Genomic DNA, 57,671 nt, shown 5'->3' with positions numbered 1-57,671 from the left:
GCTGTGGCTGGTGGCGATCGGGCTCGTGAAGGGCGTCTGGGACATGATCCGGCAGCCGTTCTACTTCCCGGCCAACACCGTCATGATCTTCCTGTCGGGCCTGCTGATCGGCTCGGTGGCGCTGCTGGCCGACCTGATCGTGCGGTCGCGGGGGGAATAGCGCGTGCGCATCGCGATCGTCGGCCCGACCCACCCGTACAAGGGGGGCGGGGCGCAGCACACCACCGAGCTGGCGCACCGGCTGGCGGGCCAGGGCCACGACGTGGTGATCGAGTCGTGGCGGGCCCAGTACCCGTCCTTCCTCTACCCCGGGCAGCAGACGATCTCCGAGCCCGAGGGCACGCCGTACCCGCGGACCGCGCGGCGGCTCGACTGGCGGCGGCCCGCCGGGTGGTACGCGGCGGGACGCCGGTTGCGCACGGCCGACCTGGTGGTGCTGGCGGTGCTGAGCTCCGTCCAGGTACCTCCGTACCTGGGGATCCTGTCCGGGATCGGGGGTAAGGCCCGGACGGTCGCGCTCTGCCACAACGTGCTGCCGCACGAGCGCAAGCCGTACGACCAGCCGCTGATGAGGGCGCTGCTGCGGCGGGTCGACGGCGTGCTGGCCCACTCCGGGCAGCAGGCCGAGCTGGCCAGGGGGCTCGCGCCGGGCAGGCCGGTCGGGGTGGCGGGGCTGCCGCCGCACCTGCCGTCCACGTCGGCCGAGAAGTCCGGCGGGGTGCGCCGGCGGTTGTTGTTCTTCGGGATGGTACGCCCGTACAAGGGGCTCGACCTGCTGCTGCGGGCGTTGCCCGAGGGCATCTCGCTGACCGTGGCGGGCGAGTTCTGGGGCGGCCTCGACGAGACGAAGGCGCTGATCGACGAGCTGGGCCTGGCCGACAGGGTGGAGCTGCGGCCCGGGTACGTCCCGGCCGCCGACGTGCCGAAGCTGTTCGCCGCGGCCGACGCGCTGGTGCTGCCGTACCGCAGCGCCACCGCCAGCCAGAACGTCTGGCTCGGCCACGAGCACGGCGTGCCGGTGATCGCCACCCGGGTGGGCGCGCTGGCCGACCACGTGACCGACGGCGTCGACGGCCTGCTGGTCGAGCCGGGCGACGCCGGGGCGCTGCGCGCGGCGATCGAGCGCTTCTACGCCTCGGGCGAGCCGGAGAGGTTGCGGTCGGGGGTCAAGGCGGTCGATCCCGAGCCGTTCTGGGCCGCGTACGCGGGCGCGCTGCTCGCCCTCTGACGGCCCAGCAGGAACGCCGCCCCTGCGGCGACCGCGTCGGCCAGCGTGAACGCCAGCCGCGACACGATCGCCACCGCGATGGCCGGAGCGGTGCCGATGACCGGCCCGAGCACCAGCACGAGCGCGCCCTCCCGTACGCCCACCCCGGCGGGCACCACGAAGGCCAGGATGCCGGTGCACCAGGCGAACGCGTACGCGCCGGTCGCCACCAGGTAGAGGTCGGGGCGGCCGGACAGCAGCCAGGTGTGCAGGCCGTAGACGAACCAGCCGAGCGCGGTCCAGGCCACCGTGACGACGACCGTGCGGCCGGGCAGCACGCTCTCCAGCGGCTCCTTGCGGGCGATGCGCAGCGCCAGGTTGAGCCCCCAGGTGAGCACCCTGGGATGCAGGCACACGATGATCACCGGCACCAGCAGCACCACGTACCAGGCCCGCCGGACGGCCTCGTGCGAGCTCAGCGTGGCGGCGGCGATCGAGATGCCGACGCCCAGGTTGACCACCAGTCCGAGCGAGATCGTGGCGAACGTGCGCCGCGGCGGGCTCCCGTGGTCGCGCCCGAGGTCCATCATGGCCGCGTACGCCCACACCGCGCCCGGGATGTACTTGCCGAGCTGGCCCACGAACATGATCCGTCCGGCCACCCGCAGCGGCAGCCGCGTGCCGAGCCCCGCCATGATCTGCCGCCAGGCCGCCAGCATGCAGACCTGCCCGGCCAGGACCGCGCCGAACGCCCCGAGCACCGCCCACGGCGACAGCCTGGAGAGGGCCTGCGTGGTGTCGTGCCAGTTCCGCGCCAGGCCGTAGCCGAGGAAGGCGAGGGCGACCAGCGCGAGCAGGACGCGCAGCAGGCGGCGCAACATCAGCCCAGGCTACGCGGGAGCCCGGGGGAGAGCCAGCATGTGGGCCAGGTCAGCCTGCCGAGGCCCGCGGCGCGGGTACTGTTGGGCGACGTGGGCAAGCAACGGGTCGCGCAGCTCGAGTACTCCGAATTCCAGTCGGCCATGCTCGACGAGGACAAACGCCGCCGCAAGGCCGCGAAGATCATCGCCGTGCTGGAGCACTTCCAGGGGCCGCTCGGCGGGCTGACCGTGGGCGACGTCGGCTGCTCGGCCGGGTTCATCGCCGACGAGCTGGCCCAGGCCGGGGCCAAGCACACGCTGGGCATCGACATCGACGTGCCGGGGCTGCGCAAGGCCGCCGACCGGTTCGGCGAGCGGGTGGCGTTCGTCTGCGGCGACGGCACGGCGCTGCCCTTCCCCGACGGGTCGATCGACGTGCTGGTGTTCAACCACATCTACGAGCACGTGGTCGACCCCGACGCCGTGGTGGCCGAGATGCACCGCGTGCTGTCCGACACCGGGGTGCTCTACCTCGGGCTCGGCAACCGGCTCGGGGTCGTCGAGCCCCACTACAAGCTGCCGTTCCTGTCGTACCTGCCGCCCGCGCTGGCCGACCGTTACGTGCGCGCCTTCGGCCGGGCCGACCACTACTACGAGCGGTTCAGGACCCGGCGGGGGCTGCGCCGGATGTTGCGCGCCTTCCACGTCTGGGACTACACGTTCCCGGTACTGGCCACGCCGACCAGGTTCGCCGGGTCGGAGCTGTTCCCCGGCCTGCCGGGCCGGCTGGTCAAGGCCGTGCTGGCCCGCGCGCCGCGCGAGGTGCTGCGGCTGCTGCTGCCCGTCGTGCCGACGTACCTGTGGGTGGCCACCAAGACCCCGCGCAGGCCCGCGGGGCCCGCGCTGCCGCAGCCGCCCGAGCGGGTCCTGCCGCTGTGAGCCTCGTGGACGAGACCGGCGCGAGCGCGATCCCCAAGCGGTCGCTGCCGCGCCGGCTGCTGCGCTTCGGCTTCCTCGCCGTCGCGCTCGCCTTCGGCGCGTGGGCGGTGGCCAGGCAGTGGGACGCCGTGGTGGCCGGGTTCGCCCGGCTGTCGTGGCCGGCGCTGGCCGGGTCGCTCGTCGCCGTGGTCGCCGCGCTGCTCGGGGCCATGCTCACCTGGCGCACGCTGCTGGCCGACCTGGGCTCGCCGCTGCCGCTGTGGCCGGCCGCCAAGGTGTTCTTCGTCGGCCAGCTCGGCAAGTACATCCCCGGCGCGGTCTGGCCGGTGCTCGCCCAGATGGAGATGGGCCGCGACCTCGGCGTGCCGCGTCCGCGCAGCGCCGCGGCGTTCTTCCTGATGATGCCCGTCCAGATCGCCAGCGGTCTGCTGGTCACGCTGGTCACGCTCGGCTGGCACCGGTTCGGCTGGGTGCTGCTGTTCATCCCGCTGCTGCTGGTGCTGCTGGAGCCCAAGGTCGTCAACGGCGTCATCGGCTTCGGCCTGCGCAGGCTGAAGCGCGAGCCCCTGGAACGCCCGCTCACCCGCCGCGGCATGCTCACCGCGCTCGGCTGGGCGCTGGCCGGCTGGACGGCCTACGGCGTGCACTTCTACTTCGTCGCGCCGCAGGGCGGCCTGCTGTTCGCCGTCGGGGCCTTCGCGCTGTCGTGGTGCCTGGGCATCGTGACGTTCGTCGTGCCGGCCGGGGCGGGGGTGCGCGAGCTGGCGATGGTGGCGGTGCTCGCCCCCGTGCTCGACAGCGGCGCGGCCATCGCGGTGGCCCTCTGCTCCCGCATCGTCATCATCCTCGGTGACCTGATCTGCGCAGGTATGGCGGGAATTGCCGCACGTCGCGACTCGGTGTGATTTGGCCCACGATTTGGGGGAGGGTGGTCATAAGCTGAAGCAAAGAGGGGGGACTTGCCAGGTCCCACGTCGATCTTGAGGGGAGAAGATCCACGTAATGCCTCGAGTGCTCGTCGATGCCGCCGCGGTCCCCGCCGACCGTGGTGCGTTGATCCGGTACGTGGACGGGCTCGTGGCCGCGCTCCACCAGGCAGGGACCGATCTGGTCGTGGTCTGCCAGCGTGCGGAAGCGGAAAGGTACCAGCGGCTGGCGCCTTCGGCCCGTGTCGTCCCCGGCCCCGTCGCCATCACCAACCGGGCCGCCCGGCTCGCCTGGGAGCAGACCGGCGTGCCGCTGCTCGCCCGCCAGACGGGGGCCGAGGTGATCCACGCCCCCTACTACTCCATGCCGCTGCGCTCCGGCCTGCCGACCGTCGTGACGGTGCACGACGTGACCTGGTTCACCGAGCCCGAGCAGCACAGCCCGGCCAGGGCCGCGTTCTTCCGCTCGGCCACGCGCACCGCCGTCCGGCACGCGCAGCGCGTCATCGTGCCGTCGAAGGCCACCAGGGACGAGCTGGTCCGCGTGTTGTCGGCCGACCCCACCCGCATCGACGTCGCCTACCACGGCGTCGACCTCGCCCAGTTCCACCCGCCGAGCGAGGACGAGGTGCGCCGGGCGGCCATCAGGTGCGGGCTGCGCGGCCAGCCGTACGTGGCCTTCCTGGGCAACCTCGACCCCCGCAAGAACGTGCCCAACCTGATCCGCGGCTTCGCCGCCGCCGTCAAGCGGCTGGAGACGCCGCCCGCGCTGGTGCTCGGCGGCGGCGTGCACGAGGACGACGTCGACGCCGCCTGCCGCGAGGTCGAGGCCACCGTCCGGGTGATCAGGCCGGGATACCTGCGCGCGCCCGATCTGCCGGGGTTCCTGGGCGGCGCGCTCGTCGTGGCGTTCCCCTCCCGGGGCGAGGGCTTCGGCATGCCGGTGCTGGAGGCCATGGCCTGCGGCGCGGCCGTCCTCACCAGCCATCGCACCTCACTGCCCGAGGTGGGCGGCGACGCCGTCGCCTACACTGAGCCGGACGCCGACAGCATCGCCGACGCCCTGGGCGAGCTGCTCGCCTCCGCCGATCGGCGGCGGCAGTTGCAGGAGGCCGGGCGGGCGCGGGCACGCGAATTCACCTGGGAGGCCTCGGCGGAGGCCCATCTCAACTCTTATCAACGCGCAATCGAATAGTTCGCTACTCTCACGGAGTGATGGAGAGCTCTTTGCCAGACCTCGAGGCGATCCTCCTGGTCGGGGGGCAGGGCACACGCCTGCGTCCGCTGACACTGGGCACGCCCAAGCCGCTGCTGCCGACCGCCGGAGTGCCGTTCCTGGCCCACCAACTCGCCCGTGCCCGGTCCTTCGGCGTGCGCCGGATCGTGTTCGCGACCTCGTACAAGGCGGCGATGTTCGAGCCGGCCTTCGGTGACGGGTCGGCACTCGGGCTCTCGCTCGAATACATGACCGAGGAGACGCCGCTCGGCACCGGCGGGGCCATCCGCAACGCCGCCGAGGCGCTCACCGGCGGGCCCTCCGACCCGGTGCTCATCCTCAACGGCGACATCCTGTCCGGCCACGACATCGGCGACCAGGTGCGCACCCACTGCGAGCGCGGCGCCGCCGTGACGCTCCACCTGACGGAGGTGGACGACCCGACGCGGTTCGGCTGCGTGCCGACCGACGAGTCCGGACGGGTGACCGCGTTCCTGGAGAAGACCCCCAACCCGGTCACCAACCGCATCAACGCCGGCTGCTACGTCTTCACCCGCTCGGTGATCGACTCGATCCCGCGCGGCGAGGTCGTCTCCGTGGAGCGCGAGACGTTCCCCGGGCTGATCGACTCCGGCGAGCTGGTGCTGGGCTACGCCGACCGCACGTACTGGCTCGACGTGGGCACGCCGGCCGCGTTCGTGAAGGGCTCGCGCGACCTGGTGCTCGGGCGGCTCGACTCGCCGGCCCTGCCCGGCCCGCAGGGCGAGCACCTCGCCCTCGCCGGGGCGAAGATCTCGGCCGAGGCCAAGGTCCAGGGCGGCACCGCCGTCGGCGCGCGGGCCGTCGTCGAGGCGGGCGCGTCCGTGGTGGGCTCGGTGTTGTGCGACGACAGCGTCGTCGAGGCGGGCGCCACGGTGAGCGACTCGGTCGTGGGCAAGGGCGCCCGGATCTGCGCCGGCACGGTCGTGCGCGACGCGGTGATCGGCGACGGCGCGGTGATCGGGCCGGGCAACGAGCTGCAGGGCGGGGTGCGCGTCTGGCCGGGCGTCGAGCTGCCCGAGCGCGCGGTCCGCTACTCCAGCGACGTCTGACCCGCCCGCCGGGGCCGCGCGGGTGAGCGACCACCCGTCGCCGGGCGGCAGACTGGACATGTGATGGAACGCAGGTGGGAGCCCGACGGGCCGCTCGACGTGGAGCTGGCCCTCGGCCCCCACCGGCGCGGCACCGGCGATCCCGCCTGGCGCCGCACCTCCGACGGCTCGATCTGGCGCGCCTGCCGCACCCCCGACGGCCCGAGCACGTTGCGGGTGACCGTGACGGCCGCGGCCGTGCGGGCCCAGGCGTGGGGGCCGGGCGCCGGATGGTCGCTGGAGACCCTGCCCGCCCTGCTCGGCGCGCTCGACGACGTCTCCGGCTTCCGCGTCCGGCACGACGTGCTGGCGGACGTGGCGCGCAAGCACGCGGGGCTGCGCATCGGGCGTACCGGGCGGGTCATGGAGGCGCTGGTGCCCGCGGTGCTGGAGCAGAAGGTCGTCGGCCGGGAGGCGTGGCGGGCCTGGCGCTACCTGCTGCGCCACTACGGCGAGCCCGCCCCCGGCCCCGCCCCCGACGGCATGCGGGTGCCGCCCGAGCCGGTCGTGTGGCGGCAGATCCCGAGCTGGCACTGGCACCGGGCGGGCGCGGAGGCCGTCCGGGCCCGGACGATCGCCAACGCCGCCTGGCACGCCGCCAAGCTGGAGGCCGCGGCCACCACGGACGAGCTCGACCGGCTGCTGCGGGCCCTGCCCGGCATCGGCGTCTGGACGTCGGCCGAGGTGCGCCAGCGGGTCTTCGGCGACGCCGACGCGGTGAGCGTGGGGGACTTCCACCTGGCCAAGCTGGTCGGCTACGCGCTGACCGGGGAGAAGACCGACGACCAGGGGATGATGCGGCTGCTGGAGCCGTACCGGGGGCATCGGCACCGGGCGACGGTGCTCGTCTGGCTGAGCGGTCTGCGCCCGCCCGCGCGCGGGCCGCGGATGGCCGCGCGCGACTACCGGTCCTTCTGACATCCCGCCCTGAGTGCGCGTCACGAACTCAGGGGTGCGTACTGTGCCTCTATGAGTCTTGTCAGTGATTCCGCGCTTCGCCGTGCCCTCGCCCGTGCCCGTGACGGCAAGGCGCTCGACCTCACCGAGGCCGTCGTGCTGCTGCACGCGCGCGGCGAGCAGCTCGACGCGCTGCTCGACCACGCCTCCCGCGTGCGCGACGCCGGGCTGAAGGCCGCCGGCAGGGAAGGGGTGATCACCTACAGCAGGAAGGTGTTCATCCCGCTGACCAGGTTGTGCCGGGACCGTTGCGGCTACTGCACGTTCGCGACCGCGCCGCACAAGCTGGAGTCGGCCTTCCTGAGCCCGGACGAGGTGCTGGAGATCGCCCGGCAGGGCGCGGCGATGGGCTGCAAGGAGGCGCTGTTCACGCTGGGGGACCGGCCGGAGGACCGCTGGCACCAGGCCCGCGAGTGGCTGGACGCGCACGGCTATGACGACACGTTGTCCTACGTGCGAGCCATGGCCATCCTGGTGCTGGAGGAGACCGGGCTGCTGCCGCACCTCAACCCCGGTGTGCTGAGCTGGCGTGACCTGCAGCGGCTCAAGCCGGTCGCGCCGTCGATGGGCATGATGCTGGAGACCACCTCGCGGCGGCTGTTCGAGGAGAAGGGGCAGCCGCACTACGGCTCCCCCGACAAGGACCCGGCGGTACGGCTGCGCGTGCTGGAGGACGCCGGCCGCAGCAACGTGCCGTTCACGACCGGGATCCTCATCGGCATCGGCGAGACCGTCGAGGACCGGGCCGAGTCGATCTTCGCCGTCCGGAAGGTGGCCCGCGAGTACGGCGGCATCCAGGAGGTCATCGTCCAGAACTTCCGCGCCAAGCCGGACACGGCCATGCGCGGCCTGCCGGACGCCGACCTGCACGAGCTCGCGGCCACGATCGCCGTCGCGCGCCTGGTCCTCGGCCCCCGCGTACGCCTCCAGGCCCCGCCCAACCTGGTCGACTCCGAGTACGCGCTCATGATCCGCGCCGGCATCGACGACTGGGGCGGCGTCTCGCCCCTGACCCCCGACCACGTGAACCCCGAACGCCCCTGGCCGCAGATCGACGACCTGGCGGCGCGTACCGCCGAATCCGGCTTCGACCTGCGGGAACGCCTGACGATCTACCCCGAGTACGTGCGGGCCGGCGAGCCCTGGCTGGACCCGCGGCTGTTCGCGCACGTCGAGGCCCTGGCCGACCCCGGCACCGGGCTCGCCCGCGAGGACGCCGTGCCGCAGGGCCGTCCCTGGCAGGAGCCGGACGGCGGGTTCACCGCCGCCGGCCGGGTGGACCTGCACGTCGAGGTGGACACCACCGGCCGGGCGACCGACCGGCGCGACGACTTCGACCACGTCTACGGCGACTGGACGGCCCTGCGTGAACGCCTCGGCCCGATCGCCGCCTCGACGCCGAGCGACGTGCGGCAGGCGCTCCGGCGGGCCGAGGCCGACCCCGCCGGGCTGACCGACGCCGAGGCCGTCGCGCTGCTGGGCGCGGAGGGCGAGGCGCTGGACGAGCTGGCGGCCATCGCCGACGCGCTGCGCGCGCAGGCCGTCGGCGACGAGGTCACCTACGTCGTCAACCGGAACATCAACTTCACCAACGTCTGCTACACCGGCTGCCGCTTCTGCGCCTTCGCCCAGCGCAGGACCGACGCCGACGCGTACACGCTCAGCCTGGACCAGGTGGCCGACCGGGCCGAGGAGGCGTGGGCGGCGGGCGCGACCGAGGTGTGCATGCAGGGCGGCATCCATCCCGACCTGCCGGGAACCGCGTACTTCGACATCGCCAGGGCGGTCAAGGCCAGGACGCCCGGCATGCACGTGCACGCGTTCTCCCCGATGGAGGTCATCAACGGAGCCTCCCGCACGAACCTGTCCATACGCGACTGGCTGGAGGCGGCCAAGGAGGCCGGGGTGGACTCGCTGCCCGGCACGGCGGCCGAGATCCTCGACGACGACGTGCGCTGGGTGCTGACCAAGGGCAAGCTGCCGGCCAAGGAGTGGATCGAGGTCATCACCACGGCCCACGAGGTCGGCATCCCGACGACGTCCACGATGATGTACGGCCACGTGGACCACCACCTGCACTGGGTCAGGCACATCAAGCTGATCAGGCGGCTGCAGGAGCAGACCGGCGGGTTCTCGGAGTTCGTGCTGCTGCCGTTCGTGCACACCAGCGCCCCGATCTACCTGGCCGGCATCGCCCGGCCCGGCCCCACCGCCCAGGAGAACCGCGCGGTGCACGCCCTGGCCAGGATCCTGCTGCACGGCGCGATCTCCAACATCCAGTGCTCCTGGGTCAAGCTCCAGGACGACCTGTGCCGCCAGGTGCTCCGGGGCGGCGTGAACGACCTCGGCGGCACCCTCATGGAGGAGACGATCAGCCGGATGGCGGGCTCGGAGAACGGCTCGTACAAGACGATCAGCGAGCTGCGCGAGATGGTCGAGGTCACCGGCCGGCCGGTACGCCAGCGCACCACCGAGTACGGCAGTCCCACGGCCGAACGGCTGGCCGCCGCGCAGGCGAGCGACGGGGTGTGCCAGAGCGTGAGAAGAATCTTGCCGATGGCATAGTTGTAACAAGTTCTAACAAGGGTTGCGCCCGGTATGGGAGGCACTGGAAGAATCATCACTCCACTGGAGAGAGGTTCATCGTGCGGTTGGGTCGACACCGTGCCGCGCTGCCTCCCGTGCAGCGACGCAGGAAGGCGCTCCAACGGGGCATGCTGGCCGGCCTCGCCGCCGTGGCCGTCGCCGCCGGCAGCCTGTACGTGGTGCTCGGCGGCGGTCCCGCCCTGTGCGTGTCACGAGATCCTGTTCTGGTCAGCGTGGCCGCCGCCGTGGACGTGGCGCCGGCGGTCATGGAGGCCGCCGGGCGCTTCAACGAGACCAGGGCGTCGGTCGGCGGGCGGTGCGTGCTGGTCCAGGTGACCGAGCAGCCGTCGGCCACCGTGCTGCGCACGCTGATCGGAGACCGGGCCGGCGTGCTGCGCGAACGTCCCGACGGCTGGATCGCCGACTCCTCGGCCTGGATCAGGCTGGCCCGCAGCCAGGGCGCGAGCTCGCTGCCCGCGGGGGAGACCGTGGTGGCCACCTCGCCGCTGGTGTTCGCCACGCGCTCGTCGCTGGCCCGGCGTTTCTCGGTCGGCGGGACCGAGATGAACTGGCGGATGGTCTTCCCGCCGACCGTGCGCGGGCGGCTGACGCCCAGCTCGGGCGAGCCCGACGTGGTACGGGTGCCCGATCCGTCGCTGGTGGGCGCGGGGATCGCGACCGTGGCCGCGGCCAGGGACGTCGTGGGCACCGGGCCGGACGCCGACAAGGCGCTGACGGCTTTCGTCCGCTGGGCGCAGGCCGGGTCCGCGCCCGACTACCGCAGCATGCTGGACGCCGTGGACGACCGCGGGTTCTGGCAGCGGCCGGTGGTCATCGTCCCTGAGCAGTCGGTGTGGAACCACAACCGGGTGCCCTCGCCCGATCCGGTCGTCGCGCTGCACCCGCGCGAGGGCACGATCGACCTCGACTATCCCTACGTCGTCACGGCGGCCGATCCCGACGTCGCGGAGGCGTCCACCGCCTTCGCCGACTGGCTGAAGGGCGGCCAGGCCCAGGAGATCGTCCGGCGGGCCGGGTTCAGGTCGGGCGACGGCCGGCTGGGGCCGCTCCTGACCGGGTCGCAGTTGCCGTCGGAGGCGCCGAAGACCAGGCCGTCGGTGTCGCAGCAGGACATCGACGAGGCGCTGCGCGCCTGGAGCAGGCTGGCGCCGCCGACCAACATCCTCGTGCTGGCCGACACCTCCAAGCACATGGCCGAGCCGCTGAACGGCAGCACGAAGGTGCGCATCGCGCTGGCCGCGGCCAAGATCGGGCTGCAGCTCTTCCCGAACTCCACGCACATGGGCATGTGGGAGTTCGCCGACAAGGTGGGGAACCTCCGCAGCTACCGGCAGCGGGTCAGCCTCGGCCCGATCAGCGAGCCGGAGTCGGGCCAGGTGCTGCGGCGCAGCGTCCTCGACGAGCTGACCAGCACGATCGCCCCGCACCCCGACCTGGACAGCTCGCTCTACGACGCGATGCTGGCCGGGTTCCGCAGGATGAGCGGCGACTACCGCGACGACATGAACAACACGCTGCTGGTGATCACCGCCGGCAAGGACGACGGCAAGGGGGTCAAGCTCCCGCGGCTGCTCGACGCCCTGCGGAAGGAGTGGGACCCGGACAAGCCGGTCCAGATCGTCATCATCGCGTTCGGCAAGGACGTGGACCGCGGCAGCCTGTCGCAGATCGCGGCGGCCACGAACGGCTCGCTGCACGAGGCGCAGGAGCCCGGGGAGATCATCGACGTCTTCCTCGGCGCGCTGGCCCGCAGGCTCTGCCATCCCACCTGCAAGCCGGCCGCCTGAGGGGATGCCGGTCGCCCGGCACCCCCTCGGCCTACATCTGGTGCACGGTGGCGTTCTCGCCGCGGTGCGTGAAGCGGGACACGAGCTTGTCCAGCGACCACGCGCCGCTGCCGAGCAGCGCCAGCATCAGGAACGACCACGAGAACATGGCCGCGGTCTCGCCCCCGTTCTGCAACGGGAACAGACCCTTGGGCAGGTGGACGGTGAAGTAGGCGTAGGCCATCGTGCCCGAGCAGAGCAGGGCGGCGACGCGGGTGGCGAGCCCGATGAGGACGAGGCCGCCCGCGCCGAGCTCGATCACCCCCGCCCACCAGTCGGGCCATTGGCCTACGGACGGGGTCGTTCCGCCGTACGGGCCGCCGAGTACGCCGAACAGAGTGGCGGCCCCGTGGCAGGCGAACAGCAGGCCCACCACGATGCGGAACAGCGACAGCGCGGCGTCACGAAGCTTGGTCATCGGCCTGTCCAGACCCTCAGATCCGCTGCCAGAGCGCCGGGACGTTCGGCGGCTCCCAGCCCGCGATGGCCGTGTGGGGCTGCAGGCACCGGTAGGAGACGCCGTTGTAGGTGACCGTGCTGCCCGTGGTGTAGGCCGTGCCGGCCTTCCAGGTGCCCGAGGCCGTCGTGGTCGGCGTCGGGGTCGGGGTGGGCGTGGGGGTCACGGTCGGGGTGGGGGTGGGGGTCGGCTGGCCGCCGCCGCCGATCTGCAGGTCGATGCAGGAGTAGAAGGCGTTGGAGGTGTCGGAGATGTTCCAGATCGCCAGCACCTTCTGGCGGCCGGAGTAGCCGGAGAGGTTGACGGTGTGGGAGATCGTCGACGGCGGTTGCTGGCCGTTGCCGTTGAAGACCGCGACCCGGGTGCCGCCGATGTAGTACTCGTAGTTGAGCGTGGCGTGCCTGGCGGTGAACGTCCAGGTGAAGGTCACCGAGTTGCCCACCGAGGTGGCCGGCCACGGCTTGCTCTCGTCGCTGAGCTGAGCGAACTGTCCAAGATTGGCGTTGCAGCTCCGCAGGCCCTTCGGGCCCTCCACGCTCTGCGGCTCGTACACGATCTGGCCGCAGTCGGGCACCTTGCCCTGGGCGCAGAACGCCTGCCTGCTGGGCGGCGAGTTCACATAACCGTGGGCGAACGCGGGAGAGGTGTTGAACACCGCCGTGGCGATGGTGATCACCGCCACGGCGACTAACGTGAGAGTCCTTCGCATTGAAGTGGCTCCTTTACATGGGGGGATAGTCCAAATGTAAAGGAAAGTTTCCTAACGGTAAACGGTTGGCTTACCGGATTTCCAGACTCTCGTCAGAGGCTCAGCGCGTCACGATGAAATCGCGCGGGTCACGGGGGGCGCGGTCGCGCGGCGGCGCGGCGGCGTGCCCGATCGCCACGCAGCCCATCGGGTCCCAGGACTCCGGCAGGTCGAGTACCCGCCTGACCACCGGCCGGCAGAACATCGTGGAGGACACCCACGCCGAACCCAGGCCCTCGACCGCGAGCTGGATCAGGAAGTTCTCCACGCCGGCGCCCGTCGCCACCACGAACATCTCCCGCTCGGAGGCGTTGCGCCGGTCGTCGCGGTAGGTGTGCGAGCCCTCCATCACCAGGCACGGCACGACCAGGTAGGGGGCGTTGCGCAGGACGTCGCCGCGCTTGATCCGCTTGGCGATCGACTGCTCGGTGAACCCGTCGCCGCGCAGGTCGTCGATCCACGCCTCCCGCATGGCGTCGAGCAGCTCGGTGCGGGCCTGCGCCGACTCGACCAGCACGAACCGCCACGGGGTCGTGTGGTGCGGCGCCGGCGCCGCGATGCCCGCGGCCACCGCCCTGCGCACCGCCTCGCCGTCGACCGGCCGGTCGGAGAACTCCCTGATCGTACGGCGGGCGAACACGACGTCGCGGGCGCCGAAGCGGAACATGTCCTCGTCGGCCGGGCGGACGAGCGGCCTGACCCCCGGCCCGTCGTCGTCGGTCACCAGATGGGCCAGACCGCGCACGATCGCCGCGGGAACGCCGTCGAGCTTGCCCTTGACCAGCTCGGCCGCGCTCGCGATCTCGTCGGCCAGCGCGGTGACGGTGGCGCCGAGCGCGTTGCCGTAGGGGTCGGAGGAGCCGCGGAAGTCGTCGAGCGGGCGCACCCCGGCGGCGCCGATCGCCACGTCGGTCAGCCCGTTGCGCCACGGACGCCCGAACGTGTCGGAGACGATCACCCCCACCCGCGCGCCCAGCCCGGCCCTGATCCGCGCCGCCGAGGCGTCGGGGTCCTCGGGCAGCAGCAGGACGGTGCCCGGCTCGGTGTTGGAGGCGTCGACCCCCGCCGCGGCCATGACGAAACCGTGGCGGGTCTGGACGATCACCGTGTCGCCGCGCCTGGCGACGACCCGCTCGGTCTCCTCCTCGATCGCGCTCGCGCGGTCGGGCGCCTGGCGGACGCGGCCCTCGGCCTTGCTGACGATCTTGGAGGTGACCACCACGATGTCGCCGTCGCGCAGGTCGGCGTCCTTGAGCAGGGCGGCCACGTCGTCGCCCGGCCGGACCTCGCCGATGCCGGTGACGGCGATCACCTCGACCCGTCGCGAGCTCATCGGGCCAGCTCCAGCGCCAGGTCGAGCGCCGTGCGGGCGATGTCGGCGGCCGTCTCGGCGTCGTGCATGAGGATCGGACGGGACACCACGCGCACGCCGTCGAGCGCCACCCCGGAGTCCTCCTCGGCCACCAGCCAGCCGTCGACCAGGCCGGCGCCGTAGAGGTCGAGCACGGCCTGTGCCGTGGTCTCCACCCCGATGGCCGTCAGGCAGGCGTCGGCCATGCCGCGCACGGGCGCGCCGCCGATGATGGGGGAGACGCCGACCACGGTCTTGGCCGCGACCGCCTCGCGGATGCCGGGGACCTGCAGGATCGTGCCGATGCTCACCACCGGGTTGGACGGCGGCAGGATGACCACGTCGGCCTGCTCGATCGCCTCCAGCACGCCCGGCGCGGGCTTGGCGGTCTCGACCCCCACCAGCGCGAACGACTCGGCCGGGACCGAGGCGCGCAGGCGCACCCACCACTCCTGGAAGTGCACGGCCCGCTTGCCGCGCTCGTCGGAGATCACCACGTGCGTCTCGCAGCGGTCGTCCGTCATCGGCAGCAGCCGCACGCCCGGCTGCCAGCGCACGCACAGGGCTTCGGTGATCTGCGAGAGCGGATAGCCCGCCTCCAGCATCTGCGAGCGGACGATATGGGTGGCGAAGTCGCGGTCGCCGAGCCCGAACCACTGCGGCTCGACCCCGTAGGCGGCCAGCTCCTCCTTGACGACGTGGGACTCCTTGGCCCGGCCCCAGCCCTGCTCCTCGTCGATGCCGCCGCCCAGGGTGTACATGACGGTGTCGAGGTCGGGGCAGACACGCAGGCCGAACAGGGTGATGTCGTCGCCCGTGTTGCCGATGACGGTGATCGAGGCGTCGGGTGCGGTGGCGCGCAGTCCGCGCAGGAAACGGGCGCCGCCGATGCCGCCGGCGAGTGACACGATGTGCATGCGTCCCAGTCTTCCATCGGCGTCCGACATCCCCGTGGGGGGAGTGGTTCTGCCCCACTTCGGAGCAATGAAGTTCCAGGTATAGGGGTAAATGGGATGGAAGAGGTTGTTGGGACATCCGCCGCGAAAGTCGGCAATGTGGCAAACTCCCTTCGGGCCAAAGGGTCCGATGGGGGTTACTCATGAGCAAAGTAAATGCCGCCCGACTACGGGAGCCGGCTGCCTGGATCATGCTCGTCACCGGGCTGGTGGACGTCGTCCTGACGATCGGCCACATCCTGATCGGCTCGGGCAGCTCGCTCGGCGGCGGGTTCGCCACCCGTGCCGCCGCGAACCTGACGGGCCTGACCAGCCCGGTCGTGACCGCGCTGCTCGTGGGCGCCGTGCTGCTCGTCACCAGGACGGGCGAGCGCTCGCCCAAGGCCCGGCTCATCGCCTACGGCTCGGCCGCCGGCCTGCTGCTCGCCGCCGTGTTCGGCGCGCTGGCGCTGATCGTCGGGCTGTTCGCCGGTGGCGGCTTCCGCGGCGTGGTGGAGCACGTGCTCACGGGCGTGCCCCTGCTCGCGCTGACCGCCGTCGGGCTGGTCTACCTGCTCCCCGAGGTCATGCCCGGCCGGACCCCCATCCCCACCCTCGACGGGTACGGCCGCCCCACCACCCACTACGGCCAGCCCCAGCAGTTCGGCCAGCAGGACCAGCCCCAGTACGGCCGCCCCCAGCAGTTCGGCCAGCAGGACCAGCCCGCCTACGGCCAGTCCGACCAGCCCTCGCAGGGCCGGCCCGACCCCGCGCCCCAGCCCGCGTACGCGCAGCCGCACGCCGCGCCGACCCCCTACGGCCAGCAGCCCGCGCTCGCGCAGCTCCCCCCGGGCCAGGACGCCCAGCCCCCGGCTTCCGACAGCCAGCCGGGTTCCTCCGGCTACGCCCCGCAACCGCCGTCGGGCCAGGTCCCAGCGGGCTCGGGCTACACGCCCCAGCCGCCCTCGGGCCAGCAGTCCCCGGGCTACACGCCCCAGCCGCCCTCGGGCCAGCAGTCCCCGGCCTACGCGCCGCAGCCCCCGTCCTCGGGCTACGAGCCCCAGGCCGCCTCCGCCGGGTACGCGCCCCAGCCCCCGTCCGGCCAGCACGCCACCGTCGCCTTCGGCCAGCAGGACCCGCAGGCACCGTACGGTCAGCAGGACTCCCAGGCTTCCTTCGGGCAGCAGGACCAGCAGGCCCCTTACGGCCAGCAGGACCAGCAGGCCGCGTTCGGGCAGCAGCCGGGTTACGGCGGCGGACAGGCGCCGAACCCCGGCGCGCAGCCCGGCTACGGCCAGCAGCCCCCGAGCTACGGCGGTCATCCCGACCCCGCCACCGGTGGCTACGGCCAGCCCGAGCCGTCCACCCCCGGTTACGGCCAGCCCGCCGCCGCCTTCGGCCAGTCCGACGCCCCCGGCTACGGCCACCAGCAGGAGACCCCCGTCCCGCACGCGGCCGAGGCGCAGTCCCCCTACGCCCCCCACACTTCCGATGGCCAGCCCGCCTACGGCCAGGCCCAGGCCCAGGGGCACGGCCGGCAGCCCGCCTACGGCCAGTCCGAACAGCCCCCGTTCGGCCAGCCCGCCCAGGGCCACCAGCCCGACCAGTCGCCCTTCGGCCAGCAGCCCGACCAGTCGCCCTTCGGCCAGTCTTCGCACGGCCAGCAGCCCGAGCAGGCCCCGTTCGGGCAGCCCGCCCAGGGCCAGCCTGACCAGGCTCCCTTCGGGCAGTCCTCGCACGGTCAGCCCGACCAGGCTCCCTTCGGCCAGTCTTCGCACGGCCAGCAGTCCGAGCCGTACCAGCAGCAGCCCTACCAGCCGGCCAGGGCCGCGCTTCCCGCCGCGTCCGCCGAGCAGCCCTTCGGCAACCCCCAGGCGCCGGCCGGTCAGCCGTTCGCGCAGCCGCAGGGCTTCGGCCAGGATCAGGGGTACGCCCCGCCCGCCTACACCCCGTCCGAGACGCTCCCCGACTCCGGCTACCAGCCGCCGGCCGGCGAGTACACCCCCGCGCCGTACGTCCCGGCCGACAGTCAGCCCAGCGCGTACGGCCAGTCCGGCTACCCCACCCCGGAGAACCCGTACGCCCCGAGCAACAGCTCCCCGAACGCCTTCGCCGACCAGGCGTACCCGAGCGGCGAGACCAGCCCGAGCGTCCCGTACCCGCAGGCGGAGCCGCAGCAGCCGTACCAGGACCGGCAGAACGCCTTCGACCAGCAGGGCGGCCAGCCGTTCACCGGCTACTCCGGCCACGAGTACGCCACCCCCGCCTTCCAGGAGCCGGACCCGCCCGTGGACCCGCGCTCCCAGCAGCTCCTGGACGCCTACCAGCAGGCCGAGACCTACCAGAGCTCGACGGCCGCCTCCGGCACCCAGCCCGACCTGCGGGTGCCCGACTACGCCGGCCAGCCGGCCCGGCCGTACGACGACCCGTTCGGCCACCCGCAGCAGGCCCAGCCGTACCAGCAGCAGCAGAACGCGTACGAACCCCAGCAGGGCCAGTACGAGCAGCCCCAGACCTACCGCCCCACCCACCAGGCTCCGGCCGGCTGGAATGAGGCGCAGAGCGAGTCGACGATGCGGCTCGACCCCTCGCAGTTCGGGGACGCCCTGGGCGACCAGAACCGCCCGGGTGACGACCCAATCGACCCAACGGCCATATACACGCCCAACGAGCCACGCAGGTAACGGACCGGCAAACGACGGCTAGAGAGAAGGTGGCCCAAAGGGCGGGCGTCTACCCCGCCCTGATACGGTTCCGACCGCTGACAGCGTTGAACGAACCGGGTCGAAGCCTTGCTGTGCAGGGGGTCTCGGCCTGGTGCGAACACCACATGCCGAGCACACCGGGGCGAGAGTCGGTCTTTCCCCGGATACCGTCATGCCGCTTGACGTCACGTACGGCACGCGCGTGTAATTACAACCATGTTGTTACGCCTTCCCGTGGGTGGGTAGGAGGAAGGCGTCCATGGGGGGCTCCATTGCGGGCGGGCGGCAGGGAGGTGTGCAGTGACCGATCCGGTCATCGCACAGGATCAGCTTGACGCTGAAGAACTCGGATGGCAGGAGCGTGCGTTGTGCGCGCAGACCGATCCGGAGGCGTTCTTCCCGGAAAAAGGCGGCTCCACCCGAGAAGCCAAGAAGGTTTGTCGATCGTGCGAGGTCCGTGCCGAGTGCTTGGAATACGCGCTCGAACACGATGAGCGCTTCGGCATCTGGGGTGGGTTGTCGGAGCGGGAGCGCAGACGGATCAAGCGCCAGGCCGTTTAGGGGATATGAGCGAAAGGGTCACGCGGTAGCCCGCGTGGCCCTTTTTCGCGTGTGACGTCACCTGTAGGGTGGGCGCGCCTGATCAACGCTGGAGTCGCCCGCCCATGTCACGCCCCCTCGTCACCGCGATCGTCGTCGCCCATGACGGCGGCCGCTGGCTGGGGGACACCTTGCGCGCGCTGGCTGGTCAGAGCCGCAGGCCGGAGCGCGTCGCCGGGGTCGACAACGGCAGCAGGGACGGCTCGGCCGACCTGCTCGCGCAGGCGCTCGGCGCGTCCAACGTGCTCACGCTCCCGCGCTCGGCCTCCTTCGGCGACGCGGTGGCGGAGGTGCTGGACCGGCTGCCGCCGTGCGGCCAGGACGAGTGGCTCTGGCTGCTGCACGACGACTGCGCCCCCGACCGGCGGGCGCTGGAGGCCCTGCTCATGGCGGCCGAGCAGGATCCCAAGGCGGCGGTGCTCGGCCCGAAGCTGCGCGACTGGCTCGACCGCAGGCGCCTGCTCGAACTGGGCGTGACCGTCGGCCTCACCGGGCGCAGGGACACCGGGCTGGAGCCGCGCGAGTTCGACCAGGGGCAGCACGACGGCACCCGGGAGGTGCTCTCGGTCTCCACGGCGGGCATGCTGGTCCGCCGCGACGTCTGGGAGCGGCTCGGCGGCCTCGACCCGCTGTTCCCGCTCTTCCGTGACGACCTCGACCTGTGCTGGCGGGTGCGCAACGCCGGGCACCGGGTGCTGGCCGTCGCCTCGGCGGTGGCCTGGCACGCCGAGGCGGCGGCCCGCAGACGGCGGCGGATCACGGTCAGCGGCGACCATCCGCGCAGGCTCGACCGGCGCAACGCGATGTTCGTCGTCATGGCGAACCTGCCGTTCCGCGTGATGGTGTGGGCGCTGCTGCGGAACCTGGCCGGGTCGGCCCTGCGCACGCTGCTGTTCCTGGTGGGCAAGCAGCCGGCGAACGCGCTGGACGAGATGGTGGCGCTGGGGTCGATCCTGGCGCATCCGTTCCGGCTGCTGAAGGCGCGCAGGGCCCGCCGCGAAGGCCGTAAAAAGGGATTTATTCGTATAAAGCGGTTGCTGACGCCGCCGGGGGCGGCCTACCGGCGGCTGACCGACATGGTGCAGAGCTTCCTCGCCGGCGCGGGCCCCGTCGACTCCACCGGCCGCCACCACCACTCCACCCCCGAGGACGACGAGGACGGCGCGCCCGCCGACACCGGCGCGGTCAAGGGCTTCCTCCGGCGGCCCGGCGTCGTCCTCATGATCGCCCTGGCCGTGATCTCGCTGGCCGCCGAACGGTCGCTGCTCGGCGGCGACCGGCTGGGCGGCGGCGCGCTGGTCCCGGTCACGGGCGGCGCGGGGGACCTGTGGCGGTTCTACACCGAGGGCTTCCACGACATCGGGCTCGGCTCCACCGACTGGGCGCCGCCGTACGTGGCGCTGCTGGCGCTGGCCTCGACGCTCGCGCTCGGCAAGACGTGGCTGGCGGTGTCCGTGCTGCTGCTCGGCTCGGTGCCGCTGGCCGGGGCGTCGGCGTACCTGGCGACCCGGCACGTCATCCCGGCGGTGCCCGCGCGGGCGTGGGCGGCGGGCACGTACGCGCTGCTGCCCGTCGCGACCGGCGCGATCGCCTCCGGACGGCTCGGCACGGCGGTGGTGTTCGTGCTGGTCCCGGTGTACGCCGCGCTCGGCACCACGCTGCTGTCCAGGGAACGGCGCCCCGCGCGGCGCGCGGCCTGGGCGCTGGGGCTGCTGCTGGCCGTGGGGACGGCGTTCGTCCCGCTGGTGTACCCGCTCTTCGCGGTGCTCGGCGTGCTGGCCGCCGTCGCGTACGGCGGGGTGCGGCGCGGCGTGGTGACCTCCATGGTGATCGCGCTCGCGGTGCCCGTCGCGCTGCTGCTCCCGTGGCTGGCCGGGCTGGTCGCGGACCCGGGCCGGATCCTCCTGGAGGCGGGCCTGCACGACCCCGCCCTGGTGGCGGCGGGGCTCGCGCCGGAGTCGCTGCTCGCGCTCAGCCCGGGAGGGCCGGGGCTGCCGCCGTTCTGGGTGACGGCCGGGTTGGTGGTGACGGCGCTGGCCGCGCTGCTCATGCGCCGCCAGCGGCTGATCGTCGCGATCGGCTGGGGCGTCACGTTGTACGGCGTGCTGGCGGCCGTCCTGGTCAGCCGGATCAGCGTCGAAGGGGCGCGGGCCTGGCCCGGCGTGCCGCTGGCGTTCGCGGGGACCGGGCTGCTGGTGCTCGTCGGCCTGACCGCGCACCGGCTGGCCGAGCTGCGGGCCGACGGCGGGCTGCGCAGGATCGGCGCGTCTTTGGTGGTGGCCGCGGCGGTGAGCACGCCGATCCTGGCCGCCGGTTATTGGGTGGCGTACGGGGTGCGCGGCCCGCTGACCGGCCACGCGCCCGGCGTGCTGCCCGCGCTGGCCGCGTGGAGCACCCGGCACGGCGAGCGCACGCTGGTCGTCAAGGGGGACGCCTTCACCGTGCTGCACGGCCGTACCCCGTTGATCGGCGAGGCCGAGCTGCCGGTCGCGTCCGAGGGCCGGTCGAAGATGGCGGACGCGGCGCGCGGACTGGTCGGCGGCCGTGGCGGAACCGACGCCGCGACGCTGGCCCAGCACGGGATCGCCATGCTGGCGGTGGCCGCGCCGGTGCCGCCGCCGCTGGCCAGGTCGCTGGACTCCCAGCCGTCGCTGGAACGCATGAGCCTGTCGGAGGCGGGCGGCCTGTGGCGGCTGACCGAGCCGTTCACCCGCGTGCCCGCCCGGCCGGCGGACGTCCTGCACGCGCCCTGGTTGTGGACCCAGGGCGCCTTGGCCCTGGTCGTGCTGGTCCTGGCCATGCCGGGACGCCGGGGGAGCGGCGCGGTCGAGGGCGTCGAGGCGGCCGTCCCCGTGCCCGCGGGGGTGCGATGAAGGCGTTCGTGGAGAACAGGTTCGGCCTGCTGGTGCTGGTCGTGGTGGCCCTGTCCGCCCTGTACGGCGTCGCCCTCGTCACCCGCCCGGCCCCCGTCCCGGCCGCCAGGGCCGAGGGGCCGCGGAAGGTCGCCGTCGAGTCGGTGACGGCCGTCTGCCCCGGCGCCGAAGGCGCGCGGATGAACGTCTACCTGCCCGGACGCCTGTCCCACGAGGTCATGAAGAACGCCGAGCCGTACGTGACGAACGGCCCGGGAGCGCTCGAAGCCGGATACACCACCCGGGTCACCTCGGGTGCGGCCCGCGGGTTGTCCGGGGTGCGCTGCACCGAGCCGGCGCAGTCGGCCTGGCTGGCCGGCCCCGGCCCCGCGGCGGCCGACGTGATCCTGCACCTCACCAACGCCGACAAGGCCCCGGCCCAGGCCGACGTCGAGGTGTACGCGGCCGAGGGCCTGGTCTCCGGCGACGCGGGCCGCGGCCTGGAGATCGCGCCCGGCGAGCACAAGGTGATCGACCTCAAGACGCTCGCGCCCTCGGCCGACGTCATGGCCGTCGGCGTGACCACCGTCTTCGGCCGGCTCGCGGTCGCGGCCAGGGCGTCGATGCGCGGCGGCGGCGTGGACTGGCTGCCGCTCGCCGCGCCCCCGGCCACCCGCGTGGTGGTGCCCGGCATCCCCGGCGGCGGCGGGCGGCGCGAGCTGCTGGTCGCCGCTCCCGGCGAGAACGACGTGTCCGTGCAGGTCAAGGCGGTCAGCGAGGACGCCGCGTACGCGATGCGAGGCCGCGAGAGCGTGGACGTGCCCGCCGGCAGCGTGGTCGCGCTGGACGTGACCACCGGGATCGGCGGCGAGGCGGCCGCGCTCGTGCTCACCGCGCCCGCGCCGATCGTGGCCGGGCTGGTCGCCACCGGCACCGGGCGGCGGCTGGACGTGGCGTTCACCGCGGGCACGCCCCCGCTCGACCTGGGCAGCGCGGTCGCGGGCAACGGTCCGGGCACGCGGCTGCTGTTCACCGCGCCGGACGGGCCCGGCGAGGTCAGGGTGCAGGAGGTGCCGGCGAAGGGCGCGGCGGGCAGGCCGTACGACGTGGCGGTGCCCGCCGGGCGGACCAAGGAGGTGCGGCTGCGCGGCAAGGGCGAGTTCGCCGTGGTCGTCACGCCCGTGTCGGGCCAGGTCTACGGCGGCCGGGTCATCGAGGAGCGGGAGAAGGACGGCCTGCTCGTCACCGCCCAGCCGCTCGCGCCCGCGCGCGTGTGGACCGTGCTGCCCGCGCTGACCGACAGCCCCCGCGTGGTGCTGCCCGGCTGAGCCGCGGCTGAGCGGCAGGTGAGCCACGGGTGAGCCGGGGGTGAGCGGCGGTCGTCGCAGCCCGGGGGAGCCGCGGGTCAGCGGCGGTCGTCGTAGCCCGGGTCGACGGTCTCGGGGGCGAGGCCGAGCAGCGTGGCGACCTGCTCGACCACCGTGTCGTGCACCATCGCGCCCAGGGTGTCGCGGTCGCGGGCGCGCGCCTCCAGCGGGCGGCGGTAGATCACCACCGCGGCCGGTGACTGGCCGCTGGCCGCGTCGGCCCGGCCGAACGGGATCGGCTCGGTGCCCATGCTCGGGCCGTCGCCCAGTTCGTTGAGCGGCGGCACCTCCTCGACCGCGAACTCCACGGCGGACAGCTGTTTGTCCCACCGGGGCCGCAGCCGGTCGACGGCGTCGAGGACGAGGTCGTCGAAGCGCTCGCTGCGGGAACGGGCCATGGGGACGTGGGAGGGGGCGAGGGGGCCGCGCAGGCCACGACCGTGGCGATCGCGCCGTCTGGGACCGCGCTTTGGAGTCACCGACCAAGTGTAAGGGCACGTGCCCGCGAACCCCCGGAACCCCCGCCCGCGTCGCCGCACTCAGGGGGGTGGGGGAAGGAGCGCTTCCGACGGACGCCCTCACGCCCGGCTGTGCGTTCCGGCTCGTCACCTTCCTCGGTAGACGATCAAGGAATCAGGAAAGTACGGCGCGGCCGGTGTGGCGTCAGCGGCGAGGGGGCAAGGTTGTCCCTCAGGCGCGCGCATCGGCGCATGTGGGTGGAAAGCCTGCGACAGGTGTCCGAATTGTGGCGACACGCTCGTTAAGAGCGCTCAGATAGTGGCGCCTCGCACTCTTACCAGATACGGTCCCTCCGTGAGCCCCGTCCGCCGCTGTTCCCGCACCGCTTGCAGCCAGCCTGCCGTCTTCACGCTCACGTACGTATACGCCGACTCGACCGCAGTTCTCGGCCCTCTGGCGACGTACGCCGAGCCACACTGTTACGACCTGTGCGCCGAACACGCCGAGCGGCTGACCGCTCCCCGCGGCTGGGAGGTCGTCCGGCTCCCCACCGACGGCAACTCCCCCAGCTCAGACGACCTGGAGGCGCTGGCCAACGCGGTCAGGGAAGCCGCCAGGCCCACCCCGTCCGGCAGCGGCGAGCCGGTCGGCCAAGGGGTCGAGGTCGGGCGCAGGGGCCACCTGCGCGTTCTCCGGTCGGCCCAGCAGCACCGCGACCGGTAGGCTCGTTTCACACGACAAACGACCTAGGGCGGAGCTGGAGAGTGGGCGACCTCGCCAAGATCTTCAAAGCGTACGACGTTCGCGGGGTGGTTCCCGACGAGCTCGACGAGCCGATCGCCGAGGCCGTGGGTGCGGCGTTCGTCGAGGTGACCGGAGCCGCGTCCGTCGTGGTCGCCCATGACATGCGAGAGTCCTCCGTGCCGCTGGCCGAGGCGTTCGTCAGGGGCGCCCGCTCGCGCGGCGCCGACGTCGTGTTCGCCGGGCTGGGCTCCACCGACCTGCTCTACTACGCCAGCGGCAGCCTCGGCCTGCCCGGCGTGATGTTCACCGCCAGCCACAACCCGGCCCGCTACAACGGGATGAAGATGTGCCGCGCCGGCGCGGTGCCGATCGGCGGCGAGACCGGGCTGGCCGAGATCCGCGACCGCGCGGCCGAGCTGCTGGGCGCCCCCGCCACCCCGACCGGGTCGCTGATCGAGAAGGACCTGCTGTCCGGCTACGGCGCCCACCTGCGCGGGCTCGTCGACCTGTCGGCGATCCGGCCGCTCAAGGTCGTCGCCGACGCCGGCAACGGCATGGCCGGCCACACCGTCCCGGCCGTGTTCGAGGGCCTGCCGCTGGAGCTGGTCCCGCTCTACTTCGAGCTCGACGGGAGCTTCCCCAACCACGAGGCCAACCCGCTGGAGCCGCAGAACCTCCTCGACGTGCAGCGGGCCGTCGTCGAGAGCGGCGCCGACCTGGGCCTCGCCTTCGACGGCGACGCCGACCGCTGCTGGGTGGTCGACGAGCGGGGCGCGTCCGTCTCGCCGTCGGCCGTCACCGCCCTGGTCGCCACCCGTGAGCTGGCCAAAGACCCCGGCGGCACGATCATCCACAACGTGATCACCTCGCTCGGCGTGCCGGAGATCGTCCGCGAGCACGGCGGCACGCCCGTGCGCACGCGCGTCGGCCACTCCTTCATCAAGGCGGAGATGGCCCGCACCGGCGCGATCTTCGGCGGCGAGCACTCCGCCCACTACTACTTCCGCGACTTCTGGTTCGCCGACTCGGGCCTGCTCGCCGCGATGCACGTGCTGGCCGCGCTCGGCGAGCAGGAGCGCCCGCTGTCCCAGGTGGTGGCCGCCTACTCGCGCTACCACGCCTCCGGCGAGCTCAACAGCGCGGTCGCCGACCAGGATGAGGCGCTGGCGCTCGTCCGCGCGGCCTTCGCGGGCCGCGGCGAGGTCGACGAGCTCGACGGCCTGACGATCACCGGCCCCGACTGGTGGTTCAACCTGCGCGCGTCCAACACCGAGCCGCTCCTCAGGCTGAACGCCGAGGCGGCCGACGAGAGCAAGATGAAGGCGATCAAGGACGAGGTCCTCGCCATCGTGGGAAGGGTGTCACTGTGAAGATCGACGACTGGCTGCTGGAGATTCTGGCCTGCCCGGCCTGCAAGGCGCCCCTGCGCGCCGAGGCCGAGACCGAGGAGCTGGTCTGCACGGACTGCGGTCTGATCTACCCCGTGCGCGACGACATCCCCGTCCTGCTGGTCGATGAGGCAAGGAAGCCGTGACCTGGGAGCCCGGGCGGCTCGATGACCAGCAACACCTCACCGCGGCCGATCCGGGCGGCATGCTGCTCGCGGTCGCGGCCTCGGCCGCCCAGGTGCGCACGGGTCACCGTGCCGCGGTCGAGGCCGGCGTCGACCGGCTGTCCGCCCAGGGCCGCCCGCGGGCCGTCGTGGTCGCGGGCATGGGCACGGCGGGCCTGACCGGAGACATCCTCGCGGCGGTGTGCGGCAACGGCGTGCCGGCGCCGATCGTGACGTTGCGGTCCTACCAGCTGCCGGGCTGGGTCGGCGCGACCGACCTGGTCATCGCCGTCTCCGCCACCGGCGACGACGACGAGACGGTCTCCGTCGCCGTCCAGGCCGTGCGGCGGGGGTGCGGGCTGCTGGCGGTGTGCCCGCCGGGCTCGCCGTTGGAGGCCGTGGCCGTGCAGGCGTCGGCGATCCACGTCCCGGTGCGGGTCGAGGGGCAGCCGAGGTCGGGGCTGTGGCTGCTGACGGTTCCGGTGATCGTGGCCGCGTCAGCGCTCGGGCTGGTCACCGCCGGGCCCGAGGTGTTCGAGCGGGTGGCCGCGATCCTGGAGGACATCGCCAACCGCTGCCGTCCCTCCAGTGAGTCCTTCGTCAATCCGGGTAAATCGCTCGCCACGGACCTGGCCGAGAGCATCCCGATGATCTGGGGTTCCTCGCCGGTGGCCTGCGCGGCGGCGTACCGGCTGGCCTGCCAGCTCAACGAGACCGGCAAGTACCCCGCGGTCTTCGGCCAGCTGCCCGAGGCCGGCCACAACCAGGTGGCGGCTCTGGAGGGGCCGCTGGCCGAGCGGGACATCTTCGCCGACGAGGCCGGGCCGACGCTCAGGCTCGTCATGCTGCGCGACGTCGAGGAACATCCCCAGGTCACGCGGCAGCGCGAGGCGTCGCTGCGGCTCGCGCACGACCGTGACGTGCCGGTCACCGAGCTGGCCGCGGAGGGCGTGCATCCGCTCGAACGGCTGGCCACGCTCGTCGGCCTGGCCGACTACGCCGCCACCTACCTGGCCCTCGGCTACGCCGTCGATCCGACGCCTGTGGCCACGATCAATGAGCTTCGGGCCAGGATTTCCCAATAGGATCCCATGTCAGGGTCTTTTTAGGTGATCTTTATGAGTGGAGACGTCCGGTGAGCGCGAGTGGTGGCACGAAGGCAATCATTGCGGCGCTGAGCGCCAACCTGGCGATCGCGGTGTCGAAGTTCGTGGCGGCGTTCTTCACCGGGTCGTCCTCGATGCTGGCCGAGGGCATCCACTCGGTCGCCGACTCGGGCAACCAGCTCCTGCTGCTGATCGGCGGGAAACGGGCCCAGCGGGCCAGCGACAAGACCCATCCCTTCGGCTACGGGCGCGAGCGTTACTTCTACGCGTTCGTGGTCGCCGTCGTGCTGTTCACGATCGGCGCGGTCTTCTCCCTCTACGAGGGCTGGCACAAGATCTCCGAACCGGCCGAGGTCGACAAGCCCATCTGGGCGTTCGCGGTGCTGATCTTCGCGATCATCGCCGAGGGCTTCTCCTTCCGTACGGCGATCAAGGAGTCCAACCCGCTGCGCGGCAAGCAGTCGTGGTTCGCCTTCATCCGCCGGTCGAAGTCGCCCGAGCTGCCGGTCATCCTGCTGGAGGACCTGGGCGCGCTGCTCGGTCTGATCTTCGCGCTGTTCGGCGTGACGATGGCCGTCATCACCGGCGACGGCGTCTGGGACGGCATCGGCACCCTCATGATCGGCGTGCTGCTGGCGATCATCGCGGTCGTGCTGGCCGTCGAGACCAAGTCGCTGCTGCTCGGTGAGGGCGCCTCGCCCGAGGTCGAGGAGCAGATCCGGGCCGCGCTGGAGGGGGCGCCCGAGGTGGCCAGGATCATCCACATGCGCACGCTGCACCTTGGCCCCGAGGAGCTGCTGGTGGCCGCCAAGATCGCGGTCGAGCACGACGACACGGCCGGCGAGGTGGCCCGCGGCATCGACGAGGCCGAGCGGCGCATCCGCGACGCCGTGCCGATCGCGCGGGTGATCTACCTGGAGCCCGACCTCGACCGGCTGCGCACGACGACGAGCTGACGCTCGTCCCGGAGGCCGGCCGCGCACGACGGCCGGCCGACGCGTCGCGGGGCGTATGACGCTCCGCGGGGCGTATGACGCTCAGCCTTGGGGTCGCAGGAGCCTCAGGGCCTTCTCCTTCTCGAAGTCCAGGGCCCGGCGCGGCACCTGGATGCGGCCGATGCGCACGCCCAGGTCGCGCACGGCCGCGGCCACCTGCGGCTCGCTCAGCACGCGCAACGCGAAGGCCAGCTCGGCGGGCGAGACGTCGAAGCGCTTCTCCAGCTCCACCCCCTGCGCCACGGCGGCCAGCTCCTCGGGCCCGAATCTGCGGTGCGCCCCCCGCTCACGGACCGGCGGCAGCAGGCCCAGCGCCTCCCGGTATCGGAGCATTCGTGGGGACATGCCGAGCCGCTTGGCCGCTTCCGTGATGCGCATCCTTACATTCTTACGTCAGTTTCGCTGTCTCGGAGATGCGGGGCTGCCCGAGCGCCGCCTAAACTCGTCCGCGACAGCAATCGTGACGCGAGGGGAATCCCGATGGACTTCAAGGTCGCCGACCTTTCACTTGCCGACTTCGGCCGTAAGGAAATCCGGCTCGCCGAGCACGAGATGCCCGGCCTCATGGCGATGCGCAAGGAATACGCGGCCTCCCAGCCCCTGCGCGGCGCGAAGATCATGGGCTCCCTGCACATGACGATCCAGACGGCCGTGCTCATCGAGACGCTGGTCGCGCTCGGCGCCGAGGTCCGCTGGGTCAGCTGCAACATCTTCTCCACCCAGGACCACGCCGCCGCCGCGGTCGTCGTCGGCCCCGAGGGCACCGTCGACGACCCGAAGGGCGTCCCCGTGTTCGCCTGGAAGGGCGAGACGCTGGAGGAGTACTGGTGGTGCACCGAGCAGGCCCTCACCTGGCCCGGCGGTGACGCCCCCAACATGATCCTCGACGACGGCGGCGACGCCACGCTCCTCGTGCACAAGGGCGCCGAGTACGAGAAGGCCGGGGCCGTGCCCCCCGCCGGCGCCGACGACCCGGAGGAGTGGCACGTCATCATCGACCTGCTCACCCGCACGGTCGGCGAGGACAAGCGCTGGACGCGCATCGCCGAGAGCATCAAGGGCGTGACCGAGGAGACCACCACCGGCGTGCACCGTCTCTACGAGATGCACAAGAACGGCCAGCTCCTCTTCCCGGCGATCAACGTCAACGACTCGGTCACCAAGTCGAAGTTCGACAACAAGTACGGCTGCCGCCACTCCGTCATCGACGGCCTCAACCGCGCCACCGACGTGCTCATCGGCGGCAAGGTGGCCGTGGTCTGCGGCTACGGCGACGTCGGCAAGGGCTGCGCCGACGCGCTGCGCGGCCAGGGCGCCCGGGTCATCGTCACCGAGATCGACCCGATCTGCGCCCTTCAGGCGGCCATGGACGGCTTCCAGGTCACCACGCTGGAGGACGTCGTCGGCATCGCCGACATCTTCGTCACCACCACCGGCAACTTCAACATCATCACCGCCGAGCACATGGCGCAGATGAAGCACCAGGCGATCGTGTCCAACATCGGCCACTTCGACAACGAGATCGACATGGCCGGCCTGGCCAAGCTGCCCGGCATCGTGAAGAACAACATCAAGCCGCAGGTCGACGAGTGGGTCTTCGCCGACGGCCACTCGATCATCGTGCTGGCCGAGGGCCGCCTGATGAACCTGGGCTGCGCCACCGGCCACCCCAGCTTCGTCATGTCCAACTCCTTCACCAACCAGGTGATCGCGCAGATCGAGCTGTTCACCAAGACGGCCGAATACCCGATCGGCGTCTACACGCTGCCCAAGCACCTCGACGAGAAGGTCGCCCGCCTTCACCTCGACGCGCTCGGCGTCAAGCTCACCGAGCTGACCAAGGAGCAGGCGGCCTACATCGGCGTGCACGTCGAGGGCCCGTACAAGTCCGACCACTACCGCTACTGATCGGCTGGGCGGCTCCGGGAGGGGGGTCCCTCCCGGAGCCGTGCTTTTTCGCGAGGGGCTGGGCATGGATCTCTGGGAAAGCGGCGAGCGGCAGATCTCCTGGGCCGCGCGCTCGATGCCGGTGCTGACCGCCATCGGCGAGCGGTTCGCGCTCGAACGCCCGCTCGACGGGCTCAAGATCGCGGCCTGCCTGCACGTCACCGCCGAGACGGCCGTGCTCATGGGCGCGCTGAAGGCGGGCGGCGCCGAGATCGCGCTGGCCGCCTCCAACCCGCTGTCCACCCAGGACGACGTGGCCGAGGCCCTGCGCGCGTACGGGATCGCCGTGCACGCGCGGGCCGGGGTCGATCGCGCCACCTACTACCTGCACATCCACCAGGCCCTCGACCTCGGCCCCGACCTCGTGCTCGACGACGGCTGCGACCTGGTGAACATCCTGCACACCGAGCGCACCGACCTCCTCGAAGGAGTGAGCGGCGGGTGCGAGGAGACCACGACCGGCATCATCCGGCTGCGGCAGATGGCGGCCGAGCAGGCGTTGCGCTTCCCGGTCGTGGCCGTCAACGACACCCGTACGAAGCGCATGTTCGACAACCGGTACGGCACCGGGCAGTCCACCCTCGACGGGATCATGCGCGCCACCAACACCATGCTCGCGGGCCGTACGGTCGTGGTGGCCGGGTTCGGGTTCTGCGGGCGCGGCGTGGCCGAGCGGGCCAAGGGCCTCGGCGCGCGGGTCGTCGTCACCGAGATCGACGCCGTCAAGGCCCTCGACGCCACCCTGCAGGGCTACGAGGTGCGTCCCATGGCCCAGGCGGCGATGATCGGCGACCTGTTCGTCACCGTGACGGGCAACCGGGACGTCATCAGGGCCGAGCACCTGTCCGTGATGAAGGACGGCGCGATCCTGGCCAACGCCGGCCACTTCGACGTCGAGATCGACGTGCGGGCCCTCGACGAGATGGCCCGCGAGGTGCACCGGGGGGTGCGCCCGAACACCGACGAGTACGTCATGCCCGACGGCAGCCGCCTGCTGCTGCTGGCCGAGGGCCGCCTGGTCAACCTGACCGCCGCCGAGGGCCATCCGGCGGCCGTCATGGACATGTCGTTCTCCGCGCAGGCACTGGCCGTGGCCTGGCTGGCGGGGCAGCGGGCGGGCCTGGTGCCCGGCGTGTACGACGTGCCGGAGGAGATCGACCACGAGGTGGCCAAGCTCAAGCTGGCCGCCGCCGGCATCGGCATCGACACGCTGACCCCGGAGCAGGAGGACTACCTCCACTCCTGGCGGGTCGGCTCCTAGGGAGCTAGAGAGCCGCCTGCATCTCCTGCATGCGGCGGATCTCGGCCGTCTGGGTGACGCTGACGTCCGTGGCCAGCTCCTCGATCTTGATGTGCGAGCCCGCGGTCAGGACCCGGTCGGACATCTCAAGGGCGCCCAGATGGTGTTTGATCATCAGCTCCAGGAACAGCCGGTCGAAGCCCTTGCCCGTGGCCGCCTTCAGCGCCGCCATCTGCTCGGGCGTGGCCATGCCGGGCATGTCGCCGTGCGCCGCGTGGTGGTCGGGCACCTTCTGGTCCTGCTCCTTGAGCCAGGTGGTCATGAACTGGATCTCCGGGCCCTGGGCCGTCTTGATCCGGTCGGCCAGGCCCTTGAGCTTGACGGAGTCCGCCCTGGTGGGAGCCAGGATCGCCATGTCGAGGGCCTGCCGGTGATGGACGATCATGTCCTGGACGTACGTGATGTCGGCGGCGTTGGCCGTGGGCCCGGGGACGGCGGTGGCCGCCTCGCCCGGGGCCAGCGTGCGGGCCTGCTCGCCGGGACGGCCGGGGGCGAGCACCGGCGCGGTGGAGTCGGCCCGCGGGGCGGAGGACGCGCCGGAGGAGCAGCCGGACAGGGCAATCAGCGTGCCCGCGATGACGATGAGCGCGCCGCGCACTCGGCCTCCTGACTGGCTCGGGACGAGAATGCGGACTCTAGGCCATATACCGCTCCAGCGAAAGAGGTTGAAACGGAACAAGATTTGACACATTGGACACTGGCCAGGTCCTGGCGGCGTGAGCGACGATGACGGAGATTTATGCCCCCTTTATAGGAGGACCACGGAGTGTTCACCCCCCGAAGGGCCCTCATCCTGGTCGCCGCCCTCGTGGCGGCAACGGGCGCCACACTGCCCGCCCAGGCTGCGGACATCCCGGCTCCCGGCGAGATCGTCATGAGCTCCAACATCACGCACGTCACGAACGTGCCCAAGCCGCAGGCGCTGTCCGACATCCACACCGACATGGCCTTCCAGGGCGACTACGCCTTCGTCGGCAACTACTACGGCTTCTCGATCTACGACATCAAGCAGCCGAAGAAGACGTCGCTGGTGAGCTCGGTCGTGTGCCCCGGCGGCCAGATGGACATGTCCGTCTACGGCAATCTGCTGTTCGGGTCCGTCGACTCCTCGCGCAACGACGACTCGTGCAGCAGCACCTCCCAGAGCGCCTCCGTCAAGGAGTCGTGGGAGGGCATGCGCATCTTCGACGTGAGCGACAAGTCCAACCCCAAGTACGTCAAGTCGGTCGAGACCAACTGCGGCTCGCACACCAACACGCTGGTGCCCGGCCGCGACGGCAAGAACGTCTACATCTACGTCTCCTCCTACGGCCCCAACGCGAACTACCCGGACTGCAAGCCGCCGCACGACCTGATCTCGATCATCAAGGTCCCGCTGGACAACCCGGCCGGCGCGGCCGTCGTCGCGACGCCGAACCTGTTCCCCGACGGCGGCAACCCCGGCCTGCCGCTGCCGTACCCGAACGGCAAGTCGGCCACCACCGGCTGCCACGACATCACCGCCTACCCCGAGAAGGGCATCGCCGCGGGCGCCTGCATGGGCGAGGGCATCCTGCTCGACATCTCCGACCCCGAGCAGCCCAAGGTCACCGCGAAGGTGCGCGATGACGTGAACTTCGCGTTCTGGCACTCGGCCACGTTCAACAACGAGGGCACGAAGGTCGTCTTCACCGACGAGCTGGGCGGCGGCAGCCGGGCCACCTGCAACGCGGCCATCGGCCCGAACAAGGGCGCCAACGCCTACTACGACATCGTCGGCGGGCAGCTCGTGTTCAAAGGCTACTTCAAGATCGCCCGGCACCAGGCCGACACCGAGAACTGCGTCGCGCACAACGGCTCGCTGATCCCGGTCAAGGGCCGCGACGTCATGGTGCAGGCGTGGTACCAGGGCGGCATCTCGGTGGTGGACTTCACCGACTCCGCCCACCCGCAGGAGATCGCCTACTTCGAGCGCGGGCCGGACGAGACCGCTCCGCCGCTCGACGGCGGCTTCTGGTCGGCGTACTACTACAACGGCTACATCTACGGCTCGGACTTCAACCTGGGCCTGGACGTGCTCAAGCTCAACGACCCGCGGACGAACCAGGCCAACAGCGTCAAGATGGGCCAGCTGAACGCGCAGACGCAGGGCTCGTACCCCGAGCACGGGCGCGGCGTCCCCGGCGGCAACTGATCCGCTGCATGATCTCGCGCCGCCGGCTCACTGCGGCGGCGCGAACCCGCCCGGAGTCGCCTTCGGCGGCTCCGGCACGGGCCCCGGCTGAGGCCGCCGCGGAGCTCCCTGCGGCTGCGCCTGCGGGTACGGCGCCTGCGGATGCGTCTGCGGGTACGGTCCCTGCTGCTGGTAGGGCCCCTGCGGCGCATAAGGCCCCGGCTGCGGGTACGGCCCCGGCTGCGGGTACGGCGCGTACGGCGTGGGCCGCGGCGCGGCGCCGGCTGCCAGGGCGGCCTGGCGCGCGAAGCGGGCCTCCTCCCGCCGCCGGCGCTCGGCCAGCACCGCGCTCAGGTACGCGTGCGGCGGCACCCCCGCGGGCGCGGCCGGTGACACGAAGGCCGCGGTCTGCGTCGCGATGCGCACCCCCATGTCGTGCTGGACCTGCGGCGTGAGGTCGTGCCAGCGCATCAGGTACTGGCGGGCGGCCTGCGCCACCTCCTCGGGAAGCTGGGAGAGCTCCAGGGTGGCGGCCCACGCGGCCAGCGGCGGCGGCATGAGGATGGCCTGCCCGCTCTCGCGCGGCCCTCGGTCGGAGATCACGATGGTCCCGGCGAAGATGTCGCCGAGCCGCTTGCCCCGCTGGGAGACCAGCGAGGAGATCAGCGCGGGCGCGCCGGAGAACATCCAGAACTCCACCAGCCCGGCCAGCCCGCGGAACAGCGCCTGCCGGAAGCGTTCCGGGCTGCCGTCGTCGGCGACCACCCGCAGGCCGAGCGCCAGCTTGCCGAGGCTGCGCCCCCTGCTGAGCGTCTCGAAGAGCACCGGATAGCCGATCATGACCAGCACCAGCAGCACGATCATGGCCGCGCCGAGCATGGCGTCGTCCGAGACGACCGCGAACGCGCCCAGGAGCATGTACGCGCCGATCAGCACGACGAGCTGCACCGTCATGTCGATGACGAACGCCAGCGCGCGCGAGGGCATCTGGGCCACCCGCACCTCGACGACGACGGCGTCCCCGGTCACAACCTCTGACATATGTGGAGCCTAACGGCAATGCCGCATTGATTGAGCGGCCACAATGGTCGGGTGGACATCGATGCGTTCGTCACAGCACACCGCCCCGTCTGGGACCGGCTCGACCACCTGGTCAAGAACCGCTCCTCGCTGACCGGCGCGGAAGTGGACGAACTGGTCGACCTCTATCAGCGGGTGTCCACGCACCTGTCCATCGTGCGCTCCTCCTCCCGCGACGCGGTGCTGGCCGGACGGCTGTCGGCGCTGGTGGCCAGGGCCAGGTCGGCGGTGACCGGCGCGCACACGCCCGCCTGGCGGGAGCTGGCCCGCTTCTTCACCGTCTCCTTCCCCGTGGTGGCCTACCGGGCGCGGTGGTGGTGGCTGGCCGCGGCGCTGGCCAGCATCGCGGTCGCGTGGGTGCTGGGGGCGTGGGTGGCCGCCAACCCCGACGTGCAGGCGTCGATCGCCTCGCCGGACGAGATCGCCCAGCTCGTCGACCACGACTTCGCCGACTACTACTCCGAGCACCCCGCCGCCTCCTTCGCCAGCCACGTGTGGGTCAACAACGCCTGGGTGTCGGCCCAGGTCATCATCTACGCCATCCTGCTCGGCATCCCCATCCCGTTCATCCTCTACAGCAACGCCGAGAACGTCGGCGTCTCGGCCGGACTGATGGCCTCCAGGGGCAAGCTGGACATCTTCTTCGGCCTGATCACGCCGCACGGCCTGCTGGAGCTGACCGGCGTCTTCCTGGCCGCCGCCGTCGGCCTGCGCCTGGGCTGGACGGTGATCGATCCGGGGCCGCGCAAACGGCTGGAGGCGCTGGCCGAGCAGGGCAGGGCGGTGATGAGCGTCGCGCTCGGGCTGGTCGTGGTGCTGTTCGTGTCGGGCCTGATCGAGGCGTTCGTGACGCCGTCCGGGCTGCCCACGGCCGTGCGGGTGGGCATCGGCGTGCTCGCCGAGGCGGCCTTCCTGGCGTACGTGATCGTCTTCGGCCGCAGGGCCCTGCGCGAGAACGAGACCGGCGACGTCGAACGCGCCCCCGACGTCGCCCCCACGGCCTAGCGGCCCCCGGTCTAGAGCCGGCCCGCGGCCTTCAGCGCCAGGTAGGCGTCCGCCAGCGCGGGCGCGATGTCCTCGGGCGGCGCGTCCACGACCTCGACGCCGTGCCGGCGCAGCCTGGCCGTGATGCGCCTGCGCGCGAGCTGGGCCTGCTCGGCCGCCGCCGCGTCGTAGACCTCCTCGGTGCTGCCGCGCCGGGCCGCCATGGCCGCCACCCGCGGGTCGGACACGCCCGCGACCAGCACCAGGTGCCGAGAGGACAGCTGCGACAACACCGGCATCAGGCCCTCGTCGAGCGCCGCCGCGTTGAGGTCGGTGAGCAGCACGACCAGGCAGCGCCGCTTGGCCCGGGACAGGACGGCGGCCACCATGCCCTGCCCGTCGGCCTCGACCAGCTCGGCCTCGATCGGCGCCATCACGTTGACCAGCGACGACAGCAGCTCGGTACGGGACGCGCCGCTCACCCACGCGCGCACCGCCCGGTCGTAGGCCAGGAAGTCGACCTGGTCGCCGGCCCGGGCGGCGAGCGCGGCCAGCAGCAGCGCCGCGTCCATCGACCAGTCGAGCCGGGGCCAGCCGGGGGCGGGCCGGGGGTCGGGACGTACCAGCAGCCCCGGGCCCTGCGCGGCGGCCCCGGCCAGGGGCAGTGGGGCGTCGCCCACCCGGCCCGCCGACGTGCGGCCGGTGTCGAGCACGATCAGCACGCGCCGGTCGCGCTCCGGCCGCCACGTGCGCACGACCACGTCGTTGCGGCGCGCCGTGGCCCGCCAGTCGATGGACCGCACGTCGTCGCCCACCACGTACTCGCGCAGCGAGTCGAACTCGGTGCCCTGCCCGCGCACCAGCGCCGGATGCCGGCCGTCGAGCTCGCGCAGCCGCGCCAGCCTGGACGGCAGGTGCTTGCGCGACAGGAACGGCGGCAGCACCCGCACCGACCAGGGCGAACGGTGGCTGCCCTGCCGGGCGGCCAGGCCGAGCGGCCCGACCGAGCGCACGGTCACCGCCGCCGACGACCGGTCCCCGCGCCTGGTCGGGTTGAGCGTGACCACGATCCTGCGCCGCTCGCCGCCCGGCACGTCGAGCTCGGCGACCCGGGGGACGGCCCCGGCCGAGGGCGGCCAGGCGTCCCTGATCCGGCCGCGCACCCGCCGGCGGCCCGGGTTCTCCACGATCAGCTCCACCGTGGCCGTCTGCCCCAGCCGTACGAGCGTGTCGCCCGAACGGTGGAACCGCAGGGGCCGCACGGCGCCCGCGAACACCAGGTCCACGATGATCGCGGCGGCCAGCAGCAGGCAGACCCCGGCCAGCGCGGCCCCGGGCTGCGGCGCGAGCAGCACGACCACGATCCCGGCCGCGGCGAGCAGCCCGGCGCGTCCCGTCAGAGCCATCGGCGCCTCCCGGCCGAGCCCGCCGCGGACCTCTCGCGTGCGTCGGAGCGGGCCATCAGCGCGGGACCGGGACCGAGGCCAGGATGCCGTCGAGCAGGCCGTCGGCGGTCGCGCCCTCCAGCTCGGCCTCGGGCCGCAGCTGGACGCGGTGCCGCAGCGCCGGCCTGGCCAGCGCCTTCACGTCGTCGGGCGTCACGTAGGGGCGCCCGGACAGCCACGCCCACGCCCTGGAGGCGGCCAGCAGCGCCGTCGCGCCACGTGGCGAGACGCCGAGCTGCAGCGACGCCGAGCTCCTGGTCGCGCGGGCCACGTCGACGATGTAGCCGAGCACCTCGGGGGCCACGTGCACCTGGGAGACCGCCTCGCGGCCGGCCGCCAGGTCCTCGGCCGTGGCCACGGGCTTGACGTCGGACAGGTCGCGCGGGTCGAAGCCGCGCGCGTGCCGTTCGAGCACCGAGATCTCGTGGTCGCGCGGCGGCAGCGGCACGGTGAGCTTGAGCAGGAACCGGTCGAGCTGGGCCTCGGGGAGCTGGTAGGTGCCCTCGTACTCGACCGGGTTCTGGGTCGCGCAGACCACGAACGGGTCGGGCAGCGGACGGGCCGCGCCCTCCACGCTCACCTGCCGCTCCTCCATGGCCTCCAGCAGCGCCGCCTGCGTCTTGGGCGGGGTGCGGTTGATCTCGTCGGCGAGCAGCAGGTTCGTGAAGACCGGCCCCTCCCTGAACTCGAACTCGCTGGACTTCGCGTCGTAGATCAGCGAGCCGGTCACGTCGCCCGGCATCAGGTCGGGCGTGAACTGCACGCGCTTGAAGTCGAGCGACAGGGCCGCTGAGAGAGTGCGCACCATCAACGTCTTGGCCACGCCCGGCACGCCTTCGAGCAGCACGTGCCCCCGGCACAGCAGGGCGATGACGAGCCCGGTGACCACGGCGTCCTGGCCGACCACGGCCTTGGACACCTCGGCCCGCAGCGCGCCGAGCGCCTCCCTGGCCGCCTCGCCCGAGGGGGCCACGCGGAAAGTCTCCTCAGAGTTCACTGACCTGCCTTTCGATGGAGTCCAAGTACCCGGCCAGCGCGACGAGCCCGGCGTCGTCGGCCGGCGGCGGGCCGTACAGTGCGGCGCCGACCACCTGCGGGTCGTCGGCGATGCGCGCCGCCAGGGCCGCGACCAGCTCGTGCGGCCCGGCGCCCTGGGCCAGGCCCAGGCGGGGCGTGAGCCGGTCGACCGTGCCGGCGCGCAGCGAGTCGGCGGCCCGCTGCCTGGCCCTCCTGGCGCGGTAGAGCCTGCCGCGGCCCTCGACCGTCTCGGCGGCCCGCACGACGACGGGCAGCTTCTCGGTCACCACCGGCCCGAGGCGGCGCCCCCGCCAGAACGCGACGAGCGCCACGGTCAGGCAGGTCATCAGGATCGCCCACGGCACGCTCGGAGGCATCAGCTCGTACATCGACTTGCCCTCGGAGCCGGGCAGGTCGAGCGGGGGCGGATTGTCCGGGCGGACCAGCCAGGTGACGGGCCTGCCGGTGCCGACGAGGTTGAGCGCGAGGGCCGCGTTGCCGTCCTCGGGCAGGCGCAGGTTGGTCATGAACGCGCCGTCGCCGACGACCGTGGTGGTGGCGCCGTCGCCGGTGCGGTAGCTGACCAGGGAGTAGCCGTCGCCCGCGGGGTAGCAGGAGGCGGCGCCGGGCGGGCCGTTCAGCACCAGGCCGCCGACGTGCGCGCTGCCGGCCCGCGTGGCGGCGGGCAGTGCGCACCCGGGCTCGCGGGAGCGCACCCGCGACGGCTCGCGCTCGGTGCTCGTGCCGGGAGCCAGCACGCCGAGGCCGGGCAGGTCGCCGACGATCAGCCGGTCGCCGGGGATCTCGGCGAGCCGGTGCTCGTCGAGGTAGGTCAGGTCGGTGACCAGCAGCAGCCGGCCGCCGCCCGCGGCCTTGGCGGCGGCCGCCTCGACCGAGTCGACCCGGTCGACCTGGACGCCCCGCGCCCGCAGCAGCTCCGCCAGCGCCTTCGACCCGGCGAGCGAGGTGTCGGCGGGGTCGAGGAAGCGCGAGGGGCCCCGCTGCGGGCCGAGCAGCACCGCGGCCACCGCGACCAGGACGACGACCAGGCCCAGTACGACGATCACGCGGCTCGCCCGCCAGGTGGAGCGGGCGGTGGGGGAGGTGGCGGCGGAGGGCCCGGCGGCCTCCGGCGCGGAGCCGGTGGCCGGGGCGGCGACCGGGGTGGTGACCGGAGTGGTGACCGGGGTGGTGTTCGCGCTCGGCGCGCCGCCGGCCGCGGCCGGCTCCGAGTTCCAGACGCTCACGACGGCCCGCCTCCCACGGCGAGCGGGACGGGCCGCGCCTGGCGCAGCCGCTCGTCCAGGTCGCTCATCGCCTGGTACGCGGCCTGCGTGCCGGGCACGCCGCCGTAGCTGACGTCGTCGAACGAGCGCGCGGCGGCGGCCAGCTCGGCGGCGAAGCCGGGCAGCGCCCTGCCCGCCTCGGCGGCCAGCTCGTCGGCCGTGCGGCCCGGCATGCCGTCCACCAGCGCGCGTTCCTCCAGGTCGCGGGCGATGGCGCGGAGGCGTTCGCGGATGGCCTGCGTCCAGTCGCCCTCGGCGGCCAGGCGTTCGGCGGCCCTGCGATGCTCGGCGGCGTTGAGCACGCGCTCGCCGTAGAGGCCGCCGGCGGCCATGGCGTTCCGCCGGGCGGTCCTGCGCAGCCGCCAGCCGACCAGCAGGATCACGCCCAGGATGATGAGCGTGATCACGATCGCGGCGATGATCCCGCCGGCCGGGCCGCCGCCCGTCACGGCGTCGGTCAGGTCGCCGATGAACTGGACGAAACGCCGGTAGAGCTGGTCGAACAGGGATTCCTTCTCGTATCCGGGCTTGAGGAGCTCCTCGGCCGCCTTGCGCGCCGCCTCCTCCCGGCCGACCGGGCTCACGACCTGGCTGAGTTGGACGGGTGCCAGAGATCGTCGGCCGAGGCGTGCACCCAACCCTGGCGCTGCTGCTCGATCGCCGCCGTCTGCAGCACGAGGTCGAACGCCTCGCCGCGCATGCGCCGGTCGGCGTAGAGCAGGCCGGAGACGCCGGCCTGGAAGGGATAGGCGAACATCGAGCTCAGCGTGGCGCCGGCGGCGATGAACACCGCCGCGATCACGGCCGAGCCCGGCGAGCCGCCGCCGAGCATGCCGATCAGCGTCCCGCCGAACGAGAACGGCACCGACAGCACCCCCGACACCAGACCGACCAGCAGCGACGTCAGCAGCAGGATGCCGAGCACCCGCCAGAAGTCGCCGGTCACCAGGTGCCACGAGCGCCGCATCGCGTCGATCGGGCCCCTGCCCTCCAGCACCACGGCGGGCGCGGCGAACGCGAAGCGCGTGGTGATGAACAGGTAGTACGGGATGAACAGCAGGACGAACAGCCCCATCACGCCGATGGTCAGCCCGACGCCCTCGGAGGAGGAGACGTTCATCGCCAGCGCCACCACGACCAGCGTGAGGACGATCAGGGGCACGACCATCATGGCGGCCATCAGCCCGACGACTCCGAACAGCGCCGGGAGCCGGCCCTTGCTGAGGTGCCAGGCCTCGGCTGCGGTGATGTTGCCGCCGAAGACGGCCCGGCCGAGGATGCGCGTCAGCACGCCGGTCAGCACCGTGACCACGACGAACTGGATCGCGTACGAGACCAGCATGCCGCCGTACTGGGCGACGATGCCGTAGAAGCTGTCGAGACCGGCGGAGGCGGCCTGCGGGTCGTCGAGGACGTCGCCCATCGAGCCGAGCATGACCGCCTGTCCCACGGCCAGCGGCACCGCGCCGAGCAGGGCGGCGACGGCGGACAGGCCGAGCACGGCCTTGGGGTTGGACCTGATCAGCTTGATCGTGCCGTCGAGGATGTCGCCGAGCCCCAGCGGCCGCAGCGGGATGATGCCGGGCCGCAGCGCGGGCGGCGGCATGTAGCCGTAGCCGGGCTGCTGGTAGGCGCCCTGCTGGTAGCCGGCTTGCTGGTATCCGGGCTGCTGGTGTCCCGGCTGTTGGTATCCGGGCTGGGGGTACCCCGGTTGCGGATGGCCGGACTGCGGGTGGCCCGGCTGGGGGTAGGGTGGCTGAGGCCCCGGCGGGCCGTAGGGCGGCGGCTGGGGGGCTTCGCCCTGCGGCTCGTACGGTTGGCCGTACGGCGTCTGCGTGGGCGATCCCGGCGCGGTCCACGGTGAAGCCTGCGGGGCGCTGTAGGGCGGGGGCTGTTCGGCAGACCAGCCTGGGGGCGTCTCGGGCGTGCGTCCGTGACCGTCTGACATATCCCAATCCTGGCACGCTGGGCGGGTGGCTGGTGTCACCGAGGCGATTCGCCGGCTCATCTTGCCCTCATTTATCGGCGAAACGGGGCAAGGAAGGCAGCCGGGGATGGCCGAAAGTCGCTCCGTTACCGCAGACTGGGTTTGTGGTTGCCGGGGGAACCTAAAATTCGCCTTTCGCAGGGCTCATGTCCCACACATGGGCCGACCAAGGGTAACCTTCAGCGATCGTGCGGGTATGTCCCACAATGCGTAGAACGAATGAGGGGCCATGAAAGGTCGCGTGCTGGTCGTCGACGACGACGCCGCTCTCGCCGAGATGCTCGGCATCGTGTTGCGCGGAGAAGGCTTCGAGCCGTCCTTCGTCTCCGACGGCGACAAGGCGCTCGACGCGTTCCGGGATACACGCCCGGACCTTGTCCTGCTCGACCTGATGCTGCCGGGCGCCGACGGCATCGACGTGGCGCGCAGGATCAGGGCGGAGTCGGGGGTGCCGATCGTGATGCTCACCGCCAAGAGCGACACGATCGACGTCGTGCTCGGGCTGGAGTCCGGCGCCGACGACTACATCGTCAAGCCGTTCAAGCCCAAGGAGCTCGTGGCGCGGGTGCGGGCGCGGCTGCGCCGTACCGACGAGCCGACGCCCGAGATCCTGCAGATCGGCGACATCACCATCGACGTGGCAGGCCACTCGGTCAAGCGTGGCGAGGAGACGATCAACCTCACGCCGCTGGAGTTCGACCTGCTCGTCGCGCTGGCCCGCAAGCCGCGCCAGGTCTTCACCCGCGAGGTCCTGCTGGAGCAGGTCTGGGGCTACCGGCACGCCGCCGACACCCGGCTGGTGAACGTGCACGTGCAGCGACTCCGCGCCAAGATCGAGAAGGACCCCGAGCACCCCGAGATCGTCGTGACGGTCCGCGGCGTGGGCTACAAAGCCGGCCCCGCCTAGCCTTCGCCCCGCCCCGCCATGCCCCCGACCAGGAAAGCCCGCCGACGGACGATCCGCCAGATTCTCGGCGGCGTCCGCCGGAGGGTGCGCCGTGCGGCGGGCCGGGTGCGCAGCGTGTGGCGGCGCTCGCTCCAGCTCCAAGTCGTCACCAGCACACTGGTGATCTCCGTGACCGTCGTGGTCGTCCTCGGCACGTTCCTGTCCGACGAGATCAACCGGTCCGTGGTCGCGAGCAGCCAGCAGTCGTCGCTCAACGAGGCGTACGCCGACCGGCTGCAGATCGCCGACGCGCTGATCCCGCCCTCCGACGACGGCGCCAAGGCCCCCGACACCGACCAGAAGGTCAACCCGCTCGACGAGGTCATGGACACCGTCACCGGGTCGGGCGAGGACGGCTCCAAGAAGCGCTACGACGTGCTCATACTCAACGAGGCCGTGCCCGGCAGGTCGCGGGCCTCGGGCCGGGTGGTGCAGGACGACGTGCCCGCCTCGCTCCGGCAGCGCCTGCAGAGGTACATGAACCGGGCCGAGTACGGCAAGACCGAGGCCCAGATCGAGTCGATCAGGTTCGCCGGGCAGAGCCAGGCCACGCTGACGTTCGTGGTCGGCGGCGTCGTGCACGAGCCCATGACCGGCGATGACTACCAGGTCTACCACTTCTTCCCGTTCAGCGAGGAAGAGGAGCTGCTGTCCAACGTCCGGCTGGCCATCGTCGTGGTGGGGCTCGGGCTGGTGCTGCTGCTGGCCGCCATCGCGTACCTGGTCGCGCGGCAGGTCGTCACGCCCGTGCGGCTGGCCCGCCAGGCCGCCGAGCGCCTGGCCGCCGGCAAGCTGGACGAACGCCTCAAGGTGCGCGGCGAGGACGACCTGGCCCGCCTGGCGAACTCGTTCAACGAGATGGCCGCCAACCTGGCGCTCAAGATCCACCAGCTTGAGGAGCTGTCGCAGGTCCAGCGCCAGTTCGTCTCCGACGTCTCCCACGAGCTGCGCACGCCGCTGACCACCGTCCGCATGGCCGCCGACCTGCTGTACGACGCCCGCGAGGACTTCGACCCCATGGCCGCCCGCTCGGCCGAGCTGATGCAGGCCCAGCTCGAACGGTTCGAGTCGATGCTGGCCGACCTGCTGGAGATCAGCCGCTACGACGCCGGCGCCGCCACGCTCGACGTCGACTCCGTGGACATGCGCGACGTCGTCCACCGGGCCATCGCCGACTCCGAGGCGCTGGCCGAGCGCCACTCCACCCGCTTCGACATCCGCCTGCCGCACGAGCCGTGCATGGTCGAGGTCGACAACCGCCGCGTCGAGCGCATCCTGCGCAACCTGCTGTTCAACGCCATCGAGCACGGCGAGGGCAGGGAGATCGTGGTGACCGTGGGGGCCGACCGGGACGCCGTCGCCGTCGCCGTGCGCGACCACGGGATCGGGCTCAAGCCGGGCGAGGAGACGATGGTCTTCGACCGGTTCTGGCGGGCCGACCCGTCCAGGGCCAGGACCATCGGCGGCACCGGGCTCGGCCTGGCCATCTCCCGCGAGGACGCCACGCTGCACGGCGGCTGGCTCCAGGCGTGGGGGCAGCCGGGCGAGGGCTCGCAGTTCCGCCTCACGCTGCCCAGGCTGGCGGGGGCCGACCTGAAGGGCTCGCCGCTGTCGCTGGTGCCGCCCGAGATCGAGATGCGGCGCACCTGGCGCAGCCACATGACGCCGGTGCTGCTCCCGGCCTCGGGGGACGGAGGCAGCCATGAGGAGGACTAGACGGGTGGGCGCCGCGGTCGCCCTCGCCGCGGCCGTGGCCTGCGCGGGCTCCGGGTGCACCGTGATCCCGGTGAGCGGGCCGTACACGGTGAGCGACACCGGGGGCGGCGACCCGCTGAACAAGCCGTTCCAGCGCATGATCGCCGTCCCGCCGCGCGACGACTGGGACCCCGAGCGGCTCATCCAGGGGCTCCAGGCGGCCATGGCGGCCTACCCCGACGACCCCACCGTGCTGGCCAGGTACCTGACGCCCAAGGCCCAGGCCAAGTGGAAGGCGTCCGGGCCGGTGACGGTGATCGAGGACGTGTACCAGGTGGAGCCCCCGGGGGAGGGCGACGAGGCGGAGACGTACGGGCTCAAGGGCAAGCAGGTCGCCCGCATCGACCCCGACGACGCGTACGTGCCGCTGTCGGGGAACGCGCCCGAGCGGCTGTTCGTGCTGAAGAAGGACGCCCGGGGCGCCTACCGGGTCGACGACCTGCCGGACGGGCTGCTGCTCACCAAGTCCGACGTGGCGCGGGCGTACCGGCTGACCAACCTGTACTACCTCAACAGCGCTCGCGAGCGCCTGGTCGTCGACCGGGTGTGCCTGCGGCTCAAGCCGACCGAGACCTTCGCCCAGACCATCGTCAAGCGGCTGCTCAAGGGGCCGAGCGGCGCGCTGCGCGGCGCCGTGGGCACCGTGTTCCCCGAGGGCACGCGGGTCGAGTCGGTGGGCACCGGCGAAGACCGCGTCCTGATCAACTTCTCGGGCCCGCTCCTGCCGCTCGACCTGGGCGAGAAGGCCGCCCTGGTGGCGCAGCTCAAGTACAGCCTGACCACCAACAAGGTCGCCAACAGCCGCACCATCGAGGTGCAGGTCGACGGCGAGCAGTACTGGACCGAGCCGCCCAACCTGGAGGCCCACTGGCTGGACAACGGCGGCAACACGCCGTACTACACCAGCAAGGGGTCCGTGCACGTCATGAGCAACGAGGGCCCCGGCGTCGCCGTGTCCGGGCCGGCGGGGGAGGGGAACACCGACTTCAAGGCGTTCGCGCTGTCCACGCAGCAGACCGGCGCGATCGTCGCGGCGCGCACCTCCACCGGCATCTCGATCGCCGGGCTCACCCCCGAGGGCCGCTGGCAGCAGGTCGTCGAGGGCGCCGATCTCACCGATCCCACCTGGCGCCGCGACGGCTCCCTCTGGACGTTCGACCAGCACAACAAGGTGGTCCTGCGGTACGACCCCAACGGCGGGCGCGGCCCCGAGCGCGTCTCCGCCCCCGGGCTCGACGGCCTCGACGTCACCGCGTTCCGGATCGCCAGGGACGGCGTGCGGGTGGCCCTGCGCACCGGCAAGAACACCGTGCAGCTCGGGGCGCTGAGCGAGGGGCTCAACGGGCCCATGCTGGGCAACCTCCAGACGCTGACCTCGACGGAGGTCGAGTACGAGATCGAGGACATCGCCTGGGAGGACGACGAGCACCTGCTGGTCCTCATCAAGAGCAAGGCCGGGCAGATCCTGAACGAGATCGACATCGGCGACGGCGAGACCATCGGGATCCCGCTGAAGGACCGGCTGGCGGGGGTGACGGCGCTGAACGGGCGGGTGCTCGCGGAGGCGAGCACCGAGAAGGGCCCCAAGATCATCGAACTCAACCAGGACCGCCAGGGCTGGACCAGCAAGATCGAACCCAACGCCAAGAACCCCTTCTTCCCCCTGGGCTGAACCCGTCCCCGGACCGCCTTCCACGCGGGTTCGGTGGTGCCTGGAGTGGTCCTCCGCCCGGACCGCGAGGGGCCCGTCCCCGGGCCGCCTCCCTTCTGAGCTGGAGGCGCGCTCCCGGAGCCGCGGAACTGTCGGGGGTGGGGGGCATGCTGGGGGGCGTGTTGGCGGGGGTGCTCGATGTGTTTCTGCCGCAGTCCTGCGTGGGCTGCGGGCGTGCCGGGGCGCGGTGTTGCGCCGGGTGCGCGGCCGGGATGGCGGTCGCGCCCGCCAGGCGCGGGCCTGAGCCAGGCCCGCCCGGCCTGCCCGAGTGCTGGTCGGCCACGTCGTACGAGGGCGCGGCCCGCGCGGCGATCCTGGCGTACAAGGAGCGGGGGGCGGTGGGGCTGGCCGGCGTGCTGGCGCAGGTGCTGGCGTTCACCGTGCTCACGGCGCTGGGCGCGGCGGCCGGGGCCGGGTGGGCGCGGGGGCCGTTCGCCGTCGTGCCGGTGCCGAGCGCGAGGAGGGCGCTGCGGGTCCGTGGGCACGATCCCATGGGCCGGGTGGCGGTGCTCGTCGCCCGTCATCTGGTCGCGTCCGGCGTGCGGGCCGAGCCGTGGGCGGCGCTGCGGCAGGCCCGGCGGGTGGCCGACCAGGCGGGCCTGAGTTCCACGCAGCGCGCCGCGAACCTCGCCGGGTCCCTCTGTGTGGCCGGGCGCCGGAAAGGCCCTCCAGCGCCGTCTGCGGTGCTGCTGGACGACGTCCTGACCACCGGCGCCTCGCTCACCGAAGCCGCGCGAGCACTGCGCGCCGCCGGTCTGCGGGTGCCGTTGGCGGCCACCGTCGCCGCGACACGCCGAAGATCTTGAAACTGCTCTGCATCACTGTCGGTAAAGAAAGATCCAATTCTTGGGGACGTCTTGAAGAGGGGATGTCTCTTCCCGGGAACAAGAGGTGGCACAGCTCAGGCGTCCGGAAGCCGCGTGGCCGCAGGGGTTGGCGACCGCCGGCACCGGGGTCATTCGGACGTCCGGAACTCCGGGAAAATCACGGAAAGTGATCCTTTGGCCGAGCGTCCGGCTGACATTCGCCCAGGATGCGGATAGCGTTCTGACATGGCACCCGTCCGGGTCCGTGGTTGCGCAGAGTCGGTGTCCCCGGCTCTGCTAGCCGAGGCCAGCCGCAGGCAAAACGGTCCACGTAAGGCGACTCTTTGTCGACCGATCACGGTGCGGCTTAGGGGTAAGTCCTGCCTTCCCGAGGGTCCAGATGTCCCTCGCCAGAAGAGAAGGGCAGTAGTGGCAACAGAGCTGCGAAATCCTCAGCAGGCGAATGTGGGGTCGAAGACCAGGTCGGCCGGACGGGTGCCACCCGAGAACCCGGTGACGTCGTGGCGGAAGAGGGTAGCGGTGACAGAGAGGCGGACAGGAAACCCCGTCCGGTACGCACATCGTCGGGCGCTCTTGCTCAGTCGTTAGACGAAGGGGGGCTGTTGCATGGACATCATCGTCAAGGGTCGGCACACAGGAGTGAGTGACCGGTTCCGAGACCAGGTGACGACCAAGCTGGCCAGGATCGAACGTCTGGACAACAAACTCATCCGAGTCGATGTGGAGGTGTCCAAAGAACGCAACCCTCGCCTCGCCGACCAGCGCGAGCGCGTCGAACTCACCATCCATTCGAAAGGCCCGGCCATCCGCGCCGAAGCCTCGGCCGACGACCGGTTCGTAGCCCTCGATCTAGCCCTCGACAAGCTGGAAGGCCGCCTCCGCCGGCTGGCCGACCGGCGCAAGGTCCATCACGGCAACCACTGCCCGCCCTCGGTGGCGGAGCTCACCGCGACGCTCCCTGACGTCGCCGGCCCGCCGTCCCGGGGAACCAAGCCCGTCCCCGAGCCGGCCGAGTCCTACGAGGACCTGCCGGTGCAGGAGGACAAGCTCGACGACGACATCGTCCCGATCGAGATGGACGGCGACGGCCCGCTCGTCGTGCGGGAGAAGTTCCACAGAGCGGAACCCATGACCATCGACCAGGCCATGCTCGAGATGGAACTGGTCGGGCACGACTTCTACCTGTTCCGTGACAAGGAGAGCGGCCTGCCGAGCGTGGTCTACAACCGGCGCGGGTACAACTACGGCGTGTTGCGGCTCGTAGAGCCCTGATCGCACACCGGAAGATCTTCTCGACCACCCGAGGACCGTGCCATACGTGCCATCATGGCGGTCCGACGGCTCTGGCCCCCCGACGAGGAGGAGACGTGAGCGAGCTCAGTCAGGTTCAGATGAGCGAGCGAAGCGAGGGTACTGACGGGACAACCGCCATGCGGACCGCCGCTACGGCCCCGACCGGGCGTGACAGCGGAGCGGCCGTCCGATGAGCAGGTTCCCCGTGAGCAAGGCAGGCGCAAGCCGGACCGAGGAGGGCTCGTGACCGAGTCCGGCGAGGTCCGCACGGCAGACAGCGAGCCGATCCGCGTGCTGATCGTTGACGATCACGAGCTGATCCGGCGAAGCCTGGCGTTGACGCTGGCCGCGGAGCCCGACATCGAGGTGGTCGGTGAGGCGAGCGACGGGCAGGAGGCGGTCGAACTGGCCGATCGCCTCATGCCCGACGTCGCGCTGATGGACGTGCGCATGCCCCGGCAGGACGGGATCGAGGCGACCAAGAGCATCAGGGCGTCCGTCCCGAGCACCCGCATCATCATGCTGACGGTGAGCGACGAGGAGGAGGACCTCTTCGAGGCCATCAAGGCCGGCGCCACCGGATACCTGCTGAAGGACGTGCAGATCAACGATGTGCCCGCCGCGGTGCGGGGCGTGCACGAGGGCCAGTCCTTAATCAACCCGGCGATGGCCGCCAAGCTCATCAGCGAGTTCGCGAACATGAGCCGCAAGGAGGCCGAACGCCCGCCGCAGCTCCCCGTGCCCCGGCTGACCGACCGCGAGATGGAGGTCCTGCGCCTGGTCGCCAAGGGCATGAACAACCGCGAGATCGCCAAGCAGCTGTTCATCTCCGAGAACACGGTGAAGAACCACGTCCGCAACATCCTCGACAAGCTTCAGCTGCACTCGCGGATGGAAGCGGTGGTCTACGCGGTACGCGAACGCATGCTGGAGATCACCTGACCCTGGCGCGGGCCCGCGCGAAGGCCGCCGGCCGCGCCCCGAATCTGTCCTCCCGGGACGGTGAGCCGGCGCGATCGCCGTCCCTGGTTCGCTGTTCCCCTTCTCCGGCCGTGGCGGGCGCGGCCGTGGCGCCGGCCCGCCGATGAGCTACGGCCGGGGCGCGGTCAGGAGGTGGGCGAGCTCCGGAGGGTCGGTGCGGTCGACGCGGACGGCGTCGCAGCCCACCCAATCGGCGGCCGACCACAGGGCGTCGCGGAAGGCGTCGGCCCACTTGGCCGGGGACAGGCCGGGTTCCAGGTGGACCTGACGGGCGACCAGGGTGGTGCCCTCACGAGCCGGGTCGACCCGGCCGATCAGGCGGCCCCCGGCCAGCACCGGCATCGTGAAGTAGCCGTGGACCCGCTTCTCCTTGGGCACGTAGAGCTCAAGCTGGTACTTGAAGCCGAAGACGCGCTCGGTGCGGCCGCGGTGCCAGATCAGGGAGTCGAACGGCGACAGCAGCGTCGTGCGGTGGCGGCCGCGCGGCTCGGACTCCAGCGCCTGCGGATCGGCCCACGCGTTGGCCTGGCCCTTCTTGGCCGGCCAGCCCGCCACCTTGACCGGCACCAGCCCGGCGGCGCCGCTGAGCAGGGCCTGGTCGAGCATGGCCGCGTACTTGCCCTTGAGCCGCAGGAAGTCGAGCAGGTCGGTACGGTTGGCCACCCCGAGCGACCGGCCCGCGATGGCGGCCAGCAGGACGACGCACTCCTCGTCGGGCAGGTCGTCGGCCAGCAGGTCGGCGGGCACCACGCGCTCGGTGAGGTCGTAGACGCGGCGCCAGCCGACGCGGCGCACGCAGGTGATCTCACCGATGTCGAGCAGCCACTCCAGCCCGATCTTGGAGTCGGACCAGTCCCACCACGGGCCGCCGTTCTTGGCGCCGCCGACGTCGGACGTCGTGAGCGGGCCCGAGTCGCGCACCTGCTGCAGCAGTTTGTCGACGCTGTCGGGCACCTCGTGCCAGCGGTAGCGCCGGTCGCGGTAGGCACGGCGCCGGAAGGCGTAGAGCGGCCAGTGCTCGATGGGCAGGATGCAGGCGGCGTGACACCAGTACTCGAAGCTCTGGGCGGGATCGTGCCAGTAGGCGCGCTCGACCGTGGGCCTGCCCACCGCGCCCAGGCGCGCGTAGGCGACCAGCTCGTGGGAGCGGGCCAGGACGGAGATCGTGTCGAGCTGTACGGCGCCGAGCCGGCGAAGCATGCCGCGCACCCCGCCCTTGCGCGCGTCGGCGCCGATGAGCCCCTGGGCCCGCAGGATGACCCGGCGCGCCTCGTCGGCGGTCAGGTCGGTCACGTTCGTCATGCGGCGAACCCCGGGAGGCTTTGGGGGACGGTAGGGCTATCCATGGGAGGAATTTAGCGGCGCCCACCGACAGAATCGGCCCACCCCCGGGCATGTGCCGGCCCGGGAGACGCGTCGGGCGAGGGACAGGAGGGCCGGGGGCGACACGCCGATGTACCGGGGTTGGGGAATTGGATGCCGAGAAGAAAGAGTCCAGGAGGGGCCGGGCACGGGAACGGCGGGCGCCCGGTCCGTCGGGGCCCGCCGTGTGCCGGGTGCGTCAGCGGTGGTCTTCGGCGCGCATGCCGACGCGGGGCGCGTCGATCACCACGTCCGTGAAGATGTCGAAGACGAGGGCGAGGATGCCGCCGACGACGAACACGCCGGCGCCGACCCAGACCAGCGTCCAGTTGTCGGCCGTCAGCCCGAAGCCGGCCACGATGGTGCCCACCACCATGACAGTCACGGCCAGCCACGAGGAGGCGCGCCCGCCGTGGTTGCCGAGATTCTCCGTGTGCTCGGACTTCTTCCCCTCAACCATGACTAAATCCTTCCTTTGCCGGATATCCCGCTATTGGTGCGAACCGGCGCTCAACCGGCATACCCTCTGCCTTGGCCCCATTCTCCCAGACGTGTCCGGCGCCCTCGTCGTCACGGTGGCTGTGTCTGGTTGCGGAACCGCCTACGATGGCAACCGGGGAAGTTTGTCTCGGCCTCTCCTCCTGGCGGCGCCGCCGGGGTAGACCTGCGAGGAGCTTTACATAAAGTGGCAGCCATTCTCGACAAGATCCTACGTGCCGGCGAAGGCAAGACTCTGCGCAAGCTCAAGCGGATCGCCGATCAGGTCAACTCCATCGAGGACGACTTCACGAGCCTGTCCGACGCGGAGTTGCGCGCGCTGACCGACGAGTTCAAGCAGCGTTACGCCGACGGCGAGAGCCTCGACGACCTGCTTCCCGAGGCGTTCGCGACCGTCCGTGAGGCGGCTCGCCGCGTGCTCGGCCAGCGGCACTTCGACGTGCAGATCATGGGCGGCGCCAACCTCCATCTGGGCAACATCTCCGAGATGCGCACCGGTGAGGGCAAGACCCTGACCTGTACGTTGCCCGCCTATCTCAACGCCCTGTCCGGCAAGGGCGTCCACGTGGTCACGGTCAACGACTACCTGGCCAAGCGCGACGCCGAGACCATGGGCCGCGTGCACCGCTTCCTCGGGCTGGAGGTCGGCTGCATCGTGTCCGGGCAGGCGCCCGACGAGCGTCGCAAGCAGTACGAGGCCGACATCACGTACGGCACCAACAACGAGTTCGGCTTCGACTACCTGCGCGACAACATGGCGTGGTCGCTGGAGGAGTGCGTCCAGCGCGGCCACAACTTCGCGGTCGTCGACGAGGTCGACTCGATCCTCATCGACGAGGCCCGCACGCCGCTGATCATCTCCGGCCCCGGCGAGCAGTCGGGCAAGTGGTACAGCGAGTTCGCCAAGATCGTTCCGCGGCTGCGCAAGGGCGTCGAGGCGAAGAACCCGGGCGAGGAGAGCACCGGCGACTACATCGTCGACGAGAAGAAGCGCACGGTCGGCATCCTGGAGGCCGGCGTCGAGAAGGTCGAGGACTGGCTCGGCATCGACAACCTCTACAAGCCCGAGCACACCCACCTGGTCGGCTTCCTGAACAACGCGCTCAAGGCGAAAGAGCTGTTCAAGAAGGACAAGGACTACATCGTCGCCGACGGCGAGGTGCTCATCGTCGACGAGTTCACCGGCCGCGTGCTGCACGGCCGGCGCTACAACGAGGGCATGCACCAGGCCATCGAGGCCAAGGAAGGTGTGAAGATCAAGGACGAGAACCAGACTCTCGCCACGGTCACCCTCCAGAACTACTTCCGCCTCTACGCCAAGCTGTCCGGCATGACCGGCACGGCCGCCACCGAGGCCAACGAGTTCCACCAGACGTACAAGCTGGGCGTCGTCCCGATCCCGACCAACCGGCCGATGGTCCGCAAGGACCAGCCGGACGTCGTCTACAAGACCGAGGACGCCAAGTTCAACGCGGTCGTCGAGGACATCAAGGAGCGTTACGAGGCCGGTCAGCCGGTCCTCGTGGGCACCACGTCGGTGGAGAAGTCCGAGCGGCTGTCCAAGGCGCTCAAGCGGCGCGGCGTGCCGCACGAGGTGCTCAACGCGAAGAACCACGCGCGTGAGGCGTCGATCATCGCCGAGGCGGGCCGCAAGGGCGCCGTCACCGTCGCCACGAACATGGCCGGTCGAGGCACCGACATCATGCTCGGCGGCAACTCCGAGTTCCGCGCCGACCTCGAACTGCGCCAGCGCGGCCTCGACCCGGTCGAGACGCCGGAGGAGTACGAGAAGGCCTACCCCGAGGCGCTGGAGAAGGCCAGGGCGGCCGTCAAGGCCGAGCACGACGAGGTCACCCAGCTCGGCGGCCTCTACGTCCTCGGCACCGAGCGGCACGAGTCGCGCCGCATCGACAACCAGCTCCGCGGCCGTTCCGGCCGTCAGGGCGACCCCGGCGAGTCGCGCTTCTACCTCTCGCTCGGCGACGACCTCATGCGCCTGTTCAACGCGGCCAGGGTCGAGCTGATCATGAACAGGCTGAGCATCCCCGACGACCAGCCGATCGAGTCGGGCATCGTCTCCAAGGCCATCGCCTCCGCCCAGCACCAGGTCGAGCAGCAGAACTTCGAGATCCGCAAGGAAGTTCTGAAGTACGACGAGGTCATGAACCGGCAGCGCAAGGTGATCTACTCCGAGCGCCGCCGCGTGCTGGAGGGCGCCGACCTGCACGACCAGGTGCGCGGCTTCATCGGCGACGTGATCGACGGCTACGTCGCGGGCGCCACCTCCGAGGGCTTCGCCGAGGAGTGGGACCTCGACCGGCTGTGGAAGGCGTTCGGCGAGCTCTACCCGGTCACGGTCACCATCGACAACCTCGTCGAGGAGGCCGGCAGCCGCGAGGAGCTGACCGCCGAGTTCATCTCCGAGAAGATCAAGGCCGACGCCCTGGAGGCGTACGCCAGGCGCGAGGAGCAGCTCGGGGCGGAGGCCACGCGCAACTTCGAGCGTCAGGTCATCCTGTCGGTGCTCGACCGCAAGTGGCGCGAGCACCTCTACGAGATGGACTACCTGCGCGAGGGCATCGGCATGCGGGCCTACGCGCAGAAGGACCCGCAGATCGAGTACCAGCGCGAGGGCTTCGAGATGTTCTCCGCGATGCTGGAGGGCATCAAGGAGGACTCCGTCGGCTTCCTGTTCAACCTTGAGGTCGAGGTGCAGGAGAACCCGATCGTCGAGGAGGAGGACGCCGCGGTCACCGAGACGCGGTCGATCATCTCCACCGCCCTGCGCGCGCCGCAGCGCCCGGCCGAGCTTGAGTACTCCGCCCCGGGCGAGCAGGGCGACGTCGAGCACACGCGGGTGCGCACCACGTCGGCCGAGCGGGCCGCGTACGGGAACGTCGAGCGCAACGCGCCCTGCCCCTGCGGGTCGGGCAAGAAGTACAAGCGCTGCCACGGCGACCCGAAGAACGCCGTCTGACCCGCTGAGGCGAGCCTGAACGGGCCCCCGTCCCCCTGCGCGAGCAGGAGGGCGGGGGCTTCGTCGTTGGCGCGGGGGGCACCTAGGGGGCCGGCGGGGCGGGGGGTTCGTGGCCGGGGGTGGGGATGTTCAGGCGGCGGATCAGGAACGCGAAGATCAAATAATAGAGAACGAAATACAGCAGCCCGAAGCCGATGATCAGCCCGAGCCGGTGGGTGTTCGATTTGCTGGCGTTCAGCAGCATGTCAATGGCGCCGCCGGAGAAGGTGAAGCCGAGCCGCGCGCCCAATTCCGCCATCAGGGCCATCGACAGCCCGGTCAGCAGGGCGTGCACCACGAAAAGCACCGGCGCGACGAAAATGAAGGCGAATTCCAGGGGCTCGGTTATGCCGGTGATGAATGCCGTCAGCCCGGCCGACAACATGATGCCGCCCACGGACTTGCGGCGTTCCGGCGGGGCCGCCCGCCACATGGCGATGGCGGCCCCGAGCAGCCCGAACATCATGACGGGGAAGAAGCCGGTCATGAAGATGCCGGCGCCCTGCTCGCCGGCGAAGTAGCAGTTCAGGTCGCCGGCGGCGTCCCGGGTGGCGCCGTTCACGCCGGCGTGGCACTCGGGCAGGGTGAACCAGACGATGGTGTTGAGGAAGTGGTGCAGGCCGACGGGGATCAGCAGGCGGTTGGCCACGCCGTAGATGCCGGTGCCCACGGTGCCGTGGGCCGAGAGCCAGTCGCCGACGCCGGACAGCCAGTCGCCCACCGGCCGCCAGACCAGCCCGAACACGACGCCGAGCAGCAGGGCGGCGACGGCGGTGATGATCGGGACCGAGCGGCGTCCGCCGAAGAAGGCCAGCCACGGGGGCGGCTTCAGCCGGTAGAAGCGCTGCCAGAGCAGCGCCGCGGTGATGCCGATGACGATGCCGCCGAGCACGCCGGTGGGGTTCTGGGCCCCCAGGTCGAGCATCGGCCCCTGCGGGGTGGTGACGACGACCTTGTCGTAGACCGCGCCGTGGCCCGCGTCGTAGAAGAGCGTGCGGCTGACGCGGTCGAACACCAGGTAGCCGACCAGGGCGGCGAGGGCGGTGGAGCCGTCGGACTTGCGCGCGAACCCGATGGCGACGCCGATCGCGAACAGGACGGGCAGGTTGTCGAACAGGGCGCCGCCGGCCGCGGCCAGGACGTTGGCGACGGGCAGCATCCAGGGCAGGAGGCCGCCGAGGCCGTCCTTGCCGAGCAGGTCGTCCTGGCCGAAGCGGAAGAGCAGGCCGGCGGCGGGCAGCACGGCGATGGGCATCATGAGCGAGCGGCCGATACGTTGCAGCACCGCGAACGTCGCCGACCAGGGCGACGCGCCCATGGTCCTCACCCCCGCTCGGTGCTCCGTCAGCGGGGGAATGCCAGGTTCCTACCACGGCGGGCGTGGCGGAAAACGGCCGCTAGGTCTCGCCGGAGTCGAGGTCGGGCTCGGGTTCCCGGCCCGGCGTCATGATGTCGAACCTGCGGATGAGGAAGGTGAACACGACGTAGTACACGACGCCGTAGATCAGGCCGAGCAGCAGGATGCCGGGCAGGTTCTGGGTGTTGGACTTGCTGGCGTTCAGCAGCATGTCGAGCAGGCCCGCGGAGAAGCCGAAGCCGAGCTGCCCGCCGATGAGCGTGGTGAGCGCCATCGCCAGGCCGGTCAGGACGGCGTGCGCGACCAGCAGCGCGGGCGCGACGAAGATGAACGCGAACTCGATCGGCTCGGTGATGCCGGTGACGAACGAGGCCAGCCCGGCCGAGAGCATGATGCCGCCCACCGTGGCCCGGCGGTGCGGGGGCGCGGCCCGCCACATGGCCAGGGCGGCGGCGGGCAGGGCGAACATCATGACGGGGAAGAAGCCGGCCATGAACTGGCCGGAGTGCGGGGCGCCGCCGAAGTAGCAGTTCCAGTCGCCGCCCAGCACGTGACCGCCCACCTCGCACTGCGGCACGACGTACCAGACGACCGAGTTCACGAAGTGGTGCAGGCCGAGCGGGATGAGCAGGCGGTTGATCAGGCCGTAGATGCCGGTGCCGATCGGGCCGATGGCGGCCAGGGCCTCGCCGGCGTGCCGGATCCACTCGCCGAGGACCGGCCAGAGCCAGCCGAACAGCACGCCGAGGAGCAGCGCGACGATGGAGGTGATGATCGGCACGAACCGGCGTCCGCCGAAGAAGGCCAGCCACGGCGGCAGCTTGATCCGGTGGAAGCGCTGCCACAGCAGCGCGGTGACCAGGCCCATCACGATGCCGCCGAGCACCTTGGTGGGGTTCTGCATGCCGTAGTTGATGACCTCTTTGATGCCCTGGTCCTGGACCTGGCGGATGGCCACGGTGTCGCGGATGTCGGAGCCGAAGAACATCACCTTGGTCACCCGGTCGAACACCAGGTAGCCGACGACGGCCGCGAGCGCGGTGGTGCCGTCGGCCTTGCGGGCGAAGCCGATGGCCACGCCCACCGCGAACAGCAGCGGCAGGTTCTGGAACAGCGCGTCCCCGGCCGCGGCCAGCACCTCGGCGACCTGGCTCATCCACGCGAACCCGGGCACGTCGGCCAGGCCGCCGGGGGCCGGGCCGTTGGAGCCCAGCATGTCGGGCTGCCCGAACCGGAAGAGCAGCGCGGCCGCGGGCAGGGCCGCGATGGGCAGCATCAGCGAGCGGCCCAGCCGCTGGAGCACGTTCATCACGCGTGCGAACGGCGAAGGCCGGGCGGCGGCGGTGGTCTCGTTCACCGGGCGTTCCTCCGGGGGGTGGGAGTCAGGCGGTCCGCCGGGCAGGCCGTCCGGGCCCGGCGGAGTGGCCCTAGCCCCGTCTAACGGGCATTTCGAGGATGGTCCGCAGCTGATAGCGGTCAGCGCGGTAGGTGGACACGCCGAGCTCCGCGCAGACGCCGCCGGAGAAGGACCTGCGCTGGAGCAGCAGCACGGCGCCGCCGCGCGGCAGCTTCAGCAGGTCGGCGTCGCTCGGGTCGGCGATGCCGCCGTCGATGGTGAGCTCGCCGGCGTCCATGACCAGCCCGTAGCGGCTCTCCAGCAGCTCGTACAGCGATTTGTCCGACAGGTCGTCATCAGCCAGATCGGGGGCGAGCTTGACCGGGATGTGTGCCCGTTCGATGGACAGCGGCTCGCCGTCGGCCGTGCGCAGGCGTTCGATGAAGTGCACTTCCTCACCCGGCTGGATCCCCAGCTCCTTGGCCAGGTGGGCGCTGGCCCGCACGATGCGGCGGTCGAGGTCGCGCGAGCCCGGTATCATCCCGCGCGCCCTCATGTCGTCGGTGAACGACGTGAGCTGCAACGCCAGCTCGATCTTGGGCCTGGCCACGAACGTGCCCTTGCCCGGCACGCGGTGCAGGCGGCCCTCGGAGACCAGGTGGTCGACGGCCTGCCGCACGGTCATCCTGGACAGGCCGAACCGCTGGCAGAGCTCCCGCTCGGACGGGATGGCCGCGCCGATGCTGAGCTCGTTGCTGTCAATGAGGTCCAGCAGGATCTCGCGAAGCTGGAAGTACTTGGGCACCGGGCTATCCGGATCGATGTGCGCCACGGATCCTCCCCTCGATCGGCAAAGAAGAAATCTGGATCTGGTGGTGCGGCAGTCTATGGGCAGATTTCTTGTTTGGTGGCCATGGGCTATGGTTCGTACTGGTCTAGTCCGGACTAGACCACATGTCGCGAAAGACGGTCAAGTCCGACACCGTATGAATCGAGGGATGAGCTCAGGATGACCACCAAGATGCGCAGTGAGATCGCCGAGCAGCCGGAAGCGCTGCGGGCCACGCTCGACGCCCTGCTCCCCAGGGTGGGCGAGGTGAAGGCGGTGGGCGAGCAGACTCGCCAGCTGCTGTTCATCGCGCGTGGAACCTCCGACAACGCCGCAGTCTACGGCCGCTACCTGGTCGAGTCCCACGCGGGCCGGATGGGCGCGCTGGCCGCGCCGTCCATCGCGACGACCTACCGGCGCAAGCTCGACCTCGACGGCGTGCTGGCCGTCGCGATCTCCCAGTCGGGCCGGACGGAGGAGATCGTCGAGACCCTGGCCTGGGCCAAGGACTGCGGCGCGAAGACGGTCGGCATCACCAACGGCGGCGAGGACAGCCCGCTCGCCCAGGCGGCCGACGTCGCGCTGTGCACGCTGGCCGGCGAGGAGAAGGCCGTCCCGGCGACCAAGACCTACACCACCCAGCTCGCCGCGCTGGCCGTGCTGGCGCTGGGCCTGGGCGCCGACGTGAACGCCGAGGACCTGCGGCGGGTGCCCGACGCGGTGGAGAAGCTGATCGCCGAGCCGGGCGACCTGGACGCGGTCGTCGAAGGGCTGCTGGACAAGCCGGGCGTGGTGGTGTCCGGACGCGGGCTCGCCTTCTCCACGGCCCTGGAGACCGCGCTCAAGCTCAAGGAGGCCTGCTACCTGCACGCCATGGGCCTGTCCTACGCCGACCTGCTGCACGGCCCGATCGCCGTCGTCGACGCCGACACCCCGGCGCTGCTGGTGGCCGCCGAGAACAGCCCCACGCTGTCCGGCACGGTGGCCCTGGCCGAGCGGGTCGTGGCGGCGGGCGCGGCGGCG

At 71.7% G+C, this 57,671-nt stretch carries 49 protein-coding genes (2 of these 49 only partly in view); 30 read left to right on the top strand and 19 right to left on the bottom strand.

Annotated elements, in window-relative coordinates; all coding sequences use genetic code 11:
* Both ACFYUV_RS14515 and ACFYUV_RS14510 read left to right on the top strand, forming a co-directional pair.
* Positions 1-160: the final stretch of a glycosyltransferase family 2 protein gene (locus tag ACFYUV_RS14515; RefSeq protein WP_358282610.1), read on the top strand. 770 nt of this gene lie to the left of the window's left edge; the window shows 160 of its 930 coding nt (coding positions 771-930); its start codon lies off the left edge, out of view; the stop codon is at positions 158-160.
* 3 nt (positions 161-163) lie between these two features.
* The gene (locus ACFYUV_RS14510; RefSeq protein ID WP_387668840.1) at positions 164-1,228 is read left to right on the top strand and encodes a glycosyltransferase family 4 protein; all 1,065 of its coding nucleotides are present in this window, start codon (positions 164-166) and stop codon (positions 1,226-1,228) included.
* Here ACFYUV_RS14510 and ACFYUV_RS14505 read toward each other — a convergent pair.
* Positions 1,129-2,088, bottom strand: a complete 960-nt coding sequence (locus ACFYUV_RS14505) for a YbhN family protein (protein ID WP_387668838.1) — start codon at positions 2,086-2,088, stop codon at positions 1,129-1,131. The genes ACFYUV_RS14510 and ACFYUV_RS14505 overlap by 100 nt on opposite strands.
* A 90-nt stretch (positions 2,089-2,178) precedes the next feature.
* Between ACFYUV_RS14505 and ACFYUV_RS14500 the strand changes: the two genes are divergently transcribed.
* The 7 genes from ACFYUV_RS14500 (at position 2,179) to ACFYUV_RS14470 (ending at position 11,629) form a co-directional block, all read left to right on the top strand.
* Positions 2,179-3,006, top strand: a complete 828-nt coding sequence (locus tag ACFYUV_RS14500) for a class I SAM-dependent methyltransferase (RefSeq protein ID WP_358282616.1) — start codon at positions 2,179-2,181, stop codon at positions 3,004-3,006.
* Entirely contained in the window at positions 3,003-3,911 is a 909-nt protein-coding gene (locus ACFYUV_RS14495) for a lysylphosphatidylglycerol synthase domain-containing protein (RefSeq protein WP_387668835.1), read from the top strand. Before ACFYUV_RS14500 ends, ACFYUV_RS14495 begins: the two co-directional genes overlap by 4 nt.
* 97 nt (positions 3,912-4,008) lie before the next feature.
* Positions 4,009-5,127 (top strand): glycosyltransferase family 1 protein, encoded by a 1,119-nt coding sequence (locus ACFYUV_RS14490; RefSeq protein ID WP_358282620.1) that lies wholly within the window; start codon positions 4,009-4,011, stop codon positions 5,125-5,127.
* A gap of 20 nt (positions 5,128-5,147) precedes the next feature.
* Positions 5,148-6,239 (top strand): sugar phosphate nucleotidyltransferase, encoded by a 1,092-nt coding sequence (locus tag ACFYUV_RS14485; RefSeq protein WP_387668832.1) that lies wholly within the window; start codon positions 5,148-5,150, stop codon positions 6,237-6,239.
* Between the two features lie 63 nt (positions 6,240-6,302).
* On the top strand, positions 6,303-7,196 hold the full coding sequence (locus tag ACFYUV_RS14480; RefSeq protein ID WP_358282624.1) for a DNA-3-methyladenine glycosylase 2 family protein: 894 nt from the start codon (positions 6,303-6,305) through the stop codon (positions 7,194-7,196).
* Positions 7,197-7,247: 51 nt separating this feature from the next.
* On the top strand, positions 7,248-9,800 hold the full coding sequence (locus ACFYUV_RS14475) for a bifunctional FO biosynthesis protein CofGH (RefSeq protein WP_387668829.1): 2,553 nt from the start codon (positions 7,248-7,250) through the stop codon (positions 9,798-9,800).
* Between the two features lie 116 nt (positions 9,801-9,916).
* Positions 9,917-11,629: a substrate-binding and VWA domain-containing protein gene (locus tag ACFYUV_RS14470; RefSeq protein ID WP_387668827.1), complete on the top strand. Its 1,713-nt coding sequence runs from the start codon at positions 9,917-9,919 to the stop codon at positions 11,627-11,629.
* A gap of 31 nt (positions 11,630-11,660) precedes the next feature.
* Here the strand turns inward: ACFYUV_RS14470 and ACFYUV_RS14465 are convergent, their stop codons facing one another.
* The 4 genes from ACFYUV_RS14465 to cofD form a co-directional block, all read right to left on the bottom strand.
* Positions 11,661-12,086 (bottom strand): DoxX family protein, encoded by a 426-nt coding sequence (locus tag ACFYUV_RS14465; RefSeq protein WP_358282726.1) that lies wholly within the window; start codon positions 12,084-12,086, stop codon positions 11,661-11,663.
* A 16-nt stretch (positions 12,087-12,102) separates the two neighbouring features.
* Complete coding sequence (locus tag ACFYUV_RS14460) at positions 12,103-12,834, bottom strand: lytic polysaccharide monooxygenase (protein WP_387646740.1); 732 nt, start codon at positions 12,832-12,834, stop codon at positions 12,103-12,105.
* Positions 12,835-12,934: 100 nt separating this feature from the next.
* Positions 12,935-14,206, bottom strand: coding sequence for a coenzyme F420-0:L-glutamate ligase (locus ACFYUV_RS14455; protein WP_387668824.1), 1,272 nt, complete (start codon positions 14,204-14,206; stop codon positions 12,935-12,937).
* The gene (gene cofD, locus ACFYUV_RS14450) at positions 14,203-15,141 is read right to left on the bottom strand and encodes a 2-phospho-L-lactate transferase (protein ID WP_387668821.1); all 939 of its coding nucleotides are present in this window, start codon (positions 15,139-15,141) and stop codon (positions 14,203-14,205) included. Before cofD ends, ACFYUV_RS14455 begins: the two co-directional genes overlap by 4 nt.
* A gap of 182 nt (positions 15,142-15,323) precedes the next feature.
* Between cofD and ACFYUV_RS14445 the strand changes: the two genes are divergently transcribed.
* The 4 genes from ACFYUV_RS14445 (at position 15,324) to ACFYUV_RS14430 (ending at position 22,644) form a co-directional block, all read left to right on the top strand.
* A complete protein-coding gene (locus tag ACFYUV_RS14445) occupies positions 15,324-17,843 on the top strand; it encodes a hypothetical protein (protein ID WP_387668818.1) in 2,520 nt (839 codons plus the stop codon).
* A gap of 321 nt (positions 17,844-18,164) precedes the next feature.
* On the top strand, positions 18,165-18,425 hold the full coding sequence (locus ACFYUV_RS14440) for a WhiB family transcriptional regulator (protein WP_020546325.1): 261 nt from the start codon (positions 18,165-18,167) through the stop codon (positions 18,423-18,425).
* 104 nt (positions 18,426-18,529) lie between these two features.
* Positions 18,530-21,337, top strand: coding sequence for a glycosyltransferase family 2 protein (locus ACFYUV_RS14435; RefSeq protein WP_387668815.1), 2,808 nt, complete (start codon positions 18,530-18,532; stop codon positions 21,335-21,337).
* Positions 21,334-22,644 (top strand): DUF5719 family protein, encoded by a 1,311-nt coding sequence (locus tag ACFYUV_RS14430; protein ID WP_387668813.1) that lies wholly within the window; start codon positions 21,334-21,336, stop codon positions 22,642-22,644. The genes ACFYUV_RS14435 and ACFYUV_RS14430 overlap by 4 nt, the downstream gene beginning before the upstream one ends.
* Positions 22,645-22,721: 77 nt before the next feature.
* On the opposite strand, the gene ACFYUV_RS14425 is transcribed toward ACFYUV_RS14430, so the two are convergent.
* Positions 22,722-23,081, bottom strand: coding sequence for a metallopeptidase family protein (locus ACFYUV_RS14425; protein ID WP_221762053.1), 360 nt, complete (start codon positions 23,079-23,081; stop codon positions 22,722-22,724).
* A 415-nt stretch (positions 23,082-23,496) separates the two neighbouring features.
* On the opposite strand from ACFYUV_RS14425, the gene ACFYUV_RS14420 reads away from it, so the two are divergent.
* From ACFYUV_RS14420 to ACFYUV_RS14400, 5 genes are read left to right on the top strand one after another with little or no spacing between them, the layout of a single operon-like run.
* Entirely contained in the window at positions 23,497-23,865 is a 369-nt protein-coding gene (locus ACFYUV_RS14420; RefSeq protein WP_352323386.1) for a DUF3499 domain-containing protein, read from the top strand.
* A gap of 41 nt (positions 23,866-23,906) precedes the next feature.
* The gene (locus ACFYUV_RS14415) at positions 23,907-25,256 is read left to right on the top strand and encodes a phosphomannomutase/phosphoglucomutase (protein ID WP_387668810.1); all 1,350 of its coding nucleotides are present in this window, start codon (positions 23,907-23,909) and stop codon (positions 25,254-25,256) included.
* Positions 25,253-25,420: a Trm112 family protein gene (locus ACFYUV_RS14410; protein WP_352323388.1), complete on the top strand. Its 168-nt coding sequence runs from the start codon at positions 25,253-25,255 to the stop codon at positions 25,418-25,420. The genes ACFYUV_RS14415 and ACFYUV_RS14410 overlap by 4 nt, the downstream gene beginning before the upstream one ends.
* Positions 25,417-26,523 (top strand): SIS domain-containing protein, encoded by a 1,107-nt coding sequence (locus ACFYUV_RS14405; RefSeq protein ID WP_387668808.1) that lies wholly within the window; start codon positions 25,417-25,419, stop codon positions 26,521-26,523. The genes ACFYUV_RS14410 and ACFYUV_RS14405 overlap by 4 nt, the downstream gene beginning before the upstream one ends.
* Positions 26,524-26,573: 50 nt before the next feature.
* Positions 26,574-27,500 (top strand): cation diffusion facilitator family transporter, encoded by a 927-nt coding sequence (locus ACFYUV_RS14400; protein ID WP_387668806.1) that lies wholly within the window; start codon positions 26,574-26,576, stop codon positions 27,498-27,500.
* Positions 27,501-27,581: 81 nt separating this feature from the next.
* On the opposite strand, the gene ACFYUV_RS14395 is transcribed toward ACFYUV_RS14400, so the two are convergent.
* Entirely contained in the window at positions 27,582-27,917 is a 336-nt protein-coding gene (locus ACFYUV_RS14395; RefSeq protein WP_352323391.1) for a MerR family DNA-binding transcriptional regulator, read from the bottom strand.
* A gap of 102 nt (positions 27,918-28,019) precedes the next feature.
* Here ACFYUV_RS14395 and ahcY point away from each other — a divergent pair, with 102 nt between their 5' ends.
* Positions 28,020-29,447: an adenosylhomocysteinase gene (ahcY, locus tag ACFYUV_RS14390; protein WP_364325769.1), complete on the top strand. Its 1,428-nt coding sequence runs from the start codon at positions 28,020-28,022 to the stop codon at positions 29,445-29,447.
* A 64-nt stretch (positions 29,448-29,511) separates the two neighbouring features.
* The gene (locus ACFYUV_RS14385; RefSeq protein ID WP_387668802.1) at positions 29,512-30,747 is read left to right on the top strand and encodes an adenosylhomocysteinase; all 1,236 of its coding nucleotides are present in this window, start codon (positions 29,512-29,514) and stop codon (positions 30,745-30,747) included.
* A gap of 4 nt (positions 30,748-30,751) precedes the next feature.
* On the opposite strand, the gene ACFYUV_RS14380 is transcribed toward ACFYUV_RS14385, so the two are convergent.
* On the bottom strand, positions 30,752-31,384 hold the full coding sequence (locus tag ACFYUV_RS14380) for a DUF305 domain-containing protein (protein ID WP_358282748.1): 633 nt from the start codon (positions 31,382-31,384) through the stop codon (positions 30,752-30,754).
* 168 nt (positions 31,385-31,552) lie between these two features.
* Between ACFYUV_RS14380 and ACFYUV_RS14375 the strand changes: the two genes are divergently transcribed.
* On the top strand, positions 31,553-32,959 hold the full coding sequence (locus ACFYUV_RS14375) for an LVIVD repeat-containing protein (RefSeq protein ID WP_387668800.1): 1,407 nt from the start codon (positions 31,553-31,555) through the stop codon (positions 32,957-32,959).
* A gap of 27 nt (positions 32,960-32,986) precedes the next feature.
* Here ACFYUV_RS14375 and ACFYUV_RS14370 read toward each other — a convergent pair whose 3' ends face one another.
* Positions 32,987-33,979, bottom strand: a complete 993-nt coding sequence (locus tag ACFYUV_RS14370) for an RDD family protein (protein WP_387668797.1) — start codon at positions 33,977-33,979, stop codon at positions 32,987-32,989.
* Positions 33,980-34,030: 51 nt separating this feature from the next.
* Here ACFYUV_RS14370 and ACFYUV_RS14365 point away from each other — a divergent pair, with 51 nt between their 5' ends.
* Complete coding sequence (locus ACFYUV_RS14365; RefSeq protein ID WP_364325757.1) at positions 34,031-35,023, top strand: stage II sporulation protein M; 993 nt, start codon at positions 34,031-34,033, stop codon at positions 35,021-35,023.
* Between the two features lie 11 nt (positions 35,024-35,034).
* Here the strand turns inward: ACFYUV_RS14365 and ACFYUV_RS14360 are convergent, their stop codons facing one another.
* From ACFYUV_RS14360 to ACFYUV_RS14340, 5 genes are read right to left on the bottom strand one after another with little or no spacing between them, the layout of a single operon-like run.
* A complete protein-coding gene (locus ACFYUV_RS14360; protein ID WP_387668794.1) occupies positions 35,035-36,408 on the bottom strand; it encodes a DUF58 domain-containing protein in 1,374 nt (457 codons plus the stop codon).
* Positions 36,409-36,463: 55 nt separating this feature from the next.
* Positions 36,464-37,420, bottom strand: a complete 957-nt coding sequence (locus tag ACFYUV_RS14355; RefSeq protein ID WP_358282759.1) for a MoxR family ATPase — start codon at positions 37,418-37,420, stop codon at positions 36,464-36,466.
* Between the two features lie 13 nt (positions 37,421-37,433).
* Positions 37,434-38,711 (bottom strand): DUF4350 domain-containing protein, encoded by a 1,278-nt coding sequence (locus ACFYUV_RS14350; protein WP_387668791.1) that lies wholly within the window; start codon positions 38,709-38,711, stop codon positions 37,434-37,436.
* On the bottom strand, positions 38,708-39,334 hold the full coding sequence (locus ACFYUV_RS14345; RefSeq protein ID WP_387668789.1) for a DUF4129 domain-containing protein: 627 nt from the start codon (positions 39,332-39,334) through the stop codon (positions 38,708-38,710). Before ACFYUV_RS14345 ends, ACFYUV_RS14350 begins: the two co-directional genes overlap by 4 nt.
* A complete protein-coding gene (locus ACFYUV_RS14340) occupies positions 39,331-40,698 on the bottom strand; it encodes a glycerophosphoryl diester phosphodiesterase membrane domain-containing protein (protein ID WP_387668787.1) in 1,368 nt (455 codons plus the stop codon). Before ACFYUV_RS14340 ends, ACFYUV_RS14345 begins: the two co-directional genes overlap by 4 nt.
* A 268-nt stretch (positions 40,699-40,966) precedes the next feature.
* Here ACFYUV_RS14340 and mtrA point away from each other — a divergent pair, with 268 nt between their 5' ends.
* The 6 genes from mtrA (at position 40,967) to ACFYUV_RS14310 (ending at position 48,211) form a co-directional block, all read left to right on the top strand.
* Positions 40,967-41,644 (top strand): MtrAB system response regulator MtrA, encoded by a 678-nt coding sequence (mtrA, locus tag ACFYUV_RS14335; protein ID WP_043620615.1) that lies wholly within the window; start codon positions 40,967-40,969, stop codon positions 41,642-41,644.
* 18 nt (positions 41,645-41,662) lie between these two features.
* Positions 41,663-43,399 (top strand): MtrAB system histidine kinase MtrB, encoded by a 1,737-nt coding sequence (gene mtrB, locus ACFYUV_RS14330; RefSeq protein WP_387668785.1) that lies wholly within the window; start codon positions 41,663-41,665, stop codon positions 43,397-43,399.
* On the top strand, positions 43,386-45,110 hold the full coding sequence (locus ACFYUV_RS14325) for an LpqB family beta-propeller domain-containing protein (protein WP_387668782.1): 1,725 nt from the start codon (positions 43,386-43,388) through the stop codon (positions 45,108-45,110). The genes mtrB and ACFYUV_RS14325 overlap by 14 nt, the downstream gene beginning before the upstream one ends.
* A gap of 251 nt (positions 45,111-45,361) precedes the next feature.
* Entirely contained in the window at positions 45,362-45,955 is a 594-nt protein-coding gene (locus ACFYUV_RS14320; RefSeq protein ID WP_387668779.1) for a ComF family protein, read from the top strand.
* Between the two features lie 627 nt (positions 45,956-46,582).
* Positions 46,583-47,248: a ribosome hibernation-promoting factor, HPF/YfiA family gene (gene hpf, locus ACFYUV_RS14315; RefSeq protein ID WP_387668776.1), complete on the top strand. Its 666-nt coding sequence runs from the start codon at positions 46,583-46,585 to the stop codon at positions 47,246-47,248.
* A gap of 264 nt (positions 47,249-47,512) precedes the next feature.
* Positions 47,513-48,211 carry a response regulator transcription factor gene (locus tag ACFYUV_RS14310; RefSeq protein WP_352326269.1) on the top strand — a complete coding sequence of 233 codons (699 nt, stop codon included), beginning with the start codon at positions 47,513-47,515 and terminating at the stop codon, positions 48,209-48,211.
* Between the two features lie 147 nt (positions 48,212-48,358).
* Here ACFYUV_RS14310 and ACFYUV_RS14305 read toward each other — a convergent pair whose 3' ends face one another.
* Entirely contained in the window at positions 48,359-49,552 is a 1,194-nt protein-coding gene (locus ACFYUV_RS14305; protein WP_387668774.1) for a winged helix-turn-helix domain-containing protein, read from the bottom strand.
* A 259-nt stretch (positions 49,553-49,811) separates the two neighbouring features.
* Entirely contained in the window at positions 49,812-50,072 is a 261-nt protein-coding gene (locus tag ACFYUV_RS14300) for an HGxxPAAW family protein (protein WP_357970282.1), read from the bottom strand.
* Positions 50,073-50,297: 225 nt separating this feature from the next.
* Here ACFYUV_RS14300 and secA point away from each other — a divergent pair, with 225 nt between their 5' ends.
* On the top strand, positions 50,298-53,087 hold the full coding sequence (secA, locus tag ACFYUV_RS14295; RefSeq protein ID WP_387668771.1) for a preprotein translocase subunit SecA: 2,790 nt from the start codon (positions 50,298-50,300) through the stop codon (positions 53,085-53,087).
* Positions 53,088-53,169: 82 nt separating this feature from the next.
* Here secA and ACFYUV_RS14290 read toward each other — a convergent pair whose 3' ends face one another.
* The 3 genes from ACFYUV_RS14290 to ACFYUV_RS14280 form a co-directional block, all read right to left on the bottom strand.
* A complete protein-coding gene (locus tag ACFYUV_RS14290; RefSeq protein WP_387668768.1) occupies positions 53,170-54,444 on the bottom strand; it encodes a PTS transporter subunit EIIC in 1,275 nt (424 codons plus the stop codon).
* 79 nt (positions 54,445-54,523) lie between these two features.
* Positions 54,524-55,840 (bottom strand): PTS transporter subunit EIIC, encoded by a 1,317-nt coding sequence (locus ACFYUV_RS14285; RefSeq protein ID WP_358282778.1) that lies wholly within the window; start codon positions 55,838-55,840, stop codon positions 54,524-54,526.
* Positions 55,841-55,910: 70 nt separating this feature from the next.
* Entirely contained in the window at positions 55,911-56,651 is a 741-nt protein-coding gene (locus tag ACFYUV_RS14280) for a GntR family transcriptional regulator (RefSeq protein WP_352349295.1), read from the bottom strand.
* A gap of 177 nt (positions 56,652-56,828) precedes the next feature.
* Between ACFYUV_RS14280 and ACFYUV_RS14275 the strand changes: the two genes are divergently transcribed.
* Positions 56,829-57,671: the 5' portion of an SIS domain-containing protein gene (locus tag ACFYUV_RS14275; RefSeq protein WP_357970290.1), read on the top strand. It continues 192 nt past the right edge of the window; only the first 843 of its 1,035 coding nucleotides appear in the window; the start codon lies at positions 56,829-56,831; its stop codon lies off the right edge, out of view.

It is taken from the genome of Nonomuraea sp. NPDC003560, from assembly GCF_042878785.1.
Taxonomy (GTDB): domain Bacteria; phylum Actinomycetota; class Actinomycetes; order Streptosporangiales; family Streptosporangiaceae; genus Nonomuraea.
The sequence above is the reverse complement of the archived record's forward strand: the minus strand, read 5'-3'. Positions and strand labels throughout refer to the sequence as shown.

Bases quoted from the DNA above. Each gene is read 5' to 3' on its own strand.
- ACFYUV_RS14505 (WP_387668838.1), bottom strand. From the start codon at position 2,088: ATGTTGCGCCGCCTGCTGCGCGTCCTGCTCGCGCTGGTCGCCCTCGCC.
- ACFYUV_RS14490 (WP_358282620.1), top strand. From the start codon at position 4,009: ATGCCTCGAGTGCTCGTCGATGCCGCCGCGGTCCCCGCCGACCGTGGT.
- ACFYUV_RS14485 (WP_387668832.1), top strand. From the start codon at position 5,148: ATGGAGAGCTCTTTGCCAGACCTCGAGGCGATCCTCCTGGTCGGGGGG.
- ACFYUV_RS14480 (WP_358282624.1), top strand. From the start codon at position 6,303: ATGGAACGCAGGTGGGAGCCCGACGGGCCGCTCGACGTGGAGCTGGCC.
- ACFYUV_RS14475 (WP_387668829.1), top strand. From the start codon at position 7,248: ATGAGTCTTGTCAGTGATTCCGCGCTTCGCCGTGCCCTCGCCCGTGCC.
- ACFYUV_RS14465 (WP_358282726.1), bottom strand. From the start codon at position 12,086: ATGACCAAGCTTCGTGACGCCGCGCTGTCGCTGTTCCGCATCGTGGTG.
- ACFYUV_RS14460 (WP_387646740.1), bottom strand. From the start codon at position 12,834: ATGCGAAGGACTCTCACGTTAGTCGCCGTGGCGGTGATCACCATCGCC.
- ACFYUV_RS14455 (WP_387668824.1), bottom strand. From the start codon at position 14,206: ATGAGCTCGCGACGGGTCGAGGTGATCGCCGTCACCGGCATCGGCGAG.
- cofD (WP_387668821.1), bottom strand. From the start codon at position 15,141: ATGCACATCGTGTCACTCGCCGGCGGCATCGGCGGCGCCCGTTTCCTG.
- ACFYUV_RS14445 (WP_387668818.1), top strand. From the start codon at position 15,324: ATGAGCAAAGTAAATGCCGCCCGACTACGGGAGCCGGCTGCCTGGATC.
- ACFYUV_RS14435 (WP_387668815.1), top strand. From the start codon at position 18,530: ATGTCACGCCCCCTCGTCACCGCGATCGTCGTCGCCCATGACGGCGGC.
- ACFYUV_RS14430 (WP_387668813.1), top strand. From the start codon at position 21,334: ATGAAGGCGTTCGTGGAGAACAGGTTCGGCCTGCTGGTGCTGGTCGTG.
- ACFYUV_RS14425 (WP_221762053.1), bottom strand. From the start codon at position 23,081: ATGGCCCGTTCCCGCAGCGAGCGCTTCGACGACCTCGTCCTCGACGCC.
- ACFYUV_RS14395 (WP_352323391.1), bottom strand. From the start codon at position 27,917: ATGCGCATCACGGAAGCGGCCAAGCGGCTCGGCATGTCCCCACGAATG.
- ahcY (WP_364325769.1), top strand. From the start codon at position 28,020: ATGGACTTCAAGGTCGCCGACCTTTCACTTGCCGACTTCGGCCGTAAG.
- ACFYUV_RS14385 (WP_387668802.1), top strand. From the start codon at position 29,512: ATGGATCTCTGGGAAAGCGGCGAGCGGCAGATCTCCTGGGCCGCGCGC.
- ACFYUV_RS14370 (WP_387668797.1), bottom strand. From the start codon at position 33,979: ATGTCAGAGGTTGTGACCGGGGACGCCGTCGTCGTCGAGGTGCGGGTG.
- ACFYUV_RS14360 (WP_387668794.1), bottom strand. From the start codon at position 36,408: ATGGCTCTGACGGGACGCGCCGGGCTGCTCGCCGCGGCCGGGATCGTG.
- ACFYUV_RS14340 (WP_387668787.1), bottom strand. From the start codon at position 40,698: ATGTCAGACGGTCACGGACGCACGCCCGAGACGCCCCCAGGCTGGTCT.
- mtrA (WP_043620615.1), top strand. From the start codon at position 40,967: ATGAAAGGTCGCGTGCTGGTCGTCGACGACGACGCCGCTCTCGCCGAG.
- mtrB (WP_387668785.1), top strand. From the start codon at position 41,663: ATGCCCCCGACCAGGAAAGCCCGCCGACGGACGATCCGCCAGATTCTC.
- ACFYUV_RS14325 (WP_387668782.1), top strand. From the start codon at position 43,386: ATGAGGAGGACTAGACGGGTGGGCGCCGCGGTCGCCCTCGCCGCGGCC.
- ACFYUV_RS14320 (WP_387668779.1), top strand. From the start codon at position 45,362: ATGGCGGTCGCGCCCGCCAGGCGCGGGCCTGAGCCAGGCCCGCCCGGC.
- hpf (WP_387668776.1), top strand. From the start codon at position 46,583: ATGGACATCATCGTCAAGGGTCGGCACACAGGAGTGAGTGACCGGTTC.
- ACFYUV_RS14305 (WP_387668774.1), bottom strand. From the start codon at position 49,552: ATGACGAACGTGACCGACCTGACCGCCGACGAGGCGCGCCGGGTCATC.
- ACFYUV_RS14300 (WP_357970282.1), bottom strand. From the start codon at position 50,072: ATGGTTGAGGGGAAGAAGTCCGAGCACACGGAGAATCTCGGCAACCAC.
- ACFYUV_RS14290 (WP_387668768.1), bottom strand. From the start codon at position 54,444: ATGGGCGCGTCGCCCTGGTCGGCGACGTTCGCGGTGCTGCAACGTATC.